This window comes from Bacillus sp. N1(2025), from assembly GCF_053470005.1.
Genome location: NZ_JBLTJB010000006.1, coordinates 114,871 through 172,541, shown reverse-complemented (window position 1 = coordinate 172,541; position 57,671 = coordinate 114,871). Strand labels below are relative to the sequence as shown.

Here is a 57,671-nt window from a genome sequence, read left to right as displayed (position 1 = left end):
AAGCTGATTGACCACACGACTGATGATCTCGGCTACAAGCATTTCCGTTATGTGCCTGTCGTTAACGGTGTGCCTGTGAAAGACTCACAAGTCATTATTCACGTCGATAAATCCAATAATGTCTATGCGATTAACGGTGAATTAAACAACGATGCTTCTGCCAAAACGGCAAACAGCAAAAAATTATCTGCAAATCAGGCGCTGGATCATGCTTTTAAAGCAATCGGCAAATCACCTGAAGCCGTCTCTAACGGCAACGTTGCAAACAAAAACAAAGCCGAGCTGAAAGCAGCGGCCACAAAAGACGGTAAATACCGCCTCGCCTATGATGTAACCATCCGCTACATCGAACCGGAACCAGCTAACTGGGAAGTAACCGTTGATGCGGAAACAGGGAAAGTCCTGAAAAAGCAAAACAAAGTGGAGCATGCCGCTGCAACCGGAACAGGTACGACTCTTAAAGGAAAAACGGTCTCATTAAATATTTCTTCTGAAAGCGGCAAATATGTAATGCGTGATCTTTCTAAACCTACCGGAACGCAAATTATTACGTACGATCTGCAAAACCGACAATATAACCTGCCGGGCACGCTCGTATCAAGCACTACAAACCAGTTCACAACTTCTTCTCAGCGCGCTGCCGTTGATGCGCATTACAATCTCGGCAAAGTGTACGATTATTTCTATCAGACGTTTAAACGCAATAGCTACGACAATAAAGGCGGCAAAATCGTATCTTCCGTTCATTACGGCAGCAAATACAATAACGCGGCCTGGATCGGCGACCAAATGATTTACGGTGACGGTGACGGCTCATTCTTCTCGCCTCTTTCCGGTTCAATGGACGTAACGGCCCATGAAATGACACACGGTGTTACACAGGAAACAGCCAACCTGAACTATGAAAATCAGCCGGGCGCTTTAAACGAATCCTTCTCTGATGTATTCGGATACTTCAATGATACTGAGGACTGGGATATCGGTGAAGATATTACGGTCAGCCAGCCGGCTCTCCGCAGTTTATCCAATCCGACAAAATACGGACAGCCCGACCATTACAAAAATTATCGAAACCTTCCGAACACTGATGCCGGCGACTACGGCGGCGTGCATACAAACAGCGGAATTCCGAACAAAGCCGCTTACAACACGATTACAAAAATCGGCGTGAAAAAAGCGGAGCAGATTTACTACCGTGCACTGACGGTATATCTCACTCCGTCATCAAGCTTTAAAGATGCAAAAGCAGCTTTGATTCAATCAGCGCGGGACCTTTACGGCTCTCAAGACGCTGCAAGCGTAGAAGCGGCCTGGAATGCGGTCGGCTTGTAAACAAGAAAAGAGACCGGATTTCTCCGGTCTCTTTTTTATATCTGAAACATTTCACAATGGCTTCACCATGATCATATATGTTTTTTCCCGATCGTCTTTTTCAAGCTTAAGCTGTTCAAAGCCGCATTGGCTTAAAAACAAAACCCATTCCTGCCTGTCCAGGGGAACGGCTGAAAACATCGCTTTATGCTCCCCTCTCAGCCGGCCCGCAATCTCTTCAATGACCGCGCGTCCGATTCCTTTCTCTTTTGCCTCCGGAGCGACGGCCACGGTTCCGAGCCACGGTTTTCCGTTTGAAGGCGCCCATTCCAAATGAAAACTGACGGCGGCAGGAGCGCCGTCAATCTCCCATACGAGCCACGTTCCATTGTACATGGAGTATGCAAGCATAAACTCCGCCGCATTTTTTGTTCCGAACTCTTCGCTTTTCCACACCGGGTGTGATGCCGCCAGCTGCTCCAGAAACCCGAGATCTTCTTCTTCAAAATCTCTACCTGTCAGCATGTAAATAGTCGTCAAAGATAATTTTATGTATTGCCGGATTGCCCGCAAGCACGCTGTGGTTGTCTAAAAACGTAAACGGTTCGCCGTCTGTGGTCGTGTAAATGCCCCCGACTTCGTTCAGCAGCACGCAGCCGGCAGCGTAATCCCACGGCGCGAGCCTCATCGTAATGTATGCGTCAATGCGGCCGGCCGCAACACTGGCCAGCTCAAGTGCCGCCGAACCGTAGGAACGCGTTCCTCTGACCCGTTTTACGAGCGGCGCCAAAATACTCGGGTCAATCCTTCTGTTTTCCGTCACCCATGTGGCATTGATTGCAATAATGGCTTCTTCAATGGAAGCTTCTTTTAAAGGAGCAAGCGGCGTATTGTTCAGATAAGCCCCTTTTCCGCTGAATGCGTGATACAGTTCGTCCTGCATCACATCATAAATTAAGCCGATTTTGCCTTTTCCGTCTTCAAAGATGCCGATGGAGATCGCGAAATGCCGCTTTTGATGGACAAAATTCATCGTTCCGTCAATCGGATCAATGATCCAGACGATTCCGTCAAGAGAGCGGAGCTTATCTCCCTGCCCTTCTTCTCCGAGAATCCGGTGTCCGGGAAAAGTTCCCTGTATACGGTCAATGAAAAAGCGTTCCGTCTCTTTATCAATATTTGTGACTAAATCATTCGGATTTGATTTTGTTTCAATCGTCAAGCTTTCCTGCATGGATTGTCTGATTCTCGTTCCGGCTTCTTTTACCCATTTTTTTGCGATATCATCAATTTCCGTCCAATTTGTCATACCGTGTACCTCTTTTCTATGTATAGCTTATTCTATAGCATACTGATAAAGGCGATGAAAAAGCAAGGAAAATGAAAAAAATGCCTTCTCACGTAAAAACGAACCATTTCCTGCGGTTCGTTTTTACTATTCTTTATCCGTTAAGCCGAATCCATTCTTTTCTGAGACGTTCTAGTTTTCTTTTACTGAGATCGATTTGATCTTCATTCTCTTTTTGCATGGCCTCATACAGGGTTGCCAATTCATAATCAACCTCTAGTCTCCAGACAGCTACACGGTTATTTTTTTCCTCCCTGAATCCTTCCTTCACCACTTGCCTCATTGTCTTTCGCCCCTTCCAGAGATCATTTGTTAAAAAAGCATCCCATTTTTCCAATTTATTAATGATACTTCTTATATCGTATGGAAACTTATATTCGGCTGTAACAACATTCTTAAAATTGTGTGTTTACCTATTCGTTTTTTACCCCAATCCTCTCGGCTCAAACGTTCTCAATGTTTTTGCGGCCGGCGGCGGCTGTGGTAAAATATGAATACTTACGATAAGGAGGAAAAAGATGACTCAGATGCGTTTTACAAAAGAAGACTTCGATACATTTACAATAGAAGGTTTAGATCCGCGCATGGAGGTGTTAAAAGAACAAGTCCGTCCGAAGCTGACCTTGTTAGGAGAGCATTTCGCACCGACATTGTCAGCATTGACAGGAGATGAAATGTTCCCGCATGTCGCCAAGCACGCGAGAAGATCTGTCAACCCGCCGGCTGACAGCTGGGTTGCCTTTGCCAACAGCAAACGCGGGTATAAGAAACTCCCTCACTTTCAGATCGGTTTATGGGACACCCATATGTTTGTATGGTTTGCCATCATTTATGAATCTCCGATAAAAGAGGAATACGGCAGATTGCTGGAAGCGAAGCAGGAGGACATCACAAAACAGATTCCCGGTCATTTTGTATGGTCGCCGGATCATACGAAGCCAGGTGCGTACAAGCAGTCCGACATGGATCAGGAGCAGCTGAAAACATTATTTGAACGCCTGCAGACAGTGAAAAAAGCAGAGCTTTTGTGCGGCATTCAGCTGCAAAAAGAAGACGTGATCAACATGAACAACAATGAATTCCTGCAAACCATTGAAGATGCTTTTAGGAAGCTTTCCTTTTTATACACACTGACTCAGAAAGTCTCATAACATAAAAAGCGGGCCGATTGCCGGCTCGCTTTGTCTACATTTTGATAATCGCTTGATCTGATTGTTTCGCCTGTTTCACAGTCCGATACGGGGAATAGGTGCTGTCAGCTTCAAATTGGCTGCAGATTTTCTTTTCTTCCGCTTTCCCGGGAACGATTTCTTTAAAGCGGCGGTACGCATTCAGAAGTCTGTCTCGGTCAACTCCTTTTTCATAGGCGTTTTCCACCTGCTGAAAAAAAGCAATGATATCCACAGCCTCCTCTGTCGTCCAGTCCTCATTCATCGGATATTGATATTCCAAATGTCTTCACTCCTTTATAATCATGCTCAAAATAAGCATCTTCCATAGATCATAAATTGTTCTTTACTTTCTTTCAAGTTCATAATATAATTCATTTGTTTTACGTTTAAAAAACGGGTAATAAAACTGAATGTAATACAAACTAATCCGTAGGTATTATGATAAAGGTGGGAAAACAATTGCCGCAACATGAAACACCCCTGTACAGCGGACTGAAAAAGCACGCGGACAGACAGCCTGTCCAATTCCACATTCCGGGCCATAAAAAAGGCGCGGGAATGGATCCGGAATTCAGACAATTTATCGGAGAAAACGCGTTAAGCATAGATTTAATTAATATCGAACCTCTGGATGATTTACATGCGCCAAAGGGCATCATTAAAGAAGCCCAGGATCTGGCCGCGGAAGCATTCGGCGCAGACCATACCTTCTTTTCCGTTCAAGGGACGAGCGGCGCCATTATGACGATGGTCATGGCCGTATGCGGACCCGGAGATAAAATCATCATCCCGAGAAACGTTCATAAATCCATTATGTCGGCCATTGTATTTTCCGGAGCGGTTCCGATTTTTATACACCCGGAAATTGACGATGAGCTCGGAATTTCTCACGGCATTACGCTTGAGTCCGCAGAGCGGGCTTTGACGGAGCACCCTGACGCAAAAGGCCTGCTTGTCATAAATCCGACGTACTTCGGTGTGGCAGCGGACTTGAGCAGCATTGTAAAGCTCGCGCATTCTTTCGATGTGCCTGTGCTTGTCGATGAAGCGCACGGCGTGCATATTCATTTTCATGATAAGCTTCCTCTGTCCGCCATGCAGGCGGGCGCTGATATGGCAGCCACAAGCGTGCACAAATTGGGAGGCTCCCTGACGCAGAGCTCCATTTTAAATGTGAGAGAAGGTCTTGTTTCCAAAGAAAGAGTACAGTCGATTTTAAGCATGCTGACGACAACGTCAACATCCTATCTGCTTCTCGCTTCACTGGATGTCGCAAGAAAACGCCTCGCTACAGAAGGCCGCGATCTTCTTGAAGATACGATTCTGCTGGCGGATCAGACACGGGAACGCCTCAATCAAATTGAAGGCATCCGCTGTGTCGGCGAAGAAATCACAGGGTCTAAAGCTGCCTTCAGTTATGATCCGACTAAATTAATCATTTCGGTCAAAAACCTCGGCCTGACGGGTCATGACGTTGAAAAATGGCTCCGCGAATCATATAATATCGAAGTCGAGCTGTCCGATTTGTATAATATTTTATGTATTTTCACCCCCGGAGACAGAGCAGGAGATGCCGACCGTCTTGTAAGCGCGCTTACAGACATTTCAAAACAGGCTTCCGCCAATGACTATGCTCATCAGCAAACCGAAGTTCTGCTTCCTGAAATTCCTCTGTTAGCGATGACGCCAAGAGACGCGTTTTACGCAAATACGGAAGTCATTCCGTTAAAAGAATCCGCGGGACGGATCATCGCAGAGTTTGTCATGGTGTACCCGCCGGGAATTCCGATCTTTATTCCGGGTGAGATCATTACTGAAGAAAATATCAGCTACATTTTTAAAAACTTGGACGCCGGCCTTCCTGTGCAGGGTCCCGAAGATGCAACGCTTGAAATGATCAGAGTCATCAAAGAGCAAAAAGCCATCCAATAAATATAAAGAAGCCCGAAACGAAATTGTTTCGGGCCTTTTTACGCTTTTTACTCTTCTTCAAGATGACACTGGCATTGTCCGCAGCATGTTCCGTATAACGTCGTGACCTTCTCATCCTCAAAGTAATGAATCGCTTCGTTACAGTCTTGGCAAACAATTGTACCCATCTGTCATTCCCCATTTCTCAGAATTTGAAAACGCTTAATTTTTACTTGTTGTTATTATATTATTATGTCACATTTAATATGTCAACTAATAAATTGTATAACACATTTATTTTTTACGGTCTTTTTATAGCTCGAGGGTCAATCACGGTATATCCTTTATGACGCAATCCTTTTACAATGTCCGGCATGGCTTCCGCCGTCCATTTGCGGTCATGCATCAATATGTTGGCCCCGTCCCGCAGATAAGGACTGCTCAGTGTGATATCGGTAAGCGCTTTTTTGGATTGATATTTCTGATCCCAATCATACCCGAAGGTCCAGTTCATTTTCACCATACCTTCTTTTTTTATAAGTCTGTCACTGTAGTCCGTATTGCTTCCGAAAGGCGCCCTGAAAAATGCGGGTTTCTCTCCTATTACCTTTTCAACCGCTTTATTGACGCCAATGATTTCTTCCCGTTGTTTTTGTTCGGAAAGATCTTTTAAGTTTTGATGAGTCATTGTATGATTTCCGATCATAAAACCTAACTCATGAATATGCTTAAGCGCTTTCTTATTTTCATCTTTTTTCAAAAAATGTCCGTTTACAAAAAAGATCGCTGACGCATTGAGATCATGCAGTTTGTCCGCAATCTCAGCGGCATGCTGATCAGGCGCGTCATCGATCGTTACCAATGCGATCGGTTTTTTCTCTTTCTGTTCATCCATTTTTTCCACAGAAAAACTTTTCGGATTGATATAGTAACGGGGCTCCGCCTTCTGTTTTTCCTCTTTTGTATGGTGGTTTTCCCGTTTGGCATGATTGGCCGCGGCTTGAGAATGGGGTTTGTTTGTTTGCATTTTTTCATTTGATTGGCAGCCGGCGAGTAAGCACATACATACGACGGCTGCAGCGGCTTTATACATGACAATCCCTCCTGATATGGTTTTGTCCCCAGTATAACGAAAAAACAGCGCTCTCACGAAAAACAATGTGCCTTTTTTACACATCGGCTGCGCAAGTTGTCACACGTATTATTTCTTCATTAAAAACGGTTTCAATTATATAACAATTCAGTAACAAGCCTTAGGTTTTTCACCTCTCGTGATACACTTGATATAGTCCTTATAAATGGATGAACCAAGATATTATATAAAACAGAGGAGTAAGATAGATGCGCTACCGTACGGTGATTCCCTTTTTTTTGATGCTGTTCGTTCTGTCAAGCTGTTCGGTTTCTACTGTCAGTCCATTCAAAAAAAACCGGATCGACAGCATTCATCACACTCAAATCTTGTTTTTTTCCGATGAAAATCATATAGATAAAGAAGTGCCTTATTACGATGCGATCCTTGATTTAGAAAAGAAATATCCCCATCATGTCGATCAAATGAAGGTTTATGACAACAGAAAGGGATGGGAAGAGGAAATCAACACGTTCCCTGCGCTGATGGTGATCAATCATCGGCATGTGGTCATGAAGATTGAGGGATCTGTAAAGAAAAAAGAGGATATCATCAAACCTATGCAGCATGTGCTTGCACAATAAAAACAGCCCCCGCTTTTACAAACGGGGGCTGTTTCTTTGTTACATTATTATTTTACGATATGGATCGGGCTTCCGATTGCTACTTCGGCAGCTTCCATAGTGATTTCGCCCAATGTCGGGTGAGCGTGAATTGTCATTGCGATATCTTCAGCAGTCATTCCGCCTTCGATCGCCAGGCTCAATTCAGAAATCATGTCAGAAGCGCTTGCGCCGGCAATTTGCGCACCGATTACAAGACCGTCTTCTTTACGAGTGATCAGCTTCATGAAGCCGTCAGTTTCGTTAAGAGACAGCGCACGTCCGTTCGCTGCAAACGGGAACTTAGCTGCAACGACTTCAATGCCTTCTTCTTTCGCCTGTGCTTCAGTGTAACCGACAGAAGCCAGTTCAGGCTCAGAGAATACAACCGCCGGAATACCGAGGTAATCGATTTCAGCCGGCTCTCCTGAAATAGCTTCCGCAGCGATTTTACCTTCGTAAGACGCTTTGTGAGCCAATGGAGGTCCGTCAATGATGTCACCGATTGCGTAAATGTTCGGTACGTTTGTGCGGCACTGCTTGTCTGTTTTAATGACACCGCGGTCAGTCATTTCGATACCGACTTGCTCAAGGCCGAGCTCATCAGTGTTCGGACGGCGTCCGACAGTGATTAATACGTAATCAGCATCAACCGTTTTTTCTTCGCCTTTTACTTCGAATGTAACTGTTACGCCGTCAGGTCTTTCCTCAACGCCTTTAGCCATGGCGCTTGTATGGATTTCAACGTTGCCTTTTTTCTTCAGTCTGCGGGTAACGAGAGAACTCATTTGTTTTTCGAAGCCAGGAAGAATTTCATCTCCGCCTTCTAAAATAACCAATTCAGTTCCGAAGTTCGCATACGCTGTACCAAGCTCAGTACCGATATATCCGCCGCCGATAACAACGAGCTTTTTCGGAATTTCTTTAAGCGCAAGTGCGCCTGTAGAGTTCAGAACGCGTTCGCTATATTTGAAGTTTGGCAATTCGATAGGGCGAGAACCGGTAGCAATGATTGCGTTTTTAAATGTGTATGTTTGCGCAGAGTTCTCATCCATTACACGGACAGAGTTGCTGTCTACGAAATAAGCTTCCCCTTTTATAACGTCCACTTTATTTCCTTTTAAAAGACCTGCAACACCGCCGGTAAGCTTATTTACAACAGAAGCTTTCCATTCTTGGACTTTTGTAAAGTCAACTGTTACGTTCTCAGCAGTGATTCCCATGTCATCTGAATGTTTTGCATTCTCGTAACGATGGCCTGCATTGATGAGCGCTTTTGAAGGAATACAGCCGACGTTCAGACAAACGCCTCCAAGAGTTGCTTTTTCAACGACTGTTACTTTTTGTCCAAGCTGAGCAGCGCGGATGGCAGCTACATAGCCGCCAGGTCCCGCACCAATCACAAGAGTATCTGTTTCAATAGGGAAATCTCCTACTACCATAACATTACGCCTCCATTAAAATAAGTTGTGGATCGTTCAGTAAACGCTTGATGTGGTTTAACGCATTTTGTGCAGTTGCTCCGTCAATCATACGGTGGTCAAAGCTGAGAGAAAGAGCTAAGACAGGAGCAGCTACAATTTCACCGTCACGGACGATCGCTTTTTCAGCAATACGGCCGATACCGAGAATCGCAACCTCTGGGTGGTTGATAACCGGTGTGAACCATTGGCCTCCGGCAGAACCGATATTTGTGATCGTGCAAGAAGCGCCTTTCATTTCCGCAGGTGCAAGCTTGCCTTCACGCGCTTTTGTAGCAAGGCTGTTGATTTCATCAGAGATTTCGAAAACGGCTTTACGGTCGGCATTTTTCACTACCGGCACAAGCAGGCCTTTTTCGGTATCCGCTGCAATTCCGATGTTGAAGTAATGTTTTTGGATCACTTCATCTGTTTTATCATCAATAGATGTGTTTAAAACAGGGAATTTTTTCAAAGCGGATGTTAATGCTTTGACGACGTAAGGCAGATAAGTCAGCTTGATGCCTTGATCAGCAGCAACTTGTTTGAACTGTTTGCGGTGAGCAACAAGATTTGTTACGTCAACTTCATCCATAAGAGTTACGTGCGGTGCAGTATGCTTAGAGTTCACCATTGCTTTCGCGATCGCTTTACGGATACCGCTCATTTTTTCGCGTGTTTCAGGGAATTCGCCTTCAGGAGCCTGAGCCGCTGCAGGTTTAGCTGTTTCCTGAGGTGCAGCTGTTTCTTGCGGTGCCGCTTCTTGAGCCGCTCCTCCATTTGCAAAGCTGTCGATATCTTCTTTTACAACACGTCCGTTATTGCCTGAACCTGTTACTTTACGGATATCCACGCCTTTTTCACGGGCATATTTGCGTACGGAAGGCATCGCGATCACGCGTTTGTTCGGATCAGCTTCCGCTTGGTCCTGCTGTCCTGCGCCGGTTTCTTTTGCAGGCTCTTTAGGAGTCTCTTCTTTAGCGATATCCTGCCCTGCTTCAGCAGACGACTGAACTTGAGCTTCAGTTTTCGCATCTCCTGAATCATGGCTTCCTTTAAATTGAAGATCTTCGTAACCAGGTGCGTCAAACGTAATAATCGTTTGTCCAACAGTTGCAACTGTTCCCTCTTCAACTTTTAATTCTAATACTTTTCCTTTAACAGGTGAAGGAATTTCTACCACTGCTTTATCATTTTGCACTTCAGCCAGAACATCGTCTTCTTCTACCTCGTCGTTCGGCTTAACAAACCATTTTACGATTTCGCCTTCGTGGATACCTTCCCCGATATCCGGAAGTTTAAATTCAAATGCCACAGTTTTCGACCTCCTAGTTGATTAAGCAAATTTTAGTTATGCATTCGCAAGCATTGAACCTAGTAAACAGACTCCTTCATATAGAGAAAAGGACTCTCTTTACCGTCTTTTATGATGCCTGATTAAAATTCAAGAACTTTTTTCGCAGTTTCAAGAACGTCTTTATGGTTTGGAAGCCATACGCTCTCAGCAAGCGAGAAAGGAAATACTGTATCAGGCGCCGCAACACGCAGAACCGGAGCTTCCAGGCTCAGAATCGCGCGGTCATTGATTTCAGCTACAACGTTGGCAGCGATGCCGGCTTGTTTTTGAGCTTCTTGCACGACAATTGCGCGGCCTGTTTTTTCAACAGAAGCAATAATCGTATCAATATCAAGCGGACTTACAGTGCGAAGGTCGATAACTTCAGCAGAAACGCCTTCTTTTTCAAGCTCTTCAGCAGCCTTAAGCGACTCATGAACCATCGCGCCGTATGTGATGATAGAAAGGTCAGTACCTTCGCGTTTCACATCAGCTTTGCCAAGCTCGATTGTGTATTCCTCCTCAGGAACTTCCTGACGGAAAGAACGGTAAAGTTTCATATGCTCTAAGAAAACAACCGGATCATTGTCTCTGATAGAGGCAATCAGCAGTCCTTTTGCATCGTAAGGAGTGGAAGGGATAACAACTTTAATACCCGGCTGCTGAGCGATAAGGCCTTCCAAACTGTCAGCGTGAAGTTCAGGTGTATGAACCCCTCCGCCGAATGGAGAACGGATTGTCACCGGAGAAGTCCAGCGTCCGCCGGAACGGTAGCGGAGACGAGCCATTTGTCCTGAGATTGAATCCATTACTTCATATACGAATCCGAAGAATTGGATTTCCATAACAGGACGGTAATCTTGCAGGCCTAAACCGAGAGCGAGACCGCCGATACCGGATTCAGCAAGCGGCGTGTCAAATACGCGGTCCTCACCGAATTCTTTTTGAAGGCCTTCAGTTGCACGGAATACGCCTCCGGCAACGCCTACATCTTCCCCGAAAAGCAGAACGTTTTCATTGTTTTTCAGTTCTGTGCGTAACGCATCAGTGATCGCTTGAATCATTGTCATTTGCGCCATGGCTTACTTCGACTCCTTCGCTTTGTAAATTTCAAGTTGTTCTTTTAAGTTGAACGTCGGCTCTTCAAACATATTCTCAATCAGCTCTGTTACTTTCGGTTTTGATTCGCCGTCAGCCTTTTTGATAGCTTGTTTGATTTCTTCTTTGGCCTGTTCAATCACTTTGTTCTCTTCTTCTTCAGACCATAGTCCTTTGTTTTCCAAGAACTTGCGGAAACGTACGAGCGGGTCTTTTTGCTCCCATTCATTTTCTATTTCTTTCGTACGGTATTTAGTCGGATCGTCACCGGACATTGTATGAGGTCCGTAACGGAATGTAAGAGTTTCGATCAGAGTCGGACCTTCACCGTTAATTGCGCGCTGGCGTGCTTCTGCGGTTGCAGCGTAAACGGCAAGTGCATCCATTCCGTCTACTTGAACACCTGTAATACCGACGGCAACTGCTTTTTGGGCAATTGTCTGTGCGGATGATTGCTTTTCTACAGGAGTTGAAATCGCATAGCGGTTATTCTGAACAACGAAGATCGCTGGTGCTTTAAATGCTCCGGCAAAGTTCATTCCTTCATAGAAGTCACCTTGAGAAGCTCCGCCGTCACCAGTGTAAGTAATAGCTACCGCTTTTTTACCGCGCTTTTTAAGACCTAAAGCTACACCTGCGGTTTGGATAATTTGAGCACCGATAATAATTTGAGGTGATAAAGCATTTACTCCCTCAGGCATCTGATTACCTTTAAAATGGCCTCTTGAGAACAGGAATGCCTGATGTAAAGGAAGCCCGTGCCAAATCAGCTGAGGAACGTCACGATAACCCGGAAGGATAAAGTCGTCCTGTTCAAGCGCGAAGTGTGATGCAATTTGAGAAGCTTCCTGGCCCGCTGTCGGTGCATAGAAACCTAAACGTCCTTGACGGGAAAGAGAAATTGAACGCTGGTCTAAAATGCGGATATACACCATTCTTCTCATTAATTCCTTTAACTGATCATCTGAAAGATCAGGCATTGCGTCTTTATTTACGACTTCTCCTTCAGCATTTAAAATTTGGAACGTTTCAAACTGCTTATGAATAGCATCAAATTGTTTTTTGCTATCAACAATTGAAGTTTTTGTCTTTGCAGCCATTTTTTAAACCACCTCTTCTTTTGATTTAACAGGGTTAGGATACCGTTTAGCCATCCGTATTAAAAACAGTCTTATCATGCTCTGCAATTCTAAAATTAATCATTCAGAAATTCACATAGCGCTTAAGCAAAGATAATGACGTTTAAACTGTACTAATAAAAAAAGATTTTTTATTAGTACAATATGATCAACAACCATAGTTTACAGTAATTAAACAAAGCCGTCAATTATTTATAACCTTATTTTGAAACCGCTTATAAAACTTAAGATCATATTGCGCCAAACTGTACTATAAAAGACTTTAAACTGTATTATAAAAATGCTCTACTGTACTATAATTAAAAAAAATTGCAAAGAGTAAATTAAGTTATTTAACTTAGGGGCGGGCTTTGAAAAGATGCCGCGGGATAAAAACGGGCAGTTAGCAATCGTCCCGCCTGCCGAACAGACGGGACGATGCTTTTGTCTAATTATTCAATACCCGCCCACACGATATTCAGCGGCGTCAGCACGGCATGAGGATGAAACTCGGAAATCGGAGTGAAAAATACATACGTAAAATCTTCGGCTGGATCAGAAAACATGCCGCACCAACCCATTCCAAGATGTGAAAAGGTGCCTTCTGTCATGAAATAATGGTCACCGGCCGGCCACAAATTAACGCCTAAACCAAAGCCACCTTCCTCCCTGGGCGCTCCGAAGAAGTAAAAAGGAAGACCGGGCTTTATTTGATTTCTCAGCATGGCCTCGACTGTTTTTCTTCCAAGCAGCTTCTTATCTTTCAATCTGCCTTTATTTCTAAACATTTCAGCCAACTTCCAAATATCCCGCAACGAAGAGTACAGACCGCTTGTCGCTTTATTCGGAAAATACGGGTGATGACTTTTTTCCAGCTGTACGCACTCGTGTTCATTGATCACACAAACTTCTTCTTTTAAAGCATCAGGCACATAAAAATACGTTCTTTCTAATCCGAGCGCTTCAATAATATGCTTTGTTACATACTGTTCGTAGGATACGCCTGTTACTTTTGAAATAATGATGCCAAGTATAACAAAACCGGTTCTGGAATAGTTCCATGCTTCATCCACTCCGTACTCCAAAGGCGTACTGACCAGATAGTTTATCCATTCTTCCTCATTCGTTAAGTCAATGCCTTCAGCCTTTTGAATATCCAGCTCAAAACTTAATCCCGCCGTATGAGTCAAAAGGTGCAAAATTTTAATTTCTCCGAAACCCGGTTTATCAAACGCAGGCAAAATGAGCTTGACCGGCATTTTCAGATCGAGCAAACCTTTTTCGACGAGCTGCATGACGGCTACAGCGGTAAACACTTTTGTCAAAGAACCGATTTCTCTGATTGTATCAAGCTGAAATGTTTGCTTTTCGTTTTGTCCGCCGGTAAATTCCCCTAACGACTCAGCTGCAAAAACCTCACCTCCTCTTGACATCATATAACTCGCACATTGCAGATCTCCATTGTCTATCATTGTCTGATAATGGCTGTTAAGAGCGTTAATTTGTTTCATATCAAATGCCGGATTGCTTATTGTTTGTTTCATTGTTTTCTCCCCCTGTACTGTATGTATCGTTTTCATCCTTTACTTACCGATTTCTTGATGAATTCTGACACCGCTTTATTAAATTCTTCCGGATGTGTGATGTTCGGAAGATGCCCCGCTCCCTTAATTTTCTTTAATTCTGCATTGCTCAGCAGTTTCTGCAGCCTTTTTGTTTCTTTCTGATCAACTACGCTTTCCTTCTCACCCGTAAGGATAAGCGTTCTTGTATGAATGTCTTTTAAAAAGCCGGTTGTAGAATAGCCTTCTTGTTGATGTATCTTCATAAAACGTTCAATAGAAGCATTTAAGAATTGATTACTGTATAAACTTTCATATTCATGCGACTTTCCTATAGCTATAAAATCATTTTTCAGTTTTTCCTCGACACTGCTTTCAGGGTCTTCTTCGTATTCGGTGTAACTTCCGGAAAGAATGAGTGTTTTTACTTTTTCAGGGTATTCATAGGCTATCCTCTGCCCTATCATGCCTCCCCAAGAAGCTGCCGCAATGTGGATCGGCCAAGCAATCCCTATCTCGTTCAGCACTTCGATAAAAGTCTGAGCCAGCCCGCTCAGTGTAAAATCGGCGCTCCCCTCACTCAGCCCGTAACCCGGTGTGTGTATGACAATTACATTAAATTGATCTGCCCATTCCTTCATTTGTTCTTTCCACATGTAAGCAGTGGTAGCAAAACCGCAAATCAGTAAAATTGTTTCGCCCTTACCGCTCATCAATATCTCCATATGCCGGGCATTTTCTGTGTTTGCCAGAAAATGAACGGTTTCCGTTTCTTCTGTCTGGTAAAAAGCGATGAGTTTTTTTGCGGCATCGCTTTGATTGTGCTGAAGGGCTCCTTTCTTCAGTCTGCTCCAATAATGCAAATAATCGTCGAGATGACGATTGGAAGCCGTGCCGAGTATCCGGAAAGGACTTTCAGCTTCCGTAACGATTGACGAAGCATCAAAATCGGCTGCAATCGCTGAATCTCTTACCAGAGGCGGTGCTGAACGGGCGGATAACGGCTTGAAATCGTTTTGTATTTTTTCTTTTTCTCCGTATAACACGATCAGCTGGTGGCCTTGGCCGAGAAGCGAGTGTTCAAAAGCTTTGATTCCGGCAGTATTTTCTAATGGGTGAAGTCCGTACTCCCTTTTCATAATATCTTGGATGCCGGGATCAACTGACATGCCTCCGTCTTTCCAGAAAGGCCAATTTACAGCGATGGTTTTTCCTGATCTTCCCCCCGCCTTTCTCATACATTCCCTCCACTCGGCAAAATGCTCCAGAAAACGATTGGCGTAGGCATAATCGGCTTGACCCAGACTTCCGATTTCTGAGGAGATGGAAGAAAACAAAACAAAAAAGTCTAAAGGCATATCTCTGAGCGCTTCATCCAAATGAATCACACCATTGACCTTTGATTGCAGCACCGCTTGAGCTTCCGCGTCTGTTTTGTTCATAATGAGAGAGTCTTTTAACACGCCTGCACTGTAAATGACCCCGTTGATTTCGGAATAATCAGCACGAATTTTTTCCGCTAACTTGATGACCTGCTGCTTATCTGACATGTCAGCCTGGATATAAGAAATGCTTGCCCCGTCATATCGGATGCTGTCTAATTTTTCTTCCATGTCTGCTGTCATTTTCGATCGCCCGGCAATGATAACGCTGGCTCCGTGATTTGCATAAAGAAACGCTGAAATAATCCAGCCGATGCCGCTTAACCCTCCGATGATGAGATACACCCCGTTTTTTGCAAACTTTGCGGCCTTTTGTCCTGTTTGCAGCGAAGCGTCTCTATATGCTGTCACCCACCTTTTTTGATCGCCGTCATATTTCACAGCCCGATGATGTCCGGCACTTAATTCATTGAGAAGCAAAGGTGCTTTTTCAATGGTTTGTCTTGAAGAAATCTCAACCGTTTTACACTTTATATTCGGCTGCTCCGCATTCAGCGTTTTAAAAAAGCCTCCAATCGCGGCGTAAACCGGATTTGTATATTGATCCTTGTCATGTACGTACAGAATGTTGATGTTTTCTTTTGTTTTTTGACGGATCAAAGCTTTACTTAAATAAAGGATTGAATAAAAGCTGTGAGTCAGGTCTAACGCCGCTTCAGTATAAGCTTTTTTTGACAGGTAATGAATGATTGACGCCGGAAACGCTCCGGACTTTTTCATATCATCTAACAGTCTGGTGTAATGAGCAGACTGCTCCGGGTTAAATTTATAATGCTTTTCATTTACCATTTCATATTCAGCGGCGGCTTCCGCATAAATAACATTTTCACTGCCGATGCACTTACGGATTTCATCACTCAATGAACTGTCGAAATCGAAAATCAATGTATTTTCCTTAGGTACTTCTCCGGACTTTAATGGCGACTCAATCCATTCTTTTTGTAAATACAAAGATTCAAGCATCGGCTTTTCAGACGGCTCTTTCGTTTGCGTTTTTTCTTTAAAAGCTGCAGCCGGTGTATTACGCACATCATATTTTTCTTCTAAATAAGCCGCTAAATCATGAATATTGTTATAATCAAAAAGCAATGTCGGATACAATTGTGTATCCAATCTTTCCTCGAGCATTTTCGATATATGCAGCAGCTGTTTTGAGTCAAGACCCAGTTCGTAAAAAGATTGGTGTTTGTCCGCTTTATTTGGCGGTGTGTCTGTAACCTCTCCAATAATGGATGACAGCTCATCTGTTAATGTTTTTTGACTGTCTTGGTGCAAAACTGTATCAGAGATAGAGTCTGTAATGTCAGCTCCGTATTTCTCCTGCAGATATTCCGTCAATTCACCGATTGTGGAGTAATCAAATAATAAAGTCGGGTACAGCTTTGTATCTAACATCAGTTCTAATTTTTTGGATAAGTCTAATAATTGTTTAGAATCCAAGCCCATCTCGTAAAAGGAAATATCATTCTTCACTGTTTCAGCAGGTTTTTCAATCATGCCGGCTATCTCTTGGATCAAATTATTTCTGATCATTTCTTTATTGTTCGTTGCGCTGCCGACTTCTTTAGCTTTTTGGGAATGCTCCAGCCTTTGTATTGATTTTTCATTTCTGACTCTTTTCACACCGAATCGCTCATAATAAAAAGCAAGCTCTCCATCAGGCCTGTATACTTCTATGTCCGCATATAAAATGTCTTTAGAAGGCGGCTGCGTTATACTGTTTTTATCAATATACACAAAACAAGACCCAGTTGTTTTATGCAGTGCCCGGAATGTCTCAATATATATAGGGATAAACGCATTTGTTCCTTCATCCGGCAAGTCTGATGTAAGGATTCCCAACAAGCTGAGAGACCCATCCAAAAATGCGGGATGCATGTAAAAGTCATCTGTATATTCTTTTGAAAGTCCGCTTAAACTGACCTCTCCCAGAATATAATTTTCACCTTCATATACTGTACCTTCCAATTTCATAAAATCTTTATGAATCAGGCCGCCCCTGCGCAAATTACGATAGGCGGATTCAGCATCCGAAGTCCGGACGGCTCCTTTCTTTAATTCTTCGATTGAAATTGTCTTTTCGTTTATCGCATTTTTTCTTATGATTTCCGCCTGCAAGTTGACTGACGCTTCACCTTCCGCCTTTTCAGCGACCCATTTCCTGCTTGTTGTTTCAACAAGCCAGCCGTTTTCTTGTTCCGTAAACTGGAAGGTGACTTTTTTATCAAAATGGACTGACGTCGCAACAGGTTCACGGAATAAAACATGTTTGATTTCAAGACTTCGGGGGGATATCCCTTTCTCAGCTAAAAATCGTGTTATTAAATCCAGATACGTTACGCCGGGTATCGTACGCACTTGATGAAGGACATGGTCTGAAACAATATAATCGTCATGTTTGACTAATACGCTGAACCTCATGCAACTCGACAACCTTTCTTCTTTTACAAAGTAAAGAAACAGAGCAGGTGCTACTCTGTTTCATCAATAATTTCAAGAAGCCGTTTTTTATTCTGTTTGATTTGTTTTTTCCGATTTGAATCCGGCCAGTACTCTTTTCTGACAAACTCGGCAGGCGGCAGCGGAGTTCTGACGGAATGATATGAATCATCCAGGCCGCTTACCAAAAGGTGGGCGTTTGTTCCGCCAAAACCGAAAGCGCTGATGCCCGCCCTCCGTTTTCCATCCTTCCAGCTTCTCAGCTCTGTATTCGGATAAAAAGGCGACTTTTCAAATTCAAAGCGGGGATTTGGCGTTTCACAATTCAATGTAGGCGGAATTTCCTTATGCCATATTGATAAAATCACTTTAATGAAACTTGCCGCTCCGGCAGCGCTTAATAAGTGTCCGATATTGGTTTTTACACTTCCTACTCCGCAAAATTGCGTTTTGTTTGTGTCTCTTCGGAATACTTTTGTCAGAGCCTGTAGCTCAATCGGATCTCCAATCATCGTGCCTGTGCCGTGAGTTTCGACGTAGCTGACTGATCCGGGAGTGATATCGGCTTTTTCAAATGCATCTTGAATAACCTGCTCTTGAAGCTTAGGATTCGGGGTCGTAATTCCCATTGTCGCACCGTCATTATTAATAGCTGATGCTTCAATGATACCGTATATCCGATCTCCGTCAGCTTTCGCTTTCTCCAGCGGTTTTAACAGAACAGCGCCAAAACCCTCTCCGGGTACAAAGCCGTTTGCCCTTTCATCAAAAGTAAAACACTGACCGTCCGGCGAAAGAGCTCCTCCTTCTGTTAACATCAGGTAAGGAATTTCATCCAAAAGCAGATCCGCCCCTCCTGCCAGCGCCATCTCTGAATCACCGTTTTTTATGCTTTGGCAGGCTAAATGAATGCTGACTAATGAAGAAGAACAAGCGGTATCAGAAACCATGCTTGGACCGTGAAAATTAAAGAAATGCGACACATGTGAAGCAATAAAGTTTTGACTAAGCCCGACGATGTGGCTGCTGCTTTCTTTCGGCAGTTTGTGACCGTAGCCGCCCATTCTGGAACCGACAAATACGCCGACTTTTTTTCCCGATAATTCTGTTTCTTCATAACCGGCATCCCGTACAGTCTGTACACTCGTTTCTAAGAAATGTCTTATCAGCGGGTCCGTTTGGATGGCTTTCTCCTCTTCCATACGGAAATACTCCGGATCGAAGCTGCCGATTCCATTGATAAATCCTCCCCATTTGCTGATGCTTTTTCCCTTTTGCTGCACCGGAGAGTAATTTTCTTCTATATTCCACCGGGAATCAGGTACTTCTTTTATATGATTCTTCCCTTTTCTCAGATTGTCCCAAAATTCCTCTTTATCAGCCGCTCCAGGGAACTTACATCCGATTCCGATAACAGCTATCTTTGCAGAGGAAGCCGTCTGCGGTTCTGTATTTCGGCTCATCACAGACTGCATATCATGCTGATTGCTGCTTTGAGAATCAGTCTGTTCGATTTGTTTTTTCAACGGCGGCGCCGTCTTACCGATATATTCCGCAAGACCATGAATCGTGTTGTGTTCAAGAAGCACAGTAGGGTCAATTTTTTTCTGAATCATTGCTTCTATACGATGTATAATGCTGACAAGTAGTATAGAATCCACACCGTATTCCTGAAAATCCGTATTTGGGTTAAGCTTTTCAAGGGGAATGCTCAATTCCTCGGCAAATACGGCAGAAAGTTCACTGACAAGCCCTTCTGAATGATCAAAAGTGTCGGGAGTCTCCTGTCTTCGCACTGGAAATGAAGCCTTGCCGGTTTTATTGATATTCAGGAGACTGTCTGCATGAAACACTGTTCCTTTTTTCACGATAGGAATGATATTGGCCGATTTTCTCTCCAGTGCATGATACAAAACCGCCAGTCCTTCCCGTGTGGAAAGAGAGTCCAATCCCAATTCATCATATAAAGGACTCGTCACAGTACCCATTCCGACTTCTTTCCAGCTCGGCCAATTGATGGACGTGAAATACGTTCTCCCCTTTAGAAAATGATAAGCCGCGAAATAGTCCATATATGCGTTTGCAGACGCGTAATCAGTCATTCCTTTCGACAGTTTGGGTGACTGTGCAGCAATTGATGAAAATAGAATAAAGAAATCCAGCGGCCTATTATTAAAAATCCGCTCCAAATTCTGAAGTCCAGTGACTTTCGGGCCGTACACCGTCTTAAATTCACTCATTCTTTTATGAATAAAGGCCGGATTTCCGCCGCTGTGCAGTCCGGCACAGTGTATGACACCGCTTATATCTTTAAATTCAAGGCTTACTTGGTGAAAGAATGAACGCAGCTTCTCTTCATTTGTGAGAGAACCGCTGTAATACAGATAGTTGACACCTTTCTCTTCAAAACTTTGAAACAGTTTGATATTGCTGACTGTCTTTTCGTCCTGTCTGCCCTCTTTCAGCAAATGATCCCATTCACTTCGCAAAGGTAATGGACGCGTCCCCGTCAGCACGAGTTTTTTCACTCCCCGTTTCACCAAATCTTCAGCTATTGCTCTGCCAATGCCCCCTGTCCCGCCGGTAATCACGATGGCTTTATCCGCAGGAAATGAAACAGGCCCGCCAGTATGGATTCTTTCTTCTTCAAAATACGGAACATATCTGACGCCGCTGCGGTAGCATACTTCATTCTCTCCGGTACATTGCGCCCTTTCATTCTCAAAGATCTGTTTCAGCTCATGCGTTTCTTTCATGCTGTCTATATCTATTGTTTTCACATGGACAAAGCCGTATTCCGCAGAAAGGGCTTTCAGAAAAGCCGCTGACTCTGCCCCCGTCAGCTTTGGTTTTTCCGCTTTAAATACCTGCAAGCCATTGGTGATTTGTAAAATGGATAATGGTGTTTCCTTTTTACTCCGCTTAATTATTTCTTGTATAAATAAGAATTTACCATATGGGATGCCGTTCTGATTTTCACTCTGGTTTCCGATATCTGAGAAATCAAATATATTTTCGACCTGCCGCTCACCGCCCGAGAAGATCTCACGGATAACGTCGTATGCGTGGTTTTCATCTAATAAAGAACACTCAAACATTTGATCAGAGTGTTTTATAAATGAAGAGTGATGTTTTATGACAATCAGATTCTCCTGATCTATATCCGAACAAATGGTGCGGGCAATTGATTCTGTGTCTTGATTTACAAATGCTACTGTCAGTCCGTACTCTTTTGTTTCGGATGGATTTACAAACGGATTCTCCCTCCATTTTTTTTGCAAATGATGTTGAAAAGAATGCTGAGGGATCTCTGCCTTCTCAGTCCTGGACGGAACCCAATAACGTTCTTTTGCAAACGGATAAGTCGGAATTGAGATCCGTTTACCCGGCTGCTGTAAATGTTGATGAACGGATTTCCAGTCGATATCCGCCCCCCAAACCCATAATTGAGCCAGCTTTTCCGCTTCACCGTTCTCAATAATGGTCTTTACAAACAATTCACCTGCTCTGCCTTCCGTTAACGCCTTCATTTTTTCAGCAAATGCATCTGCTGATTGCTGATTAACATATACGCCTGGAACTTGCTTGTCACCGCGGCAAAACTCAAATAATTTATCTTTCATTTCTTTAAGAGAGGTACCGGTGATCGCCGCTCTGGCCTCCATCGCTTCTCTGCCCGATTGTGTAGTGTATGCCAGATCCCGTAAAACAACGCTTTCCGATTGGCCGGCTTCCATCACTTCATTCGGGAACATGTTTCTTATCGCTCCGGCATATTCCTTCAATAAGTATTCAGTAACCGCTTGAATGGAGGCGCAATCAGTTAATTCATACATCGTGAGTTCAATATGAAACATTTCGTTAATAAAATCCGCCATCCGGCTTAATTCCAAAGGCCCTACGCCAAATTCACTCAGGTGATCAGCAATATTAATTTCTTCCGGATGGATATGAAGCAATTCCGAAACAAACGGTTTGAGTACTTCATTCACCTTTTCTTTCATATCAGGCTGTTTATCCTTTACTTCAGTACTTAGTGAACGTTGAATAAAATCTTTCATGTTTTCGGCATACTCAAGAAGACGTTCATTGTCTTTGGCAGATAACAGGACAATATGCGGTTCGTTCTCAACATGTTCTGTTGAGACGTTTGTTTCTTCATATTCTTCTATAATGATATGAACATTCGTTCCTCCGGCTCCGAATGAGCTGATCCCCGCTCTTCTCGGAACAGTTACTGTTTTTCCGTTTTCCTGCAGTTTCGGTTTCTTCCAGTCTTGCAATGACCGCTGTACATAAAAGGGAGATGCTTTAAAATCAATATTTGGATTCAACGTCTCCGCATGTATGGAGGGAAACAGTTTTTTCAGTTTCATTTGCAAAAGAACCTTTGTCAAACCGGCAATTCCCGCTGCGGCCTCAAGATGGCCGATATTTGATTTGACAGAACCGATTGAACAATATTGAGTGTGCTCCGTAAATTCCCGAAACGCTTTTGTTAATCCGGTGATCTCAATCGGGTCTCCCAGAGAAGTTCCCGTTCCGTGAGCTTCAATATAACTAATTGTACGAGGGTCAATACAAGCTTTCTGAAGCGCGTCCTGTATCAGTTCAGACTGACCATTCGGATTAGGAACCGTAAAACCGTTTGTTCTCCCTCCGTGATTGACCGCTGTCGCTTTAATCAGCGCATAAATATGATCTCCGTCCCTTACCGCTTCCGCCGCCGGCTTTAAAAGTACGGATCCCACTCCTTCTCCCGGTACATAACCGTCACCGCCCTCGCCGAATGTACGGCATCGGCCATCACTTGCAAAGAAGCGGCTTTGATTTAATAATGTATATTTATTCGGATGAAGCGTAAGATTGACCCCGCCCGCAACAGCAAGGGTGCTTTCTCCTCTTCGTATACTTTCACAGGCTAAGTGAATGGCGTTAAGAGAGGATGAACACATTGTATCAACCGCCATACTCGGCCCCTTAAAATTAAAGAAATATGATATTCTGTTTGCTATTGCAGAAAATGGAGACCCGACGGCCAGTTCATTTCCTTTAAGTGATTCTTCAACGCCGAAAAATTGATAGCTTCCATATGTGACGCCTGCAAATACTCCGACCTTTTTGCGGGTCAGATCTGAAGGTTTATAACCCGCATCCTCTATGGTATTGTACACTGTCTCTAAAAAGAGGCGTTCTTGAGGATCAAGAAAAGCCGCTTCTTTCGGTGATATCCGGAAAAATAAAGGATCAAACCGGTCTGGATTTTTCAGAAAACCTCCCCACTTATAGCAGCTTCCCTCCAGCATTTCCTTCCGGTCATCGGGAATTTCGCTTACGCAATCCCGTCCATTCATCAGCACATTCTGGAACTCCCTGATGTTTTCCGCACCCGGGTATCTGCCGCTGACACCGATAATCGCTATATCAGCAGAAAGGGGATCGGCCGCAATGTGCTCTTTTGAATCTTCTCCTTCAGAGCGTACCGGCGCTTTTGTTTCCACTGGTTTTCTTTTTGGCTTTTTTTGATATGAAACAAGTTCAGATGTGCCGGCCGGGTTCAGCAGTTTCATCATTCGTTCGCTGTGATGACTCAGGAAATATTCGGCTAACTGCGATATTGAATGATACTCAAAAAATAATGTTTTCGACAATCTGCCGATACTTTGCTCCAGCTTTTTAGTCAGACGCATGATCATCACTGAATCAATGCCGTATTTCTCCAGATATTGTTTTTCATCTATGAGTGAGGCCGGTAATTTCAATTCCTCTGACATTATATTTTTCAGATAACTGATTATATTTTGTCTTAATTCATCGTTTTGCAAATCGGCATCTTCCTGCTGCTCTGAATGAAAGCTGATTGTGCCGGCACGCTTCAGCACATCCTCAATCTTTTCTTTACGGCCTTTCAGGGCAATCAGCTGTTCAGATGATTGACACAAGCTGTTCTCCAGAGCCTGTATTCCGTCACTGTCATCTAACGGGTCAAGACCGAGTTCCTGTTTCATGTAGGATACTCCTTCATCGTCAATATTCATCCCGCCGGAAGTCCATAGCGGCCAATTGACTGACACTACCCTTTCGGCAGACTCTGTCGCGGTCATAACTGCTGCATACTGATCCAGAAAGGCATTGGCGAAAGCATAGTCACATTGGCCGGCTGAGCCGAAGACTGCCGATGTGGATGAAAACAAGACAAGTAATTCAACTTTCATTTTTTTGATTTCTTCCGCCAGCCACAACGTGCCATAAACTTTCGAACCTGTGACTTGATCAATTTCTTCTTTTGTCTTTCTTAAGATAAAAGAGTCACGGAGTACGCCGGCACTGTGAAATACTCCATGTAAGGTGCCGAACTGCTCTTTTGCAAAAGCAAACATCCGTTCAGCATCACTTTGTTTTGAAACATCAGATCGGATATATTCAACTGTTGAACCTGAACTTCTTAAATATTCGATCTTTTTCTCCTGCTCTTCAGTTAAATCAGAGCGCCCCGTTAATATGAGATTCGCTTTCCATTTTTCCGACAGATGTTTTGCCAGAATATAACCGAGACCGCCCAGGCCTCCTGTAATCAGATAATTCCCATGATGTTTCAGCGGCTGAGTTAAATCGAATGAGCCGGCTTTATTATAGCTTTTCGTAAAACGTCTGCCGTTTTCATAGCGCACTTCAAAATGGATATCCCGTTTTTCGTCACACTCTCTCTGATATATGTCCGCTATTGCTGGAAGAGCGGCTCCCGCACCCTCTGATTGCGTGATATTGATAATCTGATAGTGAAAATTGGGGTGTTCCTGGTGAACGGTTTTCACCAATCCGCCGAGCGCATGATGCAGCGGCAGTTGTTCTTTATTCTCAGTTTGAAAAATATGCGTCAGCTTTATTATCTTTTTCCATTTTAGTTCAATCAGCGCCTGTGTAATATACAGAAGAGAAAACAATCCGTTTTCCAATTGTTTCTGTATACCTCCTTTACTCATGTCAGCCTGAGAATCAGACCACAAGTGAAGAATCTTTTCGGGCAGCTGATAATGATCATGAATGTATCGGAACAGCTTTAGATAATCGTGTTTTTTCACGTGGTTCATACAAATCGTATCATCATGTAAAACAGCAAATTCTTTTCCACGGATGACAAACAAGAGAGTACAGTCCTTAAACAAACCGCTCAATTCTTGTATTTGCCGTTCATTTTCTGCAAAAATCAGGAGCAATCCCGTCAAGGGTACGCTCTTCTTACTCGGAATGAACGATTCTGTCCATTCCGGCTTGTAATAAAAAAGCGGATGGTTCGATGCCCGTGATTTTTGATTCTGAATGGATGTCACACGGGCATAGCCTTCGTCAGCCGACATTTGTCCTGTTTGAATCAGATCAAGAATATCGCTGATTTGTTCACGTTTTCCGTTCATCATTCTTCCCCCATTAATTGTTTCAATACTGCCTTCTGATCAATATCATTGGTTTCCAATTGACGCAGGAGACGAATGAGTTCGTCGTCCGTCTGAACAGTGTCTTTTTCATGACCATATCTGAATCTCACATCTCTGCACTCTGCCAGAATGCTTCCGTTTCCATCTGTAAATGTCATATGACACGTTACATCACGGCTGTTCTGCCGGTTCTCTTTTTGAGTATAGACATAAAAATTTTGAGCGAGAGGCTGATAGACATCCGCCGCTCCCATTCCGATCAATTCCGGGAAGGTTTCTCCGCTGACAAAAAACGCACTGGCTTGAATCGCGGACTCAAGCGCTTCAGGAGAGATCGTAAAATTCTCTCTTTTTGCATAAAGCTCATCCGGCAATGAATGAAGCGACAGCATTCCGTCACTGTTTTTCGCTGATTCAATGACAAAAGGCGCTTCAGCCGGATGTTCAGTCATTTCTGATTTGACTTCAGCAATATCAAGCGCTTCAGGAAGCATACCGCTTTCAGGCTTAACAATATGCGCATTTCCCCTGGCAAGACGTACTTTATTCTCACTTTTTGTGTTTGCATATATGTCAAATCGCGCAAAGCCGCGCTCAGGCGTCAGCGTAATCATCAGTTCCCGTACAGTCATTCCGTTCATGCTTTCGGTCCACAATAAATCAGTTAATGTATGAACTGGTTGTCCAAATGCCTCCGCTGCATTGACGATAGCCATTTCAGCCAAAGATGCATAAGGGAAAAAGGACACGTTTCCTTCAGACAGACTTAGTGCGAACGGATGATTACGGCTGATTTTTTTCGTGAAACTGAACTGATTAAAATCGGACGTGTTACTCCCCAAGAAAGGATGACCTGGCTTACTCACATCCGCTGAAACAAGTGCGTCCCCTTTTTCCGCTATCCAATACCGCTGTTTGATCAGCGGTTGTCCCGGAATAGAAATCCTGCGAGCATTCCGATTCACCTCAAAAGTCTCCCAATCTATCTTTCTTCCATTTACCCATTTGGATGCTGCTTCGGCGTAATCTGAACAAACGTGAGGCATTTCATTGTGAACTTCTGATTCGAATGTATGACCGGTATGGCTCAAGCTGCTTTTTTCACCCCTGATATAAGCTGAAAGCTCTTCAGCAATGACCTGCCCGGAATCTGCCACTATCGCCAGCCGTTCTTCCATATGATCTCGTCCCGTCTGAAGTGTATAGGCAATATCCTGAAGACGCAGTTTATGATTGTTATCCTTCGATTCATTTTCTGATAGAAAATCAGCCATAACCTTTGCATATTTTATCAGCCGTTGTTTGTCTTGAGCCGATAAAACAAAGATCACTCGGCCGCTTTGATGGTCAAAAGCTTTTGGCGGCTCATACGCTTCCAATATAAGATGCGCGTTTGTTCCTCCTGCCCCAAAAGCGCTTACCCCGGCTCTCAAAGGGTGAACAGCATTGCTGTTTTGCGGAATATTCCATTCAGCCGCTTTCCGCTGCACTTGAAAAGGAACCTGATCAAAATCTATAAACGGATTAACAATATCGGAATGCAGAGAAGGAACAAGCTGCTTATTCTTCATTTGGAGAAGCACTTTCGTTACCGCAGCGATTCCTGCCGCAGATTCTAAATGTCCGATATTTGATTTCACCGAACCGATGGCGCAAGGATGGTTCAATTGATAGGAATCTTTCAGTCCTTGAATTTCAATCGGATCGCCTAATGACGTCCCCGTTCCATGCGCTTCAATATAATTGACGGTGTTCGGATCAATGTCAGCTTTACGAAGCGCTTCTGAAATGACCTCCGCCTGCGCATCCGGATTCGGTATGGAATATCCGCTCGTCTTTCCTCCGTGGTTAACGGCGCTTCCCTTAATCACACCGTATATTTGATCTTGATCTTCTATTGCTTTTTTCAATGGTTTTAACAATACGGCTCCGACTCCCTCACCGGGAACATAACCGCTTCCGTCTTTTCCAAAACTCCGGCATCTGCCGTCACTTGATAGAAACTGTCCCATACTGAGGAACTTATATTTATTCGGATGTATTGACAAATTCACTCCGCCGGCTAATGCCATATCGCTCTCTCCGCAATGTATGCTTTGGCATGCGTAATGAATAGAGGTCAGTGATGAAGAGCACATTGTATCCAGAGCCAAACTCGGACCTTTTAAATGAAAATAATAAGACACCCGATTGGCTATTGAAGAATAGACGGAAGCCGGCGAGAAAGCCGCTCCATTTTCTTCCCCTTCAAATAGTTGATATTGGCCCCACATGGCACCGACAAATACACCGACTTTCATCTTTTCCAGCATGTTTCTCGGGTACCCTGAGTCTTCAAAACAATTTTTGGCCGTTTCTAAAAAGAGCCTTTCCTGGGGATCCATAAGTTCTGCTTCCCTTGGGGAAATATGAAAGAAAAGCGGATCAAATTGATCGGCTCCGCTGATAAAACCTCCCCACTTGCTGTAAGACTTCCCTTTCATATCTCTGTCTTCGCTGAAGAAATCATCCATATTCCAGCGGTCAGGCGGGATTTCTGTAATACAATCTTTTCCGCTCTTTAAATTCTCCCAAAATTGAGATAAGTCTTCAGCCATCGGATACTTCCCGCTTAATCCGATAATGGCAATGTCCTCATGCCTTGTATCAGCTTTCTCATTTATTTGGATCTTGCAGTTTTCATCCTCTATGAAGGTATCTTGAAGTGCAGATTCTAATTTTTCTTTGTCACCTTCAAACACGATCAGCTGTGATGCGTTCAGAGAGAGTGAATCTTGAAAAGCTTTGATCCCATTGGTTTTACTAAGGGGAACCATACCGATTTTTTGTTTCATCCATTTTTCAGTTTGTTTATCCACTTTCATGCCGCCGTCTTCCCATAGCGGCCAGCCGATGGCTACTGAGACGCCGGAGCGTTCTTTTTTCCGCCTCATTCCTTCACGCCACTCAGCGAAAAGATCAATGAAGCGGTTGGCCAATGCGTAATCCGTCTGTCCGATATTCCCGTACATCGAGCTGCTTGATGAAAACATCACAAAGAAGTCCAAAGGTTCGGTTTGCAGCAAGCTGTCCAATAAGACCGTCCCATTTATTTTCGGAGCGATCACTTCCTGAATTTCATCTTTTGATTTTTGAATCAATAAAGCATCGTGCGTCACACCGGCACTGTGTATCACACCGTTGACTTCTCCGAATTGCCTTTTAATGGTTTTTATGATTCGCTCTGCATCGCGGCTATCTGAAAAATCACCTCTTATATATTGAACCGAAGAACCGCCTGCTTTCATTCGGCTGATTTTGTTCTTTTTGTCTTCCGTAAGTTCAGAACGGCCCGCTAAAATAATATTGGCTTTCGTTTGGTCTGCGATATGTTCTGCAAATATAAGGCCTAAGCCGCCGGCCCCTCCTGTAATCATGTATACTCCGTTTTCTTTAAAGGAGAAACCTGCGTTTTGAGCCGGTTCCGCTTCCCGTAAGGCTCGGACCCAGCGCACATTTCCTTCATAATAAAGATCGGTTTCTCCCGGATGCGCTTTCGTAGATTCGACTCTGATGATTTCAGCTGTAAGTTCCGGCAACGATGACTTGTCTGAAACTGATATCCCGATTGTCTTAAGGGCCAGTTTCGGGTTCTCAAGCAAAATAGACTGCCCTGCGCCATGGACTGAAGCGTAAAGCGGCTGATCATTTTTATGGTCCGCCGGATAAAGGAAAAGCGATACAACCTTTTTTTCCGCCTTGCTGCGCATCAATGCCCGGCTGAAAAAGAATAGCGGGTAAGCCCCTTTAGAAAGCTGTTCACTTATTTTTTCCGGGCCGGCAAATGACCCTTCCGGCCACCCGTAAACCACGGTGTCGGGCATTTGCCCCCTTTTTTTCAGATCAGCTGCAAGCCTGTCAAAGTGAGCTTCCTCCCTGTGATCTATCTCATAAACACCGTCTCCGTGATAGGAGAAACGATTCCCTGATAAAACGAGAATGATCTGTGTATTTTCGAATCCATTTTCAGCATTTTCCCGCATAAAATGAAAAAGCTCTCTGTCATATTGAAACAGCAGGCATGTTCTTTTCTTTTTATTTCCGCAATTCGGGTCCCAAGCGGCAGCCTTTTGTCTCCAATGCGGCGTTAAATAGGTCAGAGCCGTATGATTCTCTCCATGATGAAGAGGGCGGTCTTTTTCAACGGAAGTCTTTTCGCCGCTCTCTGCAAAATAATTTGCAAGTTTTTGAATCGTCGGATACTCAAACAATAAAGTAGGGTACAGTTCCCTGCCTGTTTTCTCTTCCAATGCCTTTACGGCTTGCATAAGTGTTACGGAATCGAGGCCTTGTTCATAAAAACCTTTTACAACAGAGAGTGTTTCAGGAGCAGTCCCTTTGATATCTGCGATCAGCTGCTGAATGTCTCCTTCTGTTATAAGAGCGGAAAGATTTTCGTTCTTACTTTCTTTCAAGTCAGGCTTTTCAGCCGGTAGATTTCGCGTTAAGAAATAACTGGACATTTTTTGATTTTCTTTAATATACGCGGCGAGTTCCCGGATCGTTTTCTGCTCAAACAGGAGTGTAGGATACAGCTGTTCCCCTGTTTTGTTTTCAAGTTCTTTGACAATGGCAAGCAAAGAAGCTGAATCCAGGCCCTGTTCATAAAAACCAATGTCTGTCCTTATGTCACGCAGATCTATATTTGAAACCCCGGATATTAATTCTTTAAGGTGTGTCTCGATGCTTTCGCTTCGATTTATGATTGAATCTTTTCTGATCAGGCTGTCTTTTGGCTGAGAAGCCGCTTCAGTTTCCAAACGAGTCTGCTTCAGGTTTTCAATTAAATCTTTTGAGCGAATATGTTTCACAGACAGCCGCGTAAAATAAGCGATCATCTCCCCGTGTGCATCGTATAAACCGTAACTTACTTGGATAACATCCCCTGAATCATGATTTTGGTCTTGCTTCTCTATGTACACATAACACCTGTCTTCCAGGCGCTTCGTCATACGGAAAGATTCAATATGAATGGGAATATACGTTTTCATCCGGCTTGCCGGAGATCCTTGAGTAAAATATTCGGGACATGCCTGATAAAGGATCGATATGATGGTAGACGCATCAAGAAAAGTGGGATGCAATTGAAAATAGCCGGTATATTGATTGGCAATTTGGCTGAGCGTCAACTCTGCAAGTACAGAATGGTCAGACGCATAAACCTTCCCCAGACTCTTCATAAATTCAAAATGTTCTATATCGACCTTTTTTAAATAGTCATAACATATCTCCATATCGGCTTCACGGACGGAGGCATGTTTGATTTCATCAATATTGATTGAACTCATGCTTTCCGGGATTTTCGGCATGAGCCTGCAGGTCATATTCTCATCCCAGCTTTCATCCAGAATGCGGTCATCTTTTACTTTTCTGCTCTTCGCCTGAATTTCCCATCCCTGTTCCAATCCCTGAAAACGGATGCGGATTTCTCTGTCAAAGGTATCCGATGTTGCTACAGGTTCCAAATACAAAATATTCTGACACTCGAGTTCTTCAATAGGCAAACCTTTGCTCAGCGCCATACGGTATATCATATCTAAAAATGTGACACCGGGTATAATCCGGGTGCCATGCACCCGGTGATCCCTGACAATATAGTCCGTATGTTTAATTGTTAATGTGAACTGATAGTTTTGATTACTGGCCACCTGTCTCATTCCTTTTCTTTTCTTTATAATTCTTTGAAATCAAGTAAAGGAATCAGCAATTCTGACTCTTCCTTTTCTGGAGTTTCTCCATTGTCGATCCAGCATTGTTCCTTATTGAATATAACCGGAGAAAGCGGGTGTCTTTTTGTCTCTCCATATCCTAATGTGAGATGGCTGTCGCTCAATATCATATGTGCGTTCGTGCCCCCGAATCCAAAAGAACTGATTCCGGCTCTCAAAACCCCTTTTCTAGGACGCCATTCTTTTAAAGACGTGTTCGGAAAGAATGGCGACTGATCAAATTTAAAACGCGGATTTGGCGTTTTACAATGTAATGTCGGCGGGAGCATCTGATTTTTTATGGATAAGGCAACCTTTATAATACTCGCTATCCCCGCTGCGCTCATTAAATGTCCGAAATTCGTTTTTACGCTGCCTACTCCGCAAAATTGCGTTTCTTCCGTAACCTCCCGGAACACTTCAGTCAGCGCTTTTAATTCAATCGGATCTCCTATCATCGTACCGGTGCCATGCGTCTCGACATAACTGAGAGTATCTGCATCAATTCCGCCTTTTTTCAGGGCTTTTTTTATCACTGCGCTTTGCGCTTTCGGATTAGGTGTTGTCATTCCCATTGTCTGTCCGTCATTATTAACCGCGGATGAGTCAATTACCGCGTAAATTCTGTCACCTTCGGCAAGGGCGTCATCAAGTCTTTTCAAAAGGACTGCGCCGCATCCCTCTCCCGGTACAAATCCATCTGCCTTCTCATCAAATGTATGACATTTTCCTTCAGGTGAAAGCGCCCGAGCCTCACTCAGCATGACGTAAGGCTTTTGATCCAGCAAAATGTCAACTCCGCCCGCAATCGCCATATCTGACTCTTTTGACATCAGGCTTTGACAAGCGAGATGGACGCTGACCAATGAAGAAGAACAAGCCGTGTCTACAACCAGATTCGGTCCTTTCAGATTAAAAAAGTGTGAGATATGCGCGCCTATGAAATTTTGTCCTATACCCACGATCGTATTTTTTGAAGGGGAACCTATTTTGGACATAAACGTCCCGGTCCGCGAACCGATGAAGACGCCGACTTCTTTGTTTGATACTTCTTCTTTTGTATAGCCGCCGTCTCTCAATGTCTGGACGCTGACCTCAAGGCATTTTTTGATTAACGGATCAAGCTCTGATGCCTCACTTTTGTTCATATTAAAAAACGCGGGATCGAAAGACTCAATATCTTGAAGAAATCCGCCCCACTTACTGATACTTTTTCCCTTTTCATAGGTGTCAGAGTAGTATGAAGAAATATCCCATCGCGACGCCGGGACTTCGCGGACACTATTTTGTCCTTTCTTCAAATTTGTCCAGAACGTTTCTGTATCCGGAGCATCCGGAAACTCACAGCCCATTCCGATAATAGCGATTTGGTTCAGACTGGTTTGTTGTATTTGTGATCCGTTGTCCCGTATTTCGGAAGCATTTTGATTTATATGTTGCTCTTTTTTCCGAACCTCAATGTTTTCCGAATCAATTTGAGGACTGATCCCCTCACTTGCAAATAACTCGTTCAAATAGACGCCCAGTTGTGAAAAACTCGGATACTCCAGAAAAGCTGAAGGTTCAATTTTTATTTGAAATACATCTTCCGCTTTTTTGACAAGCTGAACCAGTAAGATTGAATCAACTCCGTAATCCGCAAAAGACGTATCCTGATCTAAATTCCCGTAAGGTATTTTCAGCTCCGCGGAAAAGATCTCCATTAACTTCCTGATAATGGATTCATTGTCTCCCTGACCAGAAATCACTTTTTCCTCAGCATCCGGGTTATTTTTAGCAGCTTGAATTCTTGTCTGAAGCAGCTGCTGCAGCATGAATTTCTCCGGATGTGTCTTTGCCGGTATAAGGCAGGGGTATCCGTTTATCGTCATCATTTCATCCAGCATGGCAATACCTGTTTCTGTTGAGTGAGAAAGTAAACCAAGTGCCTGATATGATGGACTTGTCACCTCGCCCATCCCAATGTCCTTCCAGCTCGGCCAGTTAATTGATTGATAATATGTTCTGCCGGCTGCATGCTGATACGCCGCAAAGTAATCCATAAAAGCGTTCGCCGCGGCATAGTCACTTGTTCCGGCGCCTAATAAAGGAAAAGCGCTCGCAACAGATGAAAACAAAATGAAGAAATCAAGTTTGTCATCAATAAAAATGTCATGAAGTACCTGCATCCCCTGTACCTTTGGCTCAAATACTTCTCTTATTTCTTGATCAGATTTATGAATAAAAGCCGGATTCGAATGATTGGCTGCACCAGCGCAATGAATGACCCCGCCGATTTTGCCGAACTTCAGTCTCACCTTTGAAAAGAAGCGTTGTAATGTTTCTTTTTCCGTGAGCGGCCCGGAATACACTTCCACCTGAACTCCCTTTTGATCCAACTCATGCAGCAGTTGTAATTTCGAATAAAGAGGTGACTTTTCATCGGTGTCTTTTAACATGCCGGCTATTTTATCAGATTCCGGAAGGTCGGTTACTCCCATCAGCACAAGTTTTTTGACTCCCTTGCCGGCATAATGTCTGGCAAGTTCTGCTCCGATCCCTCTTGTTCCCCCTGTAATAACCAGGGTTTGATCCGTACGGCATACTGGCAGACCGGATAGTTTCCGGTTTATTTCCGCTGCATGTAATTTCTCGACGTATGGAATATAACGTTCACCGTTCCGGTAGCAGATTTCACTATACAGCCCGTCAGCGCAAGCTTCATCTGTGATTACCTGTCTCAATTCCGCCGCAGTCCCGACATGTCCGTCTACATCTATTGTTTTTGATTTTATCTTTTGATACTCCGCACTCAGCATTTTATATAGTCCGGCTGTTTCGGCTCCGGCTAACGACGGCTTGTCATTCAGAAATGTCTGCAGCCCTCTGGTCACATGTAAAACGAAAAGCTGTTTACGTGTCTTTATGATTTCCTGCAGCAGTGTCAGCTTCCCGATTGTGCCGGTGCGTGCCCCGTTTTGATCACTCCGCAAATCTGACAGGTCAATCATGCCGATGATTTCCGGATTTTCTTCTATGACCGCTAGAGCCGTTTTTTTGGCTTCCCCATCCGAATGATCCCAGTTATCTGCGCAAATGACAGCGGCTTCAATCATAGGGTCTGAATCAAACAATTCGAATGCAAGCCGCTCACTTTCACTATTAGCCAGGATCATCACCTGTCCTTTCGTAAAAGCGGAAGGCGCAGCCTTTTGTTTTTTCCACGATTTTTTTAATACATCAAATGATAAGTCAGTCGGTGCATGGGGCAAACTCTGCGGTACGCCTGTTTTTTTCTGTTTCTGTGCTGCTTTTGCGGCAGGCACCCAATATCTGTTCCGTTCAAAAGGATATGCAGGAAGAGAGATAAGCTTCGGTAATTCCGAAGTGTACATCTCTTCCCAGTGAACGTCTCCTCCGTTCACCCAGTGAATGGCCATTTCTCTTGCACTATTAAAGTGAGCGGCTGACAGGGCATCCTTTTGACCGGTGCCTCGGCGGGCCTTTCCCCTATATAAACCGTTTAACTTATGATCTGACCGCAAATACATCGTCAGCTTATTGCGAAGATCGTCAATGCTGCTAACCTCAACAGCGAGCCGCTCTTCCATAGCGTTTCTCCCGGTCTGCGAGGTGTACGCAGCATCAGCTAATGACGTTTTTGGCTCCAGTTCTTTTATATATGCATCAATCAAGAGTCTGAGCCGTTCTTCATTTTTGGCAGAAAGCAGAATAATTTGCGTCTTGTTGCTCTGTACCGTTTCCATCTTTTCTTCATTCTTATACTCTTCGATGATAATGTGGGCATTAGATCCTCCAGCGCCGAAAGAACTGATGCCTGACCTTCTGGCTTGATTTTGCGGCGTCTCCCAATCGGTCAGTTCAGACTGCACGTAAAACGGTGTTTCCCCAAAATCAATATTAGGATTTAAGTGATCGGAATGAAGGGAAGGAGCAAGCTGTTTATACTTCATTTGCATCAGCACTTTTGTAATAGAAGCAATTCCCGCCGCAGCCTCTAGGTGTCCGATATTTGACTTAACCGAACCAATTGCACAACGATAATCGCTTTTCGAGCTGTGCAAAGCTTTGGTTAATCCTGAAATTTCAATCGGGTCTCCCAAAGATGTCCCGGTGCCATGCGCTTCAATATAACTTATGCTGTCTGCATCAATCCCCGCCTTATCAAGAGTTTCACTGATGACGTTTGCCTGCTCGCCCGGATTTGGCACAGTGTATCCGTTTGTTTTTCCGCCGTGATTTACAGATGTTCCCTTAATCACACCGTAAATCCTGTCCCCGTCAGCCTTCGCGGCAGAAAGCGATTTCAAAAGAACGGCCCCGACTCCTTCTCCCGGCACATATCCGTCTCCTCCCGCTCCAAAGCTTCTGCAGCGCCCATCGCTTGAAACAAAATGATTTTGTGAAAGCAAAGTATATTTATCAGGGTGTAAGGATAAATTCACTCCTCCGGCAATAGCGAGGGTGGATTCTCCCCTTTTTATACTTTCACATGCAAAATGAACAGCAGAAAGTGAAGAAGAACACATTGTATCAATTGCAAGGCTGGGTCCGTGCAGGTCAAAGAAATATGACACCCGGTTTGCGATAGACGAATAAGAAGACAAGAGCGCCTGACGTTCCTCATCATCTGAAGCACCGGCTGCAAATAACTGATAGTGGCTGTAGGTGACACCGACAAATACACCTGTCTTATGCCGTTTCAACTTTTTCTTTGTGTAACCCGCATCTTCAAACGTGTGCCACGCTGTCTCTAAAAATAACCGTTCCTGAGGATCAATTAACTCGGCATCACGGGGCGAAATTGAGAAGAACAGCGGATCGAATTTATCAGCGTCTTTTATAAAACCTCCCCATTTGCTGTCATGACGGGCATTGTCACCTGTGTGATAATATTTCCGAAAATCCCAGCGCTCTTTCGGTATTTCCGTTATACAATCTTTTCCGGAAGAAATATTTTCCCAAAACTGTTCCACATCCTTCGCCATCGGGTAGCGGCCGGCTATACCGATAATTGCAATATCTTCCTCGGAAGGTGCGGATGGTATGCGGGAAACGGAAAGCTTCTCCCGTTTCGCCGGAGCCGAATGATCAATTCGCTGTTCGGCTGCCGGTAAAAACGCCTTCTTCAACTCATGATGATAGTGTTCAAGAAAATACTCTGACAGCTCTTCAACACTGCTGTATTCAAAGAAAAGAGTCTTAGACACTCTTCCAAAATATTTTTCCAGACGGGAGTTAAGACCTAAAATCGTTAGAGAATCAATTCCGTGACGGTCAAACGTATCCTCGGGTAAAATACTGTCCGCCGGTCTTCCCGTTTCCGCACCGACAATCTCTGTCAAAAGACGAACCGTTTGCTTTTTCAGATCCCTTTCATTTAATTGCGGCAGATTACTGTTGTTTTCAGGCACAGTCTCTATTTCTTTATGATCAGTTGAGAGTAATTCACTTATTCTATCTTTGTCTCCGCTGATAACAGCCAGCTGAGAAGCAGAGCGGCTCATACTGTCCTGAAAAGCGGCAAGCCCTGCTTGGGCGGATAAAAGTTCCAGCCCTGCATGTCTTAAAGCTTGCAGCTCTCCCGGCCCGACTGTCATATTGCCCGCATCCCATAACGGCCAATTAATAGAAAGTGTTTTCCCGGGACGTCCTTTAATGCTTCGATACTGGGTGAATCCGTCCATACATCCGTTAGCGAAGGCGTAGTCGCTTTGACCCGCATTAGGCAGAACGGCCGAAAGGGATGAAAACATAACGAAGAAATCAAGAGGCTCTTCTTCAGCTGCTTTATCCAGCCAAACGGTTCCGAATACTTTAGGCGCTATAACTTCTTCTATGCTTTCTTTCGTTTTTTTTATGATAAATGCATCCTTAACAAGTCCGGCGCTGTGCAAAATTCCGTTTAATTCTCCGAATGTCTGCTTAATGTGCTTAATCAAAGCGTCCGTCTCTTTTTCCTTTGAAATATCTGCCGGGACATATAAGGCTTCAGCGCCAAGATTTTCAAGAGCGCTCAATTTTTGCGCCGTTTCACGGGAGGCCGGGGAACGCCCGGTTAATACCAGCTTGACTTCTGCCTGTTTCGCCAGATATTCAGCAAACAGATACCCGAGACCGCCGGCTCCTCCCGTAATTAAATACACACCGTTCTTTTTTACACTGAAACTTTGTTTCTCCCCATCTTCTTTTTTTACTCTTTGAAGCTGCCTTTTATAATAATGCCTCGGCTCATAGCAGGTAAAGTGGTCCGTTTTACATTGATTGTTCCATTCAAAAGAGATGACATCTGCAATATGCTGCTTTGTAAACGGCTCGTCAAACATTGATTTCAGCTCTGCAGCCTTACATGTGAAATTCGGATTTTCGGCCTGTACGGTCTTAAGAAAACTTTCAACCGCGTTATAAATCGGCTGAACCTCGCCCTCGGTATTTTCATACAGGTACAAAATTTCTGCTTTCGGACAAAGTTTGTTCGCCATGAAGGCCTGAAACATTTGAAACAAGGAATACAGACTTTCATTGAGCTGCTTTCTCATTGCATCTTCCGTATTTTTGAAGAGCCCGGCAGCCAAAAAATGAATAATATGGCGGGGTTTTATATTTTGAGAACGCAGAACCCCGCATAACGCATCATAATCCTCATCTTTTGCAAAGTTCATTGTAAAACGACCGTTCCGGCAATCTTCGAAACGCTCGCCGGAAGTCACGTAAATGAAAGGTGCCTCATAGCCTTCAAGCTGCCTCTTCATTACGGTATACATGCTGTCGTCTTCGCAAAAAAATAAAATTGGCTCTTTCGTATGCGGGAATTTTTCACTGCCTTTAAATTCATGTCTATCCCATACCATTTCATATAGATGGGTTTTCCCCAAGCTCTTAATGAATTCCAGCCCTTCTTCAGGCGTCAGGCTGCATTCTTTCACCTTTTTCACGATTTGCTCAATTTGCATCGTTTTTTCATTCATGGAAAAGCAACTCCTCTATCAGCTCTGACGTCTCTTTCGTATTCATCTCACCTGTTTGTGCTTTTTCAAGAAGCGACATGATTTCTCCATCTGCTGTATCTTTATTTGAGTTGTGAAGCTCAGTGTTCGAGAAAGCCTCAGCCTTCTGCGCTTCATCTTTATTTAAATGAATCCAATGTCTGTTCTTGCTGAAAGGATAAAGAGGAAGAGACAGTTTAACCGGTTTGAGTTCCTCCTCATACAAGTCTTCCCAGCTGATTTCACAACCGATCGTCCACAACTGAGCCAGTTTGGCCGGCTTGTTTTGCTGAATCAGTGATTGAACATATGCATGACCTTCGGGGCCGCCGAATAAAGGAGCGTACAGACTATCAAAATCCGTTACATTTCCTTCATAAACACCTTGCAGCCTGCTCCCCTGGATGTAACCGTTTAATTTTTCAAGAAGATCTCCGGCATTCGAACAAGTGATCGCAAGGCGGCATTCAAATGGTTCCCTTCCGGTTTGCAGCGTATATGCTATTTCTTCAAGACCGAATCCGGACTTTTCTCTAAAATTGCCGTTATGCGGTTTATCAGCTGATCGATTCCGGATGCGGCTGATATAGCGGCACAGCTCGCTCAGTGTCTTTAATTCCTGAAATATGTCAAGTGATATTTCTGTGCCGTACATTTGGTTTATAAAAGAGATTAATTCGGAATAAGCCAACGGATCAAATCCGAATTCCGAAAGAGGTGTCTTTGCATCTATATCTGCGGTATCTAAACGCAGGATACCCGCTGCCGCTTCCCGAACCGCCTCTTGTAAATCACGTTCCTGCACCTCTTGCTGACTGAATTGAACTGATCGTTCTTCATGTAAAAATGTTGTTAACTCTTTGGCTTTAACCATCAGCCTTTCCTTTGTTTTGGCCGATAGAACAATGATTTGTTCCCGCTCGGCAGTTACTGCTTTATCTTGTCCGTATTCAAATTCTTCCACGATGACATGAGCATTTGCCCCGCCGAATCCGAAGGAACTGACTCCGGCACGGCGCGGAACTTCATTTCCTTTTCGATCTTTTAATCTGGCCCACTTTATTGTTTTAGTGACAATATGAAACGGCGTTCCGCTTAATTGAATATAAGGGTTCAGTTCCTTGACATGTAGTGTGGCAGGCAATGTTTTATACTTCATGGATAGTAATACTTTAATCAGCCCCGGCATTCCAGAGGCGGGCTCTAAATGACCGATATTCGTTTTTACTGAACCGATGCCGCAATATTGGTCATTATTCTTTCCTGAACGCGGCTCAAAAGATCCAAACGCTTTTTTCAAGCCTTCAATCTCAATCGGATCTCCCAGTTCTGTCCCGGTTCCGTGTGCTTCAATATAAGATATCGTATCAACAGGAATACCGGCATTTTTGTAAACAGACGTTAACAGTTCAGCCTGAGCTTCCGGGTTCGGAGCGGTCAATGAAGCAGATCTTCCTCCGTGATTTTCTCCGGTTCCTCTCAGGACTCCGTAAATATTGTCTCTGTCATTCATTGCCGCCTGCAATGGTTTCAATAACAGAACAGCTGCACCTTCACCGCGGACATAACCGTCGGCAAGTTTATCAAACGTCTTACACCGGCCGTCCCTAGACAAAATACCGAGTTTATCAGTATACATATGCGTGACTGGATCTAAGAGCAGCGAAACCCCGCCTGCTACCGCCAGCTCACTTTCACCATTTTGAATCGAGCGCACAGCTCTGTGGATTGCTGCAAGACTGCTTGAGCAGGCTGTATCAATGGACTCACTCGGACCTCTGAAATTAAAATAGTGGGATACACGATTGCTGATGAGCGCCTGGCTGTTTCCGGTTCCCGCAAACGCGTGCGCCCCGTCCGAATGCCTCATCAGCAGCTGGCGGTAATCATTAAATTGAATGCCCGTAAACACCCCGATATTTTTGCCAGACAGCTTTGAAGCTTTGTAACCCGCATCTTCTATCGCTTTCCAGGTTTCCTGCAAATAAATTCTGTGCTGAGGATCCATGAGTTCTGCTTCCCGCGGATTAATATTGAAAAACGCCTCATCGAATTTATCGGCATCTGTGATAAAGCCGCCCCATTTCGAATGTACTTCGCTGCTTCCTTTGCCTTCGGCGTATTTTTTCCAATCCCAGCGATCCGGGGGAATTTCCTGAATCAAATCTTTTTCATTGATTAAATTGATCCAAAACTCATCTGCATTTTTTGATCCCGGAAAAACACAACTCATCCCGATAATGGCAACTGGCTGCTTCTCTGGATGAAGGTCAGCCTGTCTTGTTGTCTTTTTTTCAAACGGAAAACTTCGCGGCGGCTTCACGGTTTTCCCGGTGGTTTTCCCAGCGTGCACTACTTTCCTTTTTTCAGAAATGTTTTTTTCTGCATCTGTATTCCCTTTTGCAACAGTACGCAGTTCACTGTTTAGAAATTCTGAAAGAGACTTAATATGGCTGTAAGTAAAGAAAACGGCAGGTGTCAGCTTAAGCTTGTATTTTTTATTCAGTCGGACAGCTAATGTTTTCAAACTGATAGAATCAAAGCCGAGATTGCCGAAATTCTCTGCCGTATCCAGCTGTTCAATGTTAATTTTCAATAATTCCGATACCATTTGCTTCAGTTCTTCCAGGACATTGTCTGTATAAGCCGGTGCTGTATAAGAAATTTCCTCTTGACGAACCGGAAGCGTATTTACTTTTTGATACGGCAGATCTTTTTTTGCTGGTGTTGTTCCGGCATCCCCGGTAACAACCGAAATTTGCGGACAGTCACTTGCCAAAATCGTCTCAAAAGCCGCTATCCCTTCTTCCGTTTCCAAATAATCAAACCCGGATGCGGAAAGATATGCTTCTTCAGCTTCTTTGTTTAAATGCATTCCGCCTTTACGCCACAACGGCCAGTTAATCGAAATGCTCTTGCCTTGTCTCTCTTGCCGGCGGCTCTGTTCGGATCTCCAATTTATATATTGATCTTGAAAATAATTGCCCAACGCATAGTTAACCTGTCCAAAATCTCCGAAGACCGAAGAAATAGAAGAAAATACGATAAAGAAATCAAGCGGCTCATCTTTCGTTAATTCATCTAAGCATACCGTTCCTTCAATTTTAGCAGTCATGCCTTCTGAAAAATCAGTCAGATTCATCTCTGTAAATAACCGATCATCGGCATGACCAGCTGAATGAATAATACCTTGAATGGAGCCCCAAGTCCGTTTCGTTTCTTCTATGACCCGTCCCATCGTCTTTTGATCTGCGGCATCAGCTTGATAATATACCGCATCTCCTCCAAGCGCCTGCAGCCGGTCAATGTTATGTCGTTTATCAGCTGTTAACGGTGACCTTCCCGTCAATACTAATTTTGCTTGATACTGAGAGGCTAAATATTTTGCGAAAATCAGGCCCAGACCGCCCAAACCGCCCGTTATGAGGTAAATCCCTTCCTGTTTCAGCTGATGAGGGTGCTCTGTATGATTGAATACATACTCCTTTAATGTCTTAACATACCTCTTGTCATTTATATATTTAACTTCTTCCGCCTGCCGTTCCACGCCTGAAACCATTTCGTTAAGACAAAATTCAGCCATTTTTTCAATTGATATACGTTCTGAAAAACCGATTGACTTCACATTCTCTGCGGATGGCACCAACATATTCGCCGTTTTTAAACAGCCTGCAAGAGCGCCCGTATACGGATCATTCACGCCTTCTTTAAAAGAGTGAACAAGAAGCAGAGAATGAAGATAAAGAGAGGCGTCACTGCGGGCGCTCAGCGCTTTTAATAAATAAAAAATTGATTCCAGGCCGCTGAGAAGGCGGTCACCCGCGTAAAATGTTTCTCCCGTGTGCAAGATGACATCCGGAGAAAACCCCTTTTTCTCCAATTCTTCGAATAAACGAATATAATCTGACGTCACTTCCGGGTTTACACAGAATGTCAGCAGATTTTGATCGGTCTGCCGCTGATCCGGCGTGACGAGAATGACACGGCTGTCTGATTGATTTTTCAGAGCTCCAGCCAATGCTTCATCTTTTGCAAAGACCAGAATTGTTTTTGGCTCCCTATCTTTCATTTCAATCAGAGGGTTTTTTTGATCCCACTTATGCTCATAAAAACGTACATTTTTATTAGGCTTTCCGCCAAAAATCAGTCCGCTCAGTTCCATCAAAATCCCGCCGGCATTGTCTAATACATACACATCATAAGCCGAATCGCTTTCTTCAGTTTGTTCTGCATATACATAAACGGGTTCAGTCTCATGATCAAAAATCGTACATTCTTTAATATTTTCCGGGAGCTCTCCGGCATTTTCCCCCGCAAGGTATATGACGGCTTGATATACGCTCTCAATAACTTCCGGTTTGATTATGCACCCTTTCGGCTCGGCCTTTGCTTTTATCTTTAAAAGTACCTGTCCGTTCCTGCTGACACATTGCTCTGCGGCTTTCAGACTGTCACTGCAGCTGTATCCGAATTCGGCAAGCCGCTGATAAAATGCTTCATACGGTATGCGGTCTGCGCGCTGAGACAGGAACGGCTCAAGATGAATATTTCCGTTCTCGTACGCCCCGCCTTCTAATTCGAGCCGCCCTGAGGAATAAATGGATGAGTCGCTCTGTTTTTCTATAGAATACGATGCACCCTGATTATCCGGGGTTAATACAATCCGGATCTGCTCATTGCTTCCGCTTTGTAACATCGGTTCTCTAAAGGAGAGCTCTGTTAATTTAATAATCGGATTCCCTGAAGCCATTGCTCCGGCAGCTCTCGCCATTTCAATCTGGCTGAGAAACGGAAACATTTCCTTGTCTTGATACTTTGTTTTTATATACAAATCGGTATCGCTTACATTGATAAGAAACTTCTGTGCTTTAAAATCAGATATATTGCATGAAATGTAAGGATGCAGATCGTTATTACCGTTCATCCGGCGGCTTCCCGTATTTTGCGCATCTATTCTGCACAGCTCTTTGGCAAATGGATATCCGGGTGCTGATACCCGTCTCAGAGTAGCACCTTTATAAAGTGACGGCCAATCTACCCCGTTTCCGGCAACCCAGTATTCAGCAATCTTCACAAGATCTCTGTTTGTGACTGCTTCTTCAATTTCAGCTTTATTCATCCTTTGAGATTCTGTTGTGTCTTTGCCGCTTGTAAAAATATGATCCATCGCGTTTCCGAGAGTATAATCTGTCAGTCTTTTAAGCAATTCATCTCTTGTGGAGGCGATAACAGCCAATCTGTGCGGCATTTCTTCTCTGCCGGTTTGTAAAGTAAATGCTGTATTTCTAAGTATTTCCAACTGATAATCTCTGGCTGCTATATGTTCTTTTGCGCGTTTTACATATTCTTCCATCCTGTCGGCGTTTTTTGCAGAAAAAACAAATAAAAGCTGTTCAGGTTCTTCAGCCACGAGAGGAGAGATAGCTTCATCCGCAAATTCTTCTAAAATAATATGGGCATTAGCTCCTCCTGCCCCGAAAGAACTGATTCCGGCACGCCTGGGAACGGATGACTCCCATTTTTCGGCACTGTCCGGTACATAAAAAGGTGTTTTTTGAAACGGTATATTTTCATTCAATTCAGCAGAATGAGTCAGTGACGGAACAATTGTTTTATGTTTCATTTGAAGAATAACTTTCGTAATGCCCGCTATGCCTGCAGCAGCCTCAAGATGTCCGATATTTGATTTAATCGACCCGATCGCGCATGTCTTCTTATCGCGTTCGGCACCTGAAAATGCTTTGGTCAGACCGGTGATTTCAATCGGATCTCCTAACGCGGTGCCTGTTCCGTGAGCCTCTATATAGCTGATGCTGTTTGGATCAATAAATCCTTTTTTTAAGGCTCTCGTAATGACCTCACTTTGAGCTTTGGGATTCGGCACGGTATATCCATTCGTCTTAGCACCGTGGTTGATGGCTGTTGCCTTAATAACTGAATAAATCTGATCACCGTCAGCAATAGCCTTTTTTACGGGTTTCAGCAGCACGGCACCTGTTCCTTCTCCCGGCACATAGCCGTCTCCTCCTGAACCGAAGCTTCTGCACCGGCCATCACTGGATAAAAATCCGCCTTGGGTCAGGAGTTCATATTTATGAGGATGAATGGATAAATTGACGCCTCCTGCAATTGCAATTTCACATTCATTCCTGATTAAACTTTCACAGGCAAAATGAACAGCCGTTAATGATGAGGAACACATCGTGTCCAAAGCAATACTTGGCCCGCTGAAATTAAAGAAGTAGGATACCCGGTTGGCGATTGATGCATATGAGGAAGAAACGGCCGCTTCGTGACCAACGCTGTACAGCTGATATTGGCCGTACATAACCCCTGCAAAAACACCGACGTTTTTTCTTTCAAGCGTTTTCTTTGCGTACCCCGCATCTTCTATGGTGTGCCAAACCGTCTCTAAAAACAGTCTCTCCTGCGGATCAATTAATTCAGCTTCGGCAGGAGAAATATTAAAGAACAACGGATCAAAATGATACACATCGTCAATAAATCCCCCCCATTTGCTTTGGTTTTTTACTTCATCGCCCGCTGCGGGCTGATAGTGCAGCCCCGAATCCCACCGATCCTTAGGTATCTCAGTTATACAGTCTTTACCGTTCAATAAGTTTTCCCACAGAGTATCAAGATCATTTGCCATCGGGTAACGTCCGCTGATACCGATAATCGCGATATCATTGTCATGATACTTCTCCTGCTGCTGCACCTGATTTTTCATCTGGATTTTCTGTTTCCCGTTAACTTCGGCTGTCTGTTTATTGTCTTTTTTCTTCTGAGATGGGGTGCTGCTCCCGTTTTCTCCTAACCGGAGTTTATGAAGAAGAGTATCCCTGTGCTCCTCAACGAAATACTGTGACAATTCTGCCGCAGTCTGATATTCGAATAACAGCGTTTTTGAGAGCGCGCCGAAATGTTTTTCAAGCTCATTCGTCATATTGATAATCATAACGGAATCAAGTCCGTATTTTTCCAATGCCTCTTCTGCATCTATTTTGTCCGCAGGCATCCTGAATTCTGCAGCAATCATTTTTATAATAAAATCAGATGTTTCAGCTGTCAGTTTCTCTGAATCAAATGATTCGATATTTCTCCCTGTTCCTTCATCTGCCGGAATATTGTCTTTTCGTTCATATAATTGATGAACATGATTGTCAATTTGCTCATCTCCGTAAAATACAGTAAATTGCGAAAAACCGGAGGACAATGCGACTGCAAACGCTTCTTTACCTTCTTCTTTTTCTAAAGGATAAAAACCCGCCTTTTTCATTGTCTCTACCGTGCGCTCATCCACTTGCATGCCGACTTCTTTCCACAGCGGCCAGTTCAGAGAGAGAGAAATCGTATCAGAATCCTGGGCAGAACGCATATTCATGAAATGATCCATATAACTGTTTCCGAACGCGTAATCAGATTGCCCGACATTTCCCAACACTGCGGAAGTAGAGGAGAAGCAAATGAAAAAGTCAGGATTTTCTTTCTCAACAGCATCATTCAGCCACATCGTACCCAATACTTTCGGTCTGATTACCTGATCGAATTCCTCTCGTGACTTGTTAAGAAGGAAAGAATCACGGATGATTCCCGCGCCCTGAATGACCCCGTTTACTTTTCCATAAGAAGTTTTGGCTTTTTTGACTACATATTCGGCTTCTTCCTTATTGGTAATATCAGCCTGAACATAAACAGCTGAAGAACCGGCATCCTCTAATCGTCTCAGCTGTTTTCTTATATGATCTGAAAGCGGAGATCTCCCCGTTAAAACAAGGCAGCATTTTGTTTGAAAAGCCAAATATTCTGCAAAGGTAAATCCTAATCCGCCCGCGCCTCCTGCGATAATATATACTCCATTTTCTCTCAGCGGCACATCTCCGCTTCCGGAATTTTTTTCGGGTTCATACGTTTTGAGCTGTTTAACATAACGCTGCATGTCTTTATAACGGATCTCTACATCTGAAGGCTGGAAATCACTCAGCTCATTGCGTATGATATCAGCCGCGTGAACGGCTGCTATTGACTGCTCCAATTCAATGCTTTTTGCTGAGATTAACGGATTTTCCAGCTGCAATGTCCGCAAAAATCCGCTTGCCGCCGCGTAAAGAGGCTGTTCTCCAGAAAGATGCGAAAAATATCCGTATAACAGCTTGATCGGTTTGCGGCAGTTATTTTTGAAGAGCGCCTGTTGCAGTAAAAACAAAGAATAGACTCCGCTGTCGCATTGTTCACGAATCGCTCTCTCAGTCTTTTCAAACGGCATGTCTGACCATAAATGCACCGCTTCCCGTATATCTGACTTCTCTTCTTCTATAAGCCATCCTAACAGGTTTATGTAATCTCTTTCAGAGCGGGGGTCGATTTCAAATACACCGTCCCCGGTTTTTCGAAACTCTTTCCCCGGCTTAACCAAAATAACCCTTGTATCATGCAATGCAGCAAGTTCATTTCTCACAATTTCATTTTTATCAAATAATAAAAGGCTGCCCTCACGTCGGCCGCCTTTTACATGAATGCTGAGATCTGTCCGCTGCCAGACCGTCTGATAATATATCGCCTGTCCGTTACCCCCTGCGGAATGAGAACCAAGCTGCTGTATCCGCTTTACTCCTTCTTCCAAAGAAATGATGCCGCTTTCTATGTCAGAAAGTACTTTTTTTCTAATATGACGGGCTTCTTTCATAAAAATCTTCATCCCCTTTACAAATGGCACTGCCGCAAAATGATAAACTAATCCTGCATACGCTCCAGCGCATAATCTGCTTCCTCCGCAGTCAGTTCGCCCGCTTTTAATTGTCTGAGGAGCTCTTTTACTCTCTCGTTCTTTCCATTGGAATCCGCTGTTGCACGAGTCTGTGTCTCCGCGGAAAACGTTTCTTTTTTACGAATGGTTACATCCTTCAAACCTGCAAGTCTCTCTCCGTGTTCATTAAGCAGCTGAATATCGTAAATAAGCTCGGATTGACCTTTTTGGCCTGTTTTACGCGCATAAGCCCAGCATTCTGCTGAAACTTTTTTCCGAATCGTAATCTCTTCTATTGAAAAAGGAACATAAACAGATGCCTCTTCTCTTCCGTCGGTAATTCCGAACAAAGATTGCAGAGCCCCATCAATTAAAGACGGATGCAATGTATAATTTTCAAGAGCATATGCGGCTTCTTTTGGCAGCAATAAGTGTGCAACCGCTTCCGTTCCGCCGCCCCATAAACGTTGAATCGGCTGAAAAGCGCGCCCATACAGGAACCCGTTTTCCCGAAAATACTCGTAACATTCATCTTGTTCACGGACAAAAGCACTTCTGTTTATCATCTCTTGTCTGTCGATGTTCTCTATATCATCATCACTGTAATGATGATCATAATCTAATTCCCCCGTCACAAATCCAGTCCTTACAGCAGCATCCTCGTCAGGTGACATGTTAAATAATATGCTGCCGTCTTTTACGGAAATGTGAGTGTAAATGGTCAGGCTCTCTTGCAAAAGCATGGCCGGTCTGGCAAATATCACGTTTTTTAAACGAGTGACCTTTTTCTTTCGATATGACCGCGTTCCCGCTGCGCATGCCATTTCAAGAAAAGCAGCTGCCGGGAGAATGCTCTTGTTTTTTACAATGTGGTCTTTTAACCAAATCTCTTTTTCTCTTAATGTCGTTTTAAAAAACTGCTGTTCCAGAGTAGATTCATTCGAATCCAGAAGCGGGTGCAGTGAAGACTGCTGCGGCAATATTTCCGGAAATACTGCACTTTGGCTTCCAGGCACCCAGTAAGACTCCTCAGCAAATGGATATAAAGGAAGCTTGACCTTTTGCGGGGTATATTCTTCATATAACTCTCTCCAGTGAATATCAGCCCCGAAAGACCATAATTTTGCAAGAAGATTCAAGTCCTTTGTCTCCATCATCACCTCGAGGAATTTATCTTTCATCTTTTGATCATGAAAGATAAAGACTTTATCAAAATCTTTCGTAACATTGCCTTTGTATACGCCCTCTCCAATTGTTCCTTCAGTACAGAAAGTTCTCAGCTTCTCCTTAAGTTCCGGCAAATCGGAAGCTACAACAGCAAGTCTGTCTTCCATCGGCTCCCTGCATGTCTGCAATGTAAAAGCGATATCAGCTGCCGAGGCCTTTGTCTCCCGCTCTGTGAATTGCAGAAGGCGCCGAGCGTATTCTTTCAGTCTGTCTTCATTTTTGGCAGAAAGAACTGCGGCAAACGGCCCGCTTATTGTTTGTGTGTCCGCATGGTTTTGATATTCTTCCACAATGACATGGGCATTTGCTCCTCCCGCTCCGAACGAACTGATTGCTGCTCTCCTGTTGGAGGCGCCTGATTCTTTCCGCCACTCTTCTTCTTTCCGCTGAACGTAAAAAGGCGTCTTTTCAAATCGGATATTTTGGTTCAGCTGTTCCGAGTGAATGGATGGCGCCAATTTCTGATGCTTAAATTGTAAAAGAACTTTTGTAAGAGCTGCTATACCTGCAGCAGACTCCAAATGTCCGATATTAGACTTCACTGAACCTATAGCACAAAATTGTTTATCATCCGTAAATTTCTCAAACGCTTTTGTCAATCCTGCGATCTCAATCGGATCTCCGAGCGAGGTACCCGTTCCGTGTGCTTCCAAGTAGCTGACGGATCGCGGACTGATGCCTGATTTCTTGAAATTTTCAGCAATCAGCTCAGCTTGTGCATTCGGGTTCGGAACCGTAAATCCATTGGTTTTTCCGCCATGATTTACAGATGTTCCTTTAATCACTCCGTATATATGATCCTGATCAGCAATTGCTTTTTCCAGAGGTTTCAAAAGGACGGCTCCCGAACCTTCTCCCGGGACATAGCCGTCTCCGCCCTCTCCGAAACTTCTGCACAATCCTTCGGTGGAAACAAAATTACCTTGACTCAGCCAAAGGTATTTGCTGGGATGTATGGATACATTAACGCCGCCCGCAAGCGCAATTTCACTTTCCCCTCTTTTAATACTCTCACATGCCAAGTGAATGGCCGTCAGCGATGATGAACACATCGTATCCAGTGCAATGCTCGGGCCGGAGAGATTAAAAAAGTATGAAACCCTGTTCGCAATAGATGAAAAGAAGGAACTGAGCGCAATCGGATTGCCCCGCGCAGTTTCTTCTGCGCCGAATAATTGATATTGTCCGTACATGGCTCCGACAAACACACCGGCTTTCATACCGTCAAGCTTCTCTTTTGTATATCCTGAATCTTCAAACGTATGCCAGGAGGTTTCGAGAAAAATTCGCTCCTGAGGGTCCATCAGCTCAGCTTCTTTATGAGAAATGTGGAAAAACAGCGGATCGAATTGATCAACACCGCTGATAAAACCGCCCCACTTACTGTTGATTTTCCCCTTCTCCATTCTGTTGGGACTGTAATTCGATCTGAAATCCCAACGTTCCTCGGGGATTTCAATAATACAGTTTTTCCCTCCGGCAATGTTTTCCCAGAACTCCTCAAGAGTATCGGATTTCGGATATCTTCCGCTCACACCGATAATGGCAATATCCTCACCCGGCGGAACCATGCTCGGTGCAGATGCAACCTTCTGCTGCCGGTGCTGTTTTTTACTCAGATTTTCTCTTTTCTTCGGCACTCTTGTTACCGGAGCTGCCCCTGCGGCCTTAAGCACTTTTTCTTTAAAAGATGTTAGGAAGAAGTTTGAAAGCTCTTCAATGTTCTGATATTCAAAAAAGATTGTTTTTGGAAGATCCCCGAAAGTATCTTCAAGCTTTGAAATAAGTGACATGATCATAAGTGAGTTGATTCCGAATTTCTCAAAAGAGTCTTTCGCATTTATTTTATGAGATTGGATTTTCAAGACACCGCTGATGATCTTGATTAAATAGTCATTGACTTTTTCTTTCGCAGCATATTCCTCTTCTTCATCGTGTTCCGCCGTGAGTGTATCTTGATCTGCTGCAGCTGTATTTCTTTGAATCGAAAGCGCTTTTATCATTTTATCCCGCTCTCCTTCTGCAGGCATTAAGCTGGTAAATGAAGACCGCATCATTTTCAGAAACGCTTCCAAAACAGAGGAAGTTCGCATCGGAGTCATTCCGTATTTTTCTTTTATTTGAATGATTCCATTGCTGTCGAGACTCATCCCGCCATCTTTCAATAACGGCCAATTGATTGAAAGGGTTTTTCCGTTTCGGGAGAGCTGAGATCGAAGCACTGCAAAACTGTCCATAAAATGATTTGCGTACGCATAGTCACTTTGGCCGGCATTTCCGTAAGCCGAAAAAGAAGAAAAAAGAACAAAAAAATCAAGATCTTCGTCTTTTGTCAGCTCATCCAGCCAGATTGTCCCGTAAACTTTCGGTTTCAGTACGTCCGTAAAATCACTGAGGCTTTTGTTTACAAGAAATGAGTCACGAAGGATGCCGGCAGCATGAATGACCCCGTTTATGCTGCCGTACCGCTGTTTAACGCCGAAAATGAATCGCTCTGTCTCTGTTCGATCTGTTATGTCCGTCCGCTGATATTCAACAATAGAGCCGCTCTCATTAAGCTTACTGATCCGTTCTTTTTGATCAGCTGTTAAAAAAGAACGGCCTGTAAGTATAATCACGGCTTGGTTTTCTTTAGCGATGTGTACCGCAAACAGCAGCCCGAGTTTTCCCGCTCCTCCGGTAATGATATATATGCCGCCTTTTTGATACGTTACAGATCCGTTATCGTGTTCCGGATTATCAATATGCTGCAGTCCTTTCACATAACGGGTATGTGAGTCTATTAAAACCTCACATTCATCGGATTGAAAGTGCTGTATTTCACTGATTGCAGCATCCCACACCTCGGAAACCGGAGGATTTATCTCAGAATGCTCATGGCGAATCTGTATGGTTTTCGCTTTAAGCTTGGAGCTTTCCATGTTTACCGTTTTAATGAACCCTCCGACAGCTTCATGAAACGGCTGATTCAGACCGCTTGTCCAATAAATATGCAATAACGTAACAGGTTCGTTTCTTCGCATTAAAGCTTTTGATAATAAAAAGAGCGAGTTTATCCCTCTGCGAAGAGTTTCGTTAACGGATTCTTCAGTGAATTCTCTGATTTCTCCGTTCCATAAATAAAGCACGACATCAGGTGTAAATCCGGTTTCAGCCAAATCAGACAGCAGCATTTTGACATGATTTTCATCAGAAGGATTGATTGTGCATCTATTCCGTTCAATTCTATAATCAGAATCGGGCGTTACGAGAATGACACGGTTATGTTCTCCATTCATCATCTCGGCATGCTGAAAAAGACGGTTATCCTGATCAAAAATCAGCATATTTCCCGGTGCCTGCTGATTCGGCATATCAATGTTATTTGTCCTTACCCATTCGTTCTTAAAAAAAATGGTTGGGGACGGAGCTTGTGATTCCGGCTCCGCCTTTTTTTCCATTTGTTCTTTTCTGTAAGTGCGAATTAGCTCCAGTCCTGCATCAGGAGACATTTGCTGTTCTTCAATTAAGGAAAGTATTTGTTTGATCTGCACTATTTTCCCTCCAGCAGCTGATAAACTTGGTCAGCAGAAAGTTCACCGTTTTTCAATCGTTCTAATAAGAAGAGAATTTCCTGATCTTCATTTTTACGTCCTGCGGTTAATTCTCCCCCGGTCACTTTTCTGACAGAAAAGTCTTTCATGCTCACGGCTATTTCGCCGCTCTCGTTAATAAAATCAATGTTATACGTATAAAAACCGGTTTCTTTCACCGAGACATGGCATCGGGCAGTAAGCGCCCTCTTAATGTGAAGCTCTCTAAGTGAATATGGAACAAATAAGCCCTCTTTCTCATTATCTCTTAACAAAAATGCCGCCGCTTGAAAACCGCCGTCAATTAATGAAGGATGAAGTGTAAAATGTGAAAACCCGTTCGCTAAATGAGCAGGAAGCTCCAATTCTGCCATTAACTCCATATCACCGCGATATACGGCTTTCAATGTTTGAAAACTGCTATGATATGTCAGGCCCATACGGCTGAAGCGGTGATAACACTCTTCCCGGCTTATGACCGGCTCACTGCTGCGTATGAACTGATCAATATCGACATACTCAGGATTGCTGTTTATGTCTCCGAATACTGTTTCACTTTGTGTGCAGATTTGCTGCACGCCATCCGGACCCTCTTTACATATCGTTACGTTCAACTTATCTTGTTTCATTTCCAAGTCGGTATAAATGTGCAGCGTTTTTCCTTTATATAATATAGGTCTGTTCCACATCACGTCTTTTATTTTATATACTTTACTTTCTCCGCTTATTTCCGCACAAACAAGAGCCATTTCAAGCGAAGCGGCTCCTGGCAGCACATAGTCTCCTGAAACAAGATGATCAGTGACGAAAAATTCAGTTCCGGAAATAACAGTTTTAAATGCTTGTTTCTTTAATGTTGAGACATTCTCGCTGATTAATGGGTGAAGACTTTTGCTATTAACCTCGCTTTTGTTCTTTTTCGGGGTGAACCAATAACTCTCTTTTGCAAACGGATAAGTTGGCAGCGGCACTCTATTCAATTTCTTATTGCCGATTGTCTTCCATTCAAACTCGGCTCCATTGGCCCACCATTGTGCGAGCAGCTCCTCTTTTCCGCTTTGAAGAGCCTCCTGAATCATATATTCAGAAACAGCTGTGCGCTCTTCAGTGTTTTCGCTTATAAATACGCCTTTTTGCACCTTGCTGTCATCAAGAAAGCTGACGTATTTATCTCTCAGCTCAGTCAGACTCGCTGCACATACGGCTATTCTTTCGTTCATTGCTTCCCGGCCGTTTTGCAATGTAAATTCCATGTCACTGGCATTAACGGTCATGTCACCGGCAATCACGCGATCCAAGTACTGAACCATAAGCCGGATATACTCAAGTAATTGATCTTTGGTTTTCGCAGATAAAACAAAAATATGTGTGTTACCGTTGTTTTCCGGCACTTCTTTTTGAGGTTCCCTATATTCCTCTAAAACAATATGCGCGTTCACACCGCCGAATCCGAATGAGCTGACACCTGCTCTCCTCGGCAGATCGTTGTTCTCTTCATCTTTTATCGAATTCCACTTTTGAGCGGTTTCTGTGATATAAAATGGCGTATTTTCCAGTTTGATGTATGGATTGAGTTCTGAAAAATGGGCGAGTCCCGGAAGTTTGCGATATTTAAAAGCCAGTAACACTTTCAGCACTCCGGCTATTCCGGCAGCGGTTTCGAGATGGCCGATGTTTGTTTTCACAGACCCGATTCCGCAGCATTTCTGTTTCGCAAAAGGAATGTCCCATTCTTGATATAACGTTTTAAATGCCTTTATGATGCTGTTCACTTCAATCGGATCACCAAGACTTGTCCCTGTGCCATGCGCTTCTATATATCCCGCAGTGGCAGGGCTGACCCCCGCCTTCCGCCAAGCTTCGGTTAATAAGTCCGCCTGTGCGTTCGGATTCGGAGCTGTCAAAGAATTGGCGCGGCCGCCGTGATTTACAGCTGATCCTTTAATCAAACCATATATATGATCACCGTCTGCCTGTGCTTTGCTGAGCGGCTTGAGCAATACTGCAGCCGCCCCTTCACTCCTTACATAGCCGTCAGCGCTTTTATCAAACGTTTTGCACTTTCCGTCTTTGGAAAGCATCCCTGCTTTATCAAAAGCTATAAACAGAGTAGGGCTTGTCATAATATGCACTCCGCCTGCAATCGCCATTTCAAAATCGCCTCTTTGAATCCCCTCAGCCGCACGATGGAGCGCAACTAACGAACTTGAACAGGCAGTGTCAATCGGTTCGCTCGGACCCGTCAGGTTCAGCTGGTAAGAAATACGATTTGCCAATATACAATGATTTAAACCGGTTGCGGTCTGCGCCTGAACAGAGACGCCATTTTCATTCAGACGTTCAGCATAATCCGTTGTGGCGACCCCTGCAAACACCGCGGTTTTCGTCCCTGCCAAATCAGACGGCTTATAGCCCGCATCTTCTATTGTTTTCCATACAGTCTCCATAAAAATTCTTTGCTGGGGATCCATTAATTCTGCTTCGGCGGGAGAAATCCCGAAAAACAACGGATCAAAACTGTCCGCGCCTTTGATAAATCCGCCTTTTTTTATTTTTGTTCTATTGACGTCCCTGATCGGATCGCCGTCAAACTCTTTCCAGTTCCAACGGTCTTCAGGAATGTCTGTAATCATATCCCGCCCTTTTTCAATTCCTTCCCAAAAGTCTTCCAGTGTATCTGTTTGGGGGAAACGACCGCTTATTCCCACTATTGCAACCGGCTCATTTATATGTCTTTCCTCTTGCCTAGTTTTATTTTCAGGCTCAGGGGAACGTTCATAAGATTCCGGCGGAGGCGTGCTGTACAATGTTTTTTCGTCAGCTGCAGAAAAAGATTCTGTCTCAGCAAAAAGGATTTCTCCGTATTGCTCGATTACATAATCAGTCATTTCAGCCAGTGAATTGCACTCAAAGAAAATGGACGGCAATAATTCCGTACCATATTGTTGATTGATTTCATTTCCGAGTCTGGTAAACGTAATAGAATCAAATCCGTACTCGCCGAATGAAGTCTCTTCTTCTATTTCCTTTCTGTCAATCTTCAAAATACTTGACATCATCTTTGCGATGCCCTCAATCAGATTTTCTCTCCGGTCTTTCGCCGCAGATTCATCTGAAGAAAAAGAACCGCAGAGATGAAGCTCCTCGGAATACTCACTCTTTAAAAACTCAAGAAGTTCATTAAAATCAGTAAGACCGAAAAAATCTGACGGCATCATTGATATTCCTAATGACTCGTTTAATTCGCTGCCCAACATTGTAAACATAATTGAATCAAATCCGTATTCACTTATCGGCAGTTCAAAATCAAATTCCCGTTCTTCAATTTTTAATACGCCAGTGATGATACGCGTCAAAGTGCTTTTTAAAGTTCCAGTTATTGACAGATCTTTCAGTTCTTGATTTTCGTCGGCGATTGCCGGGTCACTTTTTCCGCTGTCAATCGTTATCATTCGTTCCAGCTTTAATTCATTACCGCTAAATACCATTATTTGATGTTCACACCCTGTCATTGCTTGATCAAATGCTGCAAGGCCTTCCCGTTTTCCCAGAGGCAGCATTCCGAAACGGTCATAAAGGAACTTCTCTGAATGAATATCAATTTGCATACCGCCTTCTTTCCATAAAGGCCAATTAATCGAGACTGTTTTTCTAGGTTTATTTTCCGCCGCTCTCATTTCCGCAAAATAATCCATAAACCGGTTTGCATAAGCATAATCGGTTTGTCCGGCATTCCCGATTATTGCGCTGATAGATGAAAACATAACAAAAAAGTCCAGAGGTTCTCTGTCTGTATACCGGTCAAGCCATATCGTTCCGTAAACCTTGCTGGCCAAGACTGAATCGAGATCCTCTTCACGCTTATTGATGAGTAATGAATCTTTTATCACACCGGCGCTGTGAATAATTCCTTTAACAGGACCTAATTTGTTTTTGACGAGGTTTATCAGGTTATTGACATTTTCCTTATCAGAAATATCGGTTCTTACATAAAAAACCTCTGATCCGTTTTTTTCCAGCTCTTTTACATTGCTTACGGCTTCCTCAGAAAGCTCTGACCTGCCGATAAGGACAAGTTTTATTCTCCCTTTTCGCACAAGATGTCTGGCGAAAATCAGTCCGAGACCGCCTGTTCCTCCTGTAATGAGGTAAACTCCCCCTTCTTTTACTTCCATCTTTTCGGGGGGCTCGGCACTTTCAATTTCTGCAGAGTGCTTGACCTGCCTGATTCCATCTCTGTATCTGATTTCTGAAGTATCATCGCTGATGATTGTTTCTTTCACAAGGTTTTTTAATTCAGGCAGACCGGTGTTCAGCTGTAACTGAATTTCGTCGCTGTGTATTTCAATATTTTTACCGGACAACATTGGATGTTCCAAATGAAGTGACCTAAAAAAGCCGCTGATTGCCATTTGATAAGGTAAGATTTGATTTTCCCTTGTGAAAAATACATGTGATATCAGGATTTTATGTCTTGGGATTGTTGCTAGCAGAGCTTTCGTTACATTGAAAACCGGCAAAACAGTCTCTTCCAGCTTTTCATGAATGTTCTGCTCAATTCCCGTTTCAGGGCTCATCCCGATTAAAATGACGCGGTCAATTGTCACTTGTCTTTCTTTAAGAATCGCCAGCAATTTCTGATAGCCGTCAAGTTTGACGCTGTTCAATTCAAAGGAATCAGCTCTTTTTTCTTGAAAACTGCCGCCATGGCGGATAAAGATCATGTTCAAGCCGATATCTTTATATGCCTGGCGGATCAGCGGTTCTGATATATCCCGACGGAGTGAAATCACAAGGCAGCTGTTTAAACCGCTGGCTTCAGGCTGATGAAGCAGAGGGGCCCGCTTCCACATATCAGTGTAATACTTAACTGAATGCCGCTCATCCTGAGTCTGCGGTGCAGCCCTTAACGCCTTTAACGCTAAGTTTTTTATTTTAAGACTTACAGATCCGTTTTCATCCATAAATAATATATGAAACCTTTTGACATCATCATGTTGTCTTTCATCGGCAGCTGTAATGTAAGCATAGCCGTTTGCCGAAGGTGCATGAAGAATCTCCAGCTCACCTAATTCAAAAGGCAAATATGCGGTGTGATCTCCTTCTTGACCGGACGTAAACCCGGTTGTGGATTGAAAAATGCCATCCAATAAACACGGTTCCAGCAGCGTGCCGGATTTTTTATGAATGCTCTCAGGAAGTGATATTCGTGCAAGAGCAGCATTTTCATGGATAAACAGCTGTTTTATTACCTGAAAACTGGTTCCATAGTCCAAACCGCTCTGCCGGAAATCCCTGTAACACTCAGCGCCGCTGATTAATCTTTTCTGTCCGGTTAACCAGCTGTTCAATTGAAAATGCTCTGTATGAGAGGCATCTTGATCTCCGCATGTGATAATGTTTCCTTGGCAGTGAACTGCCGCTTCAGGTTGTATATCGGTTTTTACCACAAATCTGCCGTCTTTTTGATTCGGCAGCAGATCTATCATTATCGTCTTTTCTTTTTCAACGGTTATCGGAACCGCCCATACAACCTGACTCAGTTTTATGACTGATTTTCCGTACAGCCTCTCTCCCGCTTCTCTGGCCGCTTCGATGATTGCCGCTCCTGGCAGAACCATATTCCCATGCACAACATGATCTTTTACATAATATTCAGAATCAGAAAGCGTTTTATAAAATCGGCACTCACCTGCAGAAAAATCAAATAAAGGAGCTTTATCAGCTGTTGATTTTGATTGCGCCTTATTTGACACCCACAGTCTGTTTTTTAAGAAAGGGTAAGTCGGCAGGGTAATTTTCGCCGGTTTTCTGCCAGTGCGGAAATCTTCCCAGCTTAAATTGCCTCCTGATACCCAGAATTCAGCCATTTCGGCTAATGTGGTTCTGCCGGATTTGAGCGGAAGATCCGATTGCTGCTGTCTGCGTTTATGATTCGGTTTTTTCCCTCTAAATATTTCGTGATCGTCAATTCCATTATAAAAGTGATTTAATTTCAACATCAGATCGTCGATATTATTTGAAAT

Annotated in this window: 22 protein-coding genes (2 of these 22 only partly in view); 4 read left to right on the top strand and 18 right to left on the bottom strand. The window is 43.8% G+C overall.

The window, feature by feature from the left end:
• Positions 1-1,332, top strand: the 3' portion of a protein-coding gene (locus tag ACNFN4_RS15000) for a M4 family metallopeptidase (protein WP_017417711.1). It extends 234 nt beyond the left edge of the window; 1,332 of the gene's 1,566 nt are visible here — the last part of the coding sequence; its start codon lies beyond the left edge, outside the window; it ends in the stop codon at positions 1,330-1,332.
• Positions 1,333-1,383: 51 nt separating this feature from the next.
• Here the strand turns inward: ACNFN4_RS15000 and ACNFN4_RS14995 are convergent, their stop codons facing one another.
• The 3 genes from ACNFN4_RS14995 to ACNFN4_RS14985 form a co-directional block, all read right to left on the bottom strand.
• Positions 1,384-1,836: a GNAT family N-acetyltransferase gene (locus ACNFN4_RS14995; protein ID WP_014417654.1), complete on the bottom strand. Its 453-nt coding sequence runs from the start codon at positions 1,834-1,836 to the stop codon at positions 1,384-1,386.
• The gene (suhB, locus tag ACNFN4_RS14990) at positions 1,823-2,620 is read right to left on the bottom strand and encodes an inositol-1-monophosphatase (RefSeq protein ID WP_017417710.1); all 798 of its coding nucleotides are present in this window, start codon (positions 2,618-2,620) and stop codon (positions 1,823-1,825) included. The genes ACNFN4_RS14995 and suhB overlap by 14 nt, the downstream gene beginning before the upstream one ends.
• A gap of 133 nt (positions 2,621-2,753) precedes the next feature.
• Positions 2,754-2,942 (bottom strand): hypothetical protein, encoded by a 189-nt coding sequence (locus tag ACNFN4_RS14985; RefSeq protein ID WP_003154513.1) that lies wholly within the window; start codon positions 2,940-2,942, stop codon positions 2,754-2,756.
• Positions 2,943-3,177: 235 nt separating this feature from the next.
• Between ACNFN4_RS14985 and ACNFN4_RS14980 the strand changes: the two genes are divergently transcribed.
• Positions 3,178-3,810, top strand: a complete 633-nt coding sequence (locus ACNFN4_RS14980; RefSeq protein WP_007409668.1) for a DUF1054 domain-containing protein — start codon at positions 3,178-3,180, stop codon at positions 3,808-3,810.
• 34 nt (positions 3,811-3,844) lie between these two features.
• Here ACNFN4_RS14980 and ACNFN4_RS14975 read toward each other — a convergent pair whose 3' ends face one another.
• Positions 3,845-4,111, bottom strand: coding sequence for a UPF0223 family protein (locus tag ACNFN4_RS14975; protein WP_448200285.1), 267 nt, complete (start codon positions 4,109-4,111; stop codon positions 3,845-3,847).
• Positions 4,112-4,290: 179 nt separating this feature from the next.
• Here ACNFN4_RS14975 and ACNFN4_RS14970 point away from each other — a divergent pair, with 179 nt between their 5' ends.
• Positions 4,291-5,763: an aminotransferase class I/II-fold pyridoxal phosphate-dependent enzyme gene (locus ACNFN4_RS14970; RefSeq protein ID WP_061861433.1), complete on the top strand. Its 1,473-nt coding sequence runs from the start codon at positions 4,291-4,293 to the stop codon at positions 5,761-5,763.
• A 47-nt stretch (positions 5,764-5,810) separates the two neighbouring features.
• Here the strand turns inward: ACNFN4_RS14970 and ACNFN4_RS14965 are convergent, their stop codons facing one another.
• Positions 5,811-5,930, bottom strand: a complete 120-nt coding sequence (locus ACNFN4_RS14965; protein ID WP_003154518.1) for a GapA-binding peptide SR1P — start codon at positions 5,928-5,930, stop codon at positions 5,811-5,813.
• Between the two features lie 113 nt (positions 5,931-6,043).
• Positions 6,044-6,835, bottom strand: a complete 792-nt coding sequence (locus ACNFN4_RS14960; RefSeq protein WP_205160630.1) for a polysaccharide deacetylase family protein — start codon at positions 6,833-6,835, stop codon at positions 6,044-6,046.
• Between the two features lie 248 nt (positions 6,836-7,083).
• On the opposite strand from ACNFN4_RS14960, the gene ACNFN4_RS14955 reads away from it, so the two are divergent.
• Complete coding sequence (locus tag ACNFN4_RS14955) at positions 7,084-7,458, top strand: hypothetical protein (protein WP_014417650.1); 375 nt, start codon at positions 7,084-7,086, stop codon at positions 7,456-7,458.
• A gap of 47 nt (positions 7,459-7,505) precedes the next feature.
• On the opposite strand, the gene lpdA is transcribed toward ACNFN4_RS14955, so the two are convergent.
• The 12 genes from lpdA to ACNFN4_RS14895 form a co-directional block, all read right to left on the bottom strand.
• A complete protein-coding gene (lpdA, locus tag ACNFN4_RS14950; RefSeq protein ID WP_007409663.1) occupies positions 7,506-8,918 on the bottom strand; it encodes a dihydrolipoyl dehydrogenase in 1,413 nt (470 codons plus the stop codon).
• Between the two features lie 4 nt (positions 8,919-8,922).
• Positions 8,923-10,251 carry a pyruvate dehydrogenase complex dihydrolipoyllysine-residue acetyltransferase gene (gene pdhC, locus ACNFN4_RS14945; RefSeq protein WP_014417649.1) on the bottom strand — a complete coding sequence of 443 codons (1,329 nt, stop codon included), beginning with the start codon at positions 10,249-10,251 and terminating at the stop codon, positions 8,923-8,925.
• 122 nt (positions 10,252-10,373) lie between these two features.
• Positions 10,374-11,351 carry a pyruvate dehydrogenase complex E1 component subunit beta gene (gene pdhB / locus ACNFN4_RS14940; RefSeq protein ID WP_003154528.1) on the bottom strand — a complete coding sequence of 326 codons (978 nt, stop codon included), beginning with the start codon at positions 11,349-11,351 and terminating at the stop codon, positions 10,374-10,376.
• A 3-nt stretch (positions 11,352-11,354) separates the two neighbouring features.
• Entirely contained in the window at positions 11,355-12,470 is a 1,116-nt protein-coding gene (gene pdhA, locus ACNFN4_RS14935) for a pyruvate dehydrogenase (acetyl-transferring) E1 component subunit alpha (RefSeq protein WP_007611171.1), read from the bottom strand.
• Between the two features lie 470 nt (positions 12,471-12,940).
• The gene (locus tag ACNFN4_RS14930) at positions 12,941-14,032 is read right to left on the bottom strand and encodes a serine hydrolase domain-containing protein (protein WP_014417648.1); all 1,092 of its coding nucleotides are present in this window, start codon (positions 14,030-14,032) and stop codon (positions 12,941-12,943) included.
• A 32-nt stretch (positions 14,033-14,064) separates the two neighbouring features.
• Positions 14,065-17,913 (bottom strand): alpha/beta fold hydrolase, encoded by a 3,849-nt coding sequence (locus ACNFN4_RS14925; protein ID WP_448200284.1) that lies wholly within the window; start codon positions 17,911-17,913, stop codon positions 14,065-14,067.
• 50 nt (positions 17,914-17,963) lie between these two features.
• Complete coding sequence (locus tag ACNFN4_RS14920) at positions 17,964-25,346, bottom strand: SDR family NAD(P)-dependent oxidoreductase (RefSeq protein WP_448200283.1); 7,383 nt, start codon at positions 25,344-25,346, stop codon at positions 17,964-17,966.
• Entirely contained in the window at positions 25,346-31,054 is a 5,709-nt protein-coding gene (locus ACNFN4_RS14915) for an SDR family NAD(P)-dependent oxidoreductase (RefSeq protein WP_448200282.1), read from the bottom strand. Before ACNFN4_RS14915 ends, ACNFN4_RS14920 begins: the two co-directional genes overlap by 1 nt.
• 23 nt (positions 31,055-31,077) lie before the next feature.
• Positions 31,078-38,082: an SDR family NAD(P)-dependent oxidoreductase gene (locus ACNFN4_RS14910; protein WP_448200281.1), complete on the bottom strand. Its 7,005-nt coding sequence runs from the start codon at positions 38,080-38,082 to the stop codon at positions 31,078-31,080.
• Positions 38,075-46,786: an SDR family NAD(P)-dependent oxidoreductase gene (locus tag ACNFN4_RS14905; protein ID WP_448200280.1), complete on the bottom strand. Its 8,712-nt coding sequence runs from the start codon at positions 46,784-46,786 to the stop codon at positions 38,075-38,077. Before ACNFN4_RS14905 ends, ACNFN4_RS14910 begins: the two co-directional genes overlap by 8 nt.
• Before the next feature lie 47 nt (positions 46,787-46,833).
• Entirely contained in the window at positions 46,834-51,606 is a 4,773-nt protein-coding gene (locus ACNFN4_RS14900) for an SDR family NAD(P)-dependent oxidoreductase (protein ID WP_448200279.1), read from the bottom strand.
• Positions 51,606-57,671, bottom strand: the 3' portion of a protein-coding gene (locus ACNFN4_RS14895; protein ID WP_448200278.1) for an SDR family NAD(P)-dependent oxidoreductase. It continues 6,192 nt past the right edge of the window; the window shows 6,066 of its 12,258 coding nt (coding positions 6,193-12,258); the start codon falls outside the window, past its right edge; the stop codon is at positions 51,606-51,608. Before ACNFN4_RS14895 ends, ACNFN4_RS14900 begins: the two co-directional genes overlap by 1 nt.

Excerpts from the sequence above, each read along its gene's own strand:
- ACNFN4_RS14905 (WP_448200280.1), bottom strand. The coding sequence starts at position 46,786 with ATGAAAGAAGCCCGTCATATTAGAAAAAAAGTACTTTCTGACATAGAA.
- ACNFN4_RS14910 (WP_448200281.1), bottom strand. The coding sequence starts at position 38,082 with ATGAATGAAAAAACGATGCAAATTGAGCAAATCGTGAAAAAGGTGAAA.
- lpdA (WP_007409663.1), bottom strand. The coding sequence starts at position 8,918 with ATGGTAGTAGGAGATTTCCCTATTGAAACAGATACTCTTGTGATTGGT.
- ACNFN4_RS14955 (WP_014417650.1), top strand. The coding sequence starts at position 7,084 with ATGCGCTACCGTACGGTGATTCCCTTTTTTTTGATGCTGTTCGTTCTG.
- ACNFN4_RS14965 (WP_003154518.1), bottom strand. The coding sequence starts at position 5,930 with ATGGGTACAATTGTTTGCCAAGACTGTAACGAAGCGATTCATTACTTT.
- ACNFN4_RS14960 (WP_205160630.1), bottom strand. The coding sequence starts at position 6,835 with ATGTATAAAGCCGCTGCAGCCGTCGTATGTATGTGCTTACTCGCCGGC.
- ACNFN4_RS14980 (WP_007409668.1), top strand. The coding sequence starts at position 3,178 with ATGACTCAGATGCGTTTTACAAAAGAAGACTTCGATACATTTACAATA.
- pdhB (WP_003154528.1), bottom strand. The coding sequence starts at position 11,351 with ATGGCGCAAATGACAATGATTCAAGCGATCACTGATGCGTTACGCACA.
- suhB (WP_017417710.1), bottom strand. The coding sequence starts at position 2,620 with ATGACAAATTGGACGGAAATTGATGATATCGCAAAAAAATGGGTAAAA.
- pdhA (WP_007611171.1), bottom strand. The coding sequence starts at position 12,470 with ATGGCTGCAAAGACAAAAACTTCAATTGTTGATAGCAAAAAACAATTT.
- ACNFN4_RS14925 (WP_448200284.1), bottom strand. The coding sequence starts at position 17,913 with ATGAGGTTCAGCGTATTAGTCAAACATGACGATTATATTGTTTCAGAC.
- ACNFN4_RS14995 (WP_014417654.1), bottom strand. The coding sequence starts at position 1,836 with ATGCTGACAGGTAGAGATTTTGAAGAAGAAGATCTCGGGTTTCTGGAG.
- ACNFN4_RS14930 (WP_014417648.1), bottom strand. The coding sequence starts at position 14,032 with ATGAAACAAACAATAAGCAATCCGGCATTTGATATGAAACAAATTAAC.
- ACNFN4_RS14985 (WP_003154513.1), bottom strand. The coding sequence starts at position 2,942 with ATGAGGCAAGTGGTGAAGGAAGGATTCAGGGAGGAAAAAAATAACCGT.
- ACNFN4_RS14920 (WP_448200283.1), bottom strand. The coding sequence starts at position 25,346 with ATGAACGGAAAACGTGAACAAATCAGCGATATTCTTGATCTGATTCAA.